Origin of the sequence: Roseibium sp. MMSF_3412 (assembly GCF_030733265.1) — a bacterium.
Classification (GTDB): domain Bacteria; phylum Pseudomonadota; class Alphaproteobacteria; order Rhizobiales; family Stappiaceae; genus Roseibium.
This window is the reverse complement of sequence record NZ_JASHJI010000020.1, coordinates 57287-114303: the sequence shown is the minus strand read 5'-3', so window position 1 is coordinate 114303 and position 57017 is coordinate 57287. Positions and strand designations below refer to the sequence as shown.

51 protein-coding genes are annotated in these 57017 nt (G+C 59.0%); 24 read left to right on the top strand and 27 right to left on the bottom strand.

The genetic code is table 11. The annotated features are described in order from the left end of the window. Positions 1-57: 57 nt before the first annotated feature. From uvrB to RBB49_RS25270, 4 genes are all read right to left on the bottom strand, one after another. Complete coding sequence (gene uvrB / locus RBB49_RS25285) at positions 58-3081, bottom strand: excinuclease ABC subunit UvrB (RefSeq protein WP_306145699.1); 3024 nt, start codon at positions 3079-3081, stop codon at positions 58-60. 118 nt (positions 3082-3199) lie between these two features. Continuing rightward, the gene (locus RBB49_RS25280; protein ID WP_306145697.1) at positions 3200-5167 is read right to left on the bottom strand and encodes a hypothetical protein; all 1968 of its coding nucleotides are present in this window, start codon (positions 5165-5167) and stop codon (positions 3200-3202) included. Positions 5168-5179: 12 nt separating this feature from the next. After that, complete coding sequence (locus tag RBB49_RS25275; protein ID WP_306145695.1) at positions 5180-6547, bottom strand: hypothetical protein; 1368 nt, start codon at positions 6545-6547, stop codon at positions 5180-5182. A gap of 486 nt (positions 6548-7033) precedes the next feature. Continuing rightward, on the bottom strand, positions 7034-8563 hold the full coding sequence (locus tag RBB49_RS25270) for a diguanylate cyclase (RefSeq protein ID WP_306145693.1): 1530 nt from the start codon (positions 8561-8563) through the stop codon (positions 7034-7036). Positions 8564-8793: 230 nt separating this feature from the next. Between RBB49_RS25270 and RBB49_RS25265 the strand changes: the two genes are divergently transcribed. Next, positions 8794-9648, top strand: a complete 855-nt coding sequence (locus RBB49_RS25265) for a hypothetical protein (protein WP_306145692.1) — start codon at positions 8794-8796, stop codon at positions 9646-9648. Positions 9649-9755: 107 nt separating this feature from the next. On the opposite strand, the gene RBB49_RS25260 is transcribed toward RBB49_RS25265, so the two are convergent. Together RBB49_RS25260 and betC are read right to left on the bottom strand one after the other, a co-directional pair. After that, positions 9756-10745, bottom strand: coding sequence for an HNH endonuclease (locus tag RBB49_RS25260; RefSeq protein WP_306145691.1), 990 nt, complete (start codon positions 10743-10745; stop codon positions 9756-9758). After that, positions 10742-12259 carry a choline-sulfatase gene (betC, locus tag RBB49_RS25255; RefSeq protein ID WP_306145690.1) on the bottom strand — a complete coding sequence of 506 codons (1518 nt, stop codon included), beginning with the start codon at positions 12257-12259 and terminating at the stop codon, positions 10742-10744. Before betC ends, RBB49_RS25260 begins: the two co-directional genes overlap by 4 nt. 166 nt (positions 12260-12425) lie before the next feature. On the opposite strand from betC, the gene RBB49_RS25250 reads away from it, so the two are divergent. Both RBB49_RS25250 and RBB49_RS25245 read left to right on the top strand, forming a co-directional pair. Continuing rightward, the gene (locus RBB49_RS25250) at positions 12426-12902 is read left to right on the top strand and encodes a MerR family transcriptional regulator (RefSeq protein WP_306145689.1); all 477 of its coding nucleotides are present in this window, start codon (positions 12426-12428) and stop codon (positions 12900-12902) included. Further along, entirely contained in the window at positions 12856-13239 is a 384-nt protein-coding gene (locus tag RBB49_RS25245; RefSeq protein WP_306145688.1) for a carboxymuconolactone decarboxylase family protein, read from the top strand. The genes RBB49_RS25250 and RBB49_RS25245 overlap by 47 nt, the downstream gene beginning before the upstream one ends. 48 nt (positions 13240-13287) lie before the next feature. Here RBB49_RS25245 and RBB49_RS25240 read toward each other — a convergent pair whose 3' ends face one another. Further along, positions 13288-13584, bottom strand: a complete 297-nt coding sequence (locus RBB49_RS25240; protein ID WP_306145687.1) for a SelT/SelW/SelH family protein — start codon at positions 13582-13584, stop codon at positions 13288-13290. Between the two features lie 41 nt (positions 13585-13625). On the opposite strand from RBB49_RS25240, the gene RBB49_RS25235 reads away from it, so the two are divergent. Beyond that, entirely contained in the window at positions 13626-14519 is an 894-nt protein-coding gene (locus RBB49_RS25235) for a phosphotransferase (RefSeq protein WP_306145686.1), read from the top strand. On the opposite strand, the gene RBB49_RS25230 is transcribed toward RBB49_RS25235, so the two are convergent. The 3 genes from RBB49_RS25230 to RBB49_RS25220 form a co-directional block, all read right to left on the bottom strand. Next, positions 14509-15471 carry a heparan-alpha-glucosaminide N-acetyltransferase gene (locus RBB49_RS25230; protein WP_306145685.1) on the bottom strand — a complete coding sequence of 321 codons (963 nt, stop codon included), beginning with the start codon at positions 15469-15471 and terminating at the stop codon, positions 14509-14511. The two genes, RBB49_RS25235 and RBB49_RS25230, sit on opposite strands and share 11 nt — an antisense overlap. A gap of 465 nt (positions 15472-15936) precedes the next feature. Then, entirely contained in the window at positions 15937-16347 is a 411-nt protein-coding gene (locus RBB49_RS25225; RefSeq protein WP_306145684.1) for a DUF3775 domain-containing protein, read from the bottom strand. Positions 16348-16808: 461 nt separating this feature from the next. Further along, positions 16809-18449, bottom strand: coding sequence for a hypothetical protein (locus RBB49_RS25220; RefSeq protein ID WP_306145683.1), 1641 nt, complete (start codon positions 18447-18449; stop codon positions 16809-16811). A 369-nt stretch (positions 18450-18818) separates the two neighbouring features. Between RBB49_RS25220 and RBB49_RS25215 the strand changes: the two genes are divergently transcribed. Then, on the top strand, positions 18819-22187 hold the full coding sequence (locus RBB49_RS25215; RefSeq protein WP_306145682.1) for an Ig-like domain-containing protein: 3369 nt from the start codon (positions 18819-18821) through the stop codon (positions 22185-22187). A 48-nt stretch (positions 22188-22235) separates the two neighbouring features. On the opposite strand, the gene RBB49_RS25210 is transcribed toward RBB49_RS25215, so the two are convergent. After that, positions 22236-22973, bottom strand: a complete 738-nt coding sequence (locus RBB49_RS25210) for a GntR family transcriptional regulator (RefSeq protein WP_306145681.1) — start codon at positions 22971-22973, stop codon at positions 22236-22238. Between the two features lie 238 nt (positions 22974-23211). Here RBB49_RS25210 and RBB49_RS25205 point away from each other — a divergent pair, with 238 nt between their 5' ends. The 9 genes from RBB49_RS25205 (at position 23212) to RBB49_RS25165 (ending at position 30387) form a co-directional block, all read left to right on the top strand. After that, complete coding sequence (locus RBB49_RS25205) at positions 23212-24201, top strand: ABC transporter ATP-binding protein (RefSeq protein WP_306145680.1); 990 nt, start codon at positions 23212-23214, stop codon at positions 24199-24201. 63 nt (positions 24202-24264) lie between these two features. Further along, entirely contained in the window at positions 24265-25557 is a 1293-nt protein-coding gene (locus RBB49_RS25200) for a PotD/PotF family extracellular solute-binding protein (protein ID WP_306145679.1), read from the top strand. Further along, positions 25554-26504, top strand: a complete 951-nt coding sequence (locus RBB49_RS25195) for an ABC transporter permease (protein ID WP_306145678.1) — start codon at positions 25554-25556, stop codon at positions 26502-26504. The genes RBB49_RS25200 and RBB49_RS25195 overlap by 4 nt, the downstream gene beginning before the upstream one ends. Positions 26505-26508: 4 nt before the next feature. Then, positions 26509-27348: an ABC transporter permease gene (locus RBB49_RS25190; protein ID WP_306145677.1), complete on the top strand. Its 840-nt coding sequence runs from the start codon at positions 26509-26511 to the stop codon at positions 27346-27348. Positions 27349-27355: 7 nt separating this feature from the next. Beyond that, a complete protein-coding gene (locus RBB49_RS25185; RefSeq protein ID WP_306145676.1) occupies positions 27356-28084 on the top strand; it encodes an aspartate/glutamate racemase family protein in 729 nt (242 codons plus the stop codon). An 88-nt stretch (positions 28085-28172) separates the two neighbouring features. Then, positions 28173-28499: a hypothetical protein gene (locus RBB49_RS25180; protein WP_306145675.1), complete on the top strand. Its 327-nt coding sequence runs from the start codon at positions 28173-28175 to the stop codon at positions 28497-28499. A 113-nt stretch (positions 28500-28612) separates the two neighbouring features. Continuing rightward, entirely contained in the window at positions 28613-29140 is a 528-nt protein-coding gene (locus RBB49_RS25175) for a L,D-transpeptidase (RefSeq protein ID WP_306145707.1), read from the top strand. Between the two features lie 21 nt (positions 29141-29161). Beyond that, complete coding sequence (locus RBB49_RS25170; protein WP_306145674.1) at positions 29162-29839, top strand: L,D-transpeptidase; 678 nt, start codon at positions 29162-29164, stop codon at positions 29837-29839. A gap of 56 nt (positions 29840-29895) precedes the next feature. Next, the gene (locus RBB49_RS25165; RefSeq protein ID WP_306145673.1) at positions 29896-30387 is read left to right on the top strand and encodes a hypothetical protein; all 492 of its coding nucleotides are present in this window, start codon (positions 29896-29898) and stop codon (positions 30385-30387) included. Between the two features lie 21 nt (positions 30388-30408). Here the strand turns inward: RBB49_RS25165 and RBB49_RS25160 are convergent, their stop codons facing one another. After that, positions 30409-30771 carry a nuclear transport factor 2 family protein gene (locus tag RBB49_RS25160; RefSeq protein ID WP_306145672.1) on the bottom strand — a complete coding sequence of 121 codons (363 nt, stop codon included), beginning with the start codon at positions 30769-30771 and terminating at the stop codon, positions 30409-30411. A 15-nt stretch (positions 30772-30786) separates the two neighbouring features. On the opposite strand from RBB49_RS25160, the gene RBB49_RS25155 reads away from it, so the two are divergent. Further along, positions 30787-31191, top strand: a complete 405-nt coding sequence (locus RBB49_RS25155) for a helix-turn-helix transcriptional regulator (protein ID WP_306145671.1) — start codon at positions 30787-30789, stop codon at positions 31189-31191. Between the two features lie 343 nt (positions 31192-31534). On the opposite strand, the gene RBB49_RS25150 is transcribed toward RBB49_RS25155, so the two are convergent. After that, a complete protein-coding gene (locus tag RBB49_RS25150; protein ID WP_306145670.1) occupies positions 31535-32974 on the bottom strand; it encodes a short-chain fatty acyl-CoA regulator family protein in 1440 nt (479 codons plus the stop codon). Between the two features lie 127 nt (positions 32975-33101). On the opposite strand from RBB49_RS25150, the gene RBB49_RS25145 reads away from it, so the two are divergent. Further along, positions 33102-33413, top strand: a complete 312-nt coding sequence (locus RBB49_RS25145) for a helix-turn-helix transcriptional regulator (RefSeq protein ID WP_306145669.1) — start codon at positions 33102-33104, stop codon at positions 33411-33413. 143 nt (positions 33414-33556) lie between these two features. Further along, complete coding sequence (locus RBB49_RS25140) at positions 33557-33988, top strand: YqaA family protein (protein ID WP_306145668.1); 432 nt, start codon at positions 33557-33559, stop codon at positions 33986-33988. Here the strand turns inward: RBB49_RS25140 and RBB49_RS25135 are convergent. Both RBB49_RS25135 and RBB49_RS25130 read right to left on the bottom strand, forming a co-directional pair. After that, a complete protein-coding gene (locus RBB49_RS25135) occupies positions 33985-34224 on the bottom strand; it encodes a hypothetical protein (RefSeq protein ID WP_306145667.1) in 240 nt (79 codons plus the stop codon). The two genes, RBB49_RS25140 and RBB49_RS25135, sit on opposite strands and share 4 nt — an antisense overlap. Positions 34225-34268: 44 nt before the next feature. Next, positions 34269-34496, bottom strand: coding sequence for a hypothetical protein (locus tag RBB49_RS25130; protein WP_306145666.1), 228 nt, complete (start codon positions 34494-34496; stop codon positions 34269-34271). A 261-nt stretch (positions 34497-34757) separates the two neighbouring features. Here RBB49_RS25130 and RBB49_RS25125 point away from each other — a divergent pair, with 261 nt between their 5' ends. Beyond that, positions 34758-35894, top strand: a complete 1137-nt coding sequence (locus RBB49_RS25125) for a hypothetical protein (protein WP_306145665.1) — start codon at positions 34758-34760, stop codon at positions 35892-35894. A 131-nt stretch (positions 35895-36025) separates the two neighbouring features. Further along, a complete protein-coding gene (locus RBB49_RS25120) occupies positions 36026-37225 on the top strand; it encodes a pyridoxal phosphate-dependent aminotransferase (RefSeq protein ID WP_306145664.1) in 1200 nt (399 codons plus the stop codon). 51 nt (positions 37226-37276) lie between these two features. On the opposite strand, the gene RBB49_RS25115 is transcribed toward RBB49_RS25120, so the two are convergent. Genes RBB49_RS25115 through RBB49_RS25100 form a run of 4 tightly spaced genes read right to left on the bottom strand, consistent with a single transcriptional unit; the run spans position 37277 to position 41483 of the window. Next, on the bottom strand, positions 37277-38185 hold the full coding sequence (locus tag RBB49_RS25115; RefSeq protein ID WP_306145663.1) for a hypothetical protein: 909 nt from the start codon (positions 38183-38185) through the stop codon (positions 37277-37279). 7 nt (positions 38186-38192) lie between these two features. Further along, complete coding sequence (locus tag RBB49_RS25110) at positions 38193-38960, bottom strand: class I SAM-dependent methyltransferase (RefSeq protein WP_306145662.1); 768 nt, start codon at positions 38958-38960, stop codon at positions 38193-38195. Then, positions 38957-40486 carry a hypothetical protein gene (locus RBB49_RS25105; protein WP_306145661.1) on the bottom strand — a complete coding sequence of 510 codons (1530 nt, stop codon included), beginning with the start codon at positions 40484-40486 and terminating at the stop codon, positions 38957-38959. Before RBB49_RS25105 ends, RBB49_RS25110 begins: the two co-directional genes overlap by 4 nt. Beyond that, the gene (locus tag RBB49_RS25100) at positions 40473-41483 is read right to left on the bottom strand and encodes a glycosyltransferase family 2 protein (RefSeq protein ID WP_306145660.1); all 1011 of its coding nucleotides are present in this window, start codon (positions 41481-41483) and stop codon (positions 40473-40475) included. Before RBB49_RS25100 ends, RBB49_RS25105 begins: the two co-directional genes overlap by 14 nt. 258 nt (positions 41484-41741) lie before the next feature. On the opposite strand from RBB49_RS25100, the gene RBB49_RS25095 reads away from it, so the two are divergent. Both RBB49_RS25095 and RBB49_RS25090 read left to right on the top strand, forming a co-directional pair. Beyond that, a complete protein-coding gene (locus RBB49_RS25095; RefSeq protein WP_306145659.1) occupies positions 41742-42347 on the top strand; it encodes a hypothetical protein in 606 nt (201 codons plus the stop codon). Positions 42348-42468: 121 nt separating this feature from the next. Beyond that, entirely contained in the window at positions 42469-42948 is a 480-nt protein-coding gene (locus tag RBB49_RS25090; protein ID WP_306145658.1) for a DUF992 domain-containing protein, read from the top strand. Between the two features lie 64 nt (positions 42949-43012). Here RBB49_RS25090 and RBB49_RS25085 read toward each other — a convergent pair whose 3' ends face one another. Continuing rightward, positions 43013-43288 (bottom strand): hypothetical protein, encoded by a 276-nt coding sequence (locus RBB49_RS25085; RefSeq protein ID WP_306145657.1) that lies wholly within the window; start codon positions 43286-43288, stop codon positions 43013-43015. Between the two features lie 438 nt (positions 43289-43726). Between RBB49_RS25085 and RBB49_RS25080 the strand changes: the two genes are divergently transcribed. Beyond that, on the top strand, positions 43727-45793 hold the full coding sequence (locus RBB49_RS25080) for an elongation factor G (RefSeq protein WP_306145656.1): 2067 nt from the start codon (positions 43727-43729) through the stop codon (positions 45791-45793). Positions 45794-45907: 114 nt separating this feature from the next. Here RBB49_RS25080 and RBB49_RS25075 read toward each other — a convergent pair whose 3' ends face one another. Beyond that, positions 45908-47041 (bottom strand): serine hydrolase, encoded by a 1134-nt coding sequence (locus RBB49_RS25075; RefSeq protein ID WP_306145655.1) that lies wholly within the window; start codon positions 47039-47041, stop codon positions 45908-45910. Between the two features lie 299 nt (positions 47042-47340). Here RBB49_RS25075 and msrP point away from each other — a divergent pair, with 299 nt between their 5' ends. Further along, on the top strand, positions 47341-48303 hold the full coding sequence (msrP, locus tag RBB49_RS25070; RefSeq protein WP_306145654.1) for a protein-methionine-sulfoxide reductase catalytic subunit MsrP: 963 nt from the start codon (positions 47341-47343) through the stop codon (positions 48301-48303). A gap of 461 nt (positions 48304-48764) precedes the next feature. Here msrP and RBB49_RS25065 read toward each other — a convergent pair whose 3' ends face one another. The 3 genes from RBB49_RS25065 to RBB49_RS25055 are packed head-to-tail and all read right to left on the bottom strand — an operon-like array spanning position 48765 to position 51717. Then, on the bottom strand, positions 48765-49661 hold the full coding sequence (locus RBB49_RS25065; RefSeq protein WP_306145653.1) for a LysR family transcriptional regulator: 897 nt from the start codon (positions 49659-49661) through the stop codon (positions 48765-48767). A 31-nt stretch (positions 49662-49692) separates the two neighbouring features. Beyond that, positions 49693-50661: a thioredoxin-disulfide reductase gene (trxB, locus tag RBB49_RS25060; RefSeq protein ID WP_306145652.1), complete on the bottom strand. Its 969-nt coding sequence runs from the start codon at positions 50659-50661 to the stop codon at positions 49693-49695. A gap of 54 nt (positions 50662-50715) precedes the next feature. Continuing rightward, positions 50716-51717 (bottom strand): mitochondrial fission ELM1 family protein, encoded by a 1002-nt coding sequence (locus RBB49_RS25055; protein WP_306145651.1) that lies wholly within the window; start codon positions 51715-51717, stop codon positions 50716-50718. A 199-nt stretch (positions 51718-51916) separates the two neighbouring features. Here RBB49_RS25055 and RBB49_RS25050 point away from each other — a divergent pair, with 199 nt between their 5' ends. Continuing rightward, on the top strand, positions 51917-52387 hold the full coding sequence (locus RBB49_RS25050; RefSeq protein WP_306145650.1) for an Lrp/AsnC family transcriptional regulator: 471 nt from the start codon (positions 51917-51919) through the stop codon (positions 52385-52387). A gap of 13 nt (positions 52388-52400) precedes the next feature. Here the strand turns inward: RBB49_RS25050 and RBB49_RS25045 are convergent, their stop codons facing one another. The 3 genes from RBB49_RS25045 to carB form a co-directional block, all read right to left on the bottom strand. Then, positions 52401-52880 (bottom strand): hypothetical protein, encoded by a 480-nt coding sequence (locus RBB49_RS25045; protein WP_306145649.1) that lies wholly within the window; start codon positions 52878-52880, stop codon positions 52401-52403. A 117-nt stretch (positions 52881-52997) separates the two neighbouring features. After that, positions 52998-53471 (bottom strand): transcription elongation factor GreA, encoded by a 474-nt coding sequence (gene greA, locus RBB49_RS25040; protein ID WP_306145648.1) that lies wholly within the window; start codon positions 53469-53471, stop codon positions 52998-53000. A 128-nt stretch (positions 53472-53599) separates the two neighbouring features. Next, on the bottom strand, positions 53600-56962 hold the full coding sequence (gene carB, locus RBB49_RS25035; protein WP_306145647.1) for a carbamoyl-phosphate synthase large subunit: 3363 nt from the start codon (positions 56960-56962) through the stop codon (positions 53600-53602). Between the last annotated feature and the right edge of the window lie 55 nt (positions 56963-57017).

Here is a 57017-nt window from a genome sequence, read left to right as displayed (position 1 = left end):
GCCGTCATCCCCGACTTGATCGGGGATCCAATGCCGTTCCCAGAGCAAGTGCAATGATTATTGCCCCGGCCGCCCGCTCTTCTTCGGCCGGCCTCTTCGCTTCTTCTCATCCACCGGGTCTTCATAGGATCCGGCCCCGATCTTGCCGCGGCGGACCGGTTTGACCGGGTCGTCGGAACCGAGCGGGACTTCGGTCCGGCCGACGGTCATTTCGTCGAGGGTGTTCTTGCGGACCTTGGCGCTGGGGGCGGGGAGGGCGGATTTCTGTTTGGCGGCTCTCGCGCGATCCCGGGCGGTTTCCTTTTTCTTGCCGCTGGCGCCCTCCTTGGTGCCGCCGGCGCCGAACTTGCGGTCGCCCCTGAAGCCGCCGGTGCGGCCGTCGACGTCGGACTGGCGGGCCATGGCATCGTCTGCGACGGCAAGCTCGGTTTCCTGAAGGCGCTTGATCTCGTCGCGCAGGCGCGCGGCGGTCTCGAAGTCGAGATCGGCGGCAGCGTCGCGCATCTGCTTTTCCAGGTCCTCGATATGGGCGGCAAGGTTGTGGCCGACCAGCGAGCCTTCCTCGGCGAAGCCCGCATCCACCGTGACGTGATCCTGCTCGTAGACGCTGTCGAGAATGTCGGCAATGTTGCGCTTGACGCTTTCCGGCGTGATGCCGTGCTCTTCGTTGTAGCCGAGCTGCTTTTCCCGGCGGCGGGTGGTTTCCGCAATCGCCCGTTCCATGGAACCGGTCATGTTGTCGGCGTAAAGGATCACCTTGCCGTCGACATTCCGGGCCGCGCGGCCGATCGTCTGGATCAGCGAGGTTTCGGAGCGCAAGAACCCTTCCTTGTCCGCGTCCAGAATGGCGACCAGCGCACATTCGGGGATGTCGAGACCCTCGCGCAGCAGGTTGATGCCGACGAGCACGTCGAAGGCACCGAGGCGCAGGTCGCGGATGATCTCGATGCGCTCCAGCGTGTCGATGTCGGAGTGCATGTAGCGCACGCGCACGCCGTTCTCGTGAAGATATTCGGTCAGATCCTCGGCCATGCGCTTGGTCAGCGTGGTCACAAGCGTGCGGTAGCCCTTCTGGGCAACCTCGCGCACCTCGCCAAGGAGATCATCCACCTGGGTGGAGGCCGGGCGGATGTCGATCACCGGATCGACGAGACCGGTCGGGCGGATCACCTGCTCGGCGAAGACGCCGCCGGACTGTTCCATTTCCCAGGAACCGGGCGTCGCCGAGACGGCGACAGACTGCGGCCGCATGGCGTTCCATTCCTCGAAGCGCAGCGGCCGGTTGTCCATGCAGGACGGCAGGCGGAAGCCGTATTCGGCCAGCGTTGCCTTGCGGCGGAAGTCGCCGCGGTACATGGCGCCGATCTGCGGAATGGTGACGTGGCTTTCGTCGGCGAAGACGATGGCATTGTCGGGCAGGTATTCGAACAGGGTGGGGGGCGGCTCGCCCGGTTTGCGGCCCGTCAGGTAGCGCGAATAGTTCTCGATGCCCGCGCAGGAGCCGGTCGCCTCCAGCATTTCCAGGTCGAACATGGTGCGCTGTTCCAGACGCTGCGCCTCCAGCAGGCGGCCATGGGTGTTCAACTCCTCCAGCCGGTGCTTGAGCTCGTCCTTGATCGACTTGATCGCCTGGTTCAGCGTCGGCTTGGGCGTGACATAGTGCGAGTTGGCGTAGATCTTGACGCTTTTCAGCTCGCCCGACTTCCTGCCGGTGAGCGGGTCGAACTCGGTGATCGACTCGATCTCGTCACCGAACAGGGAAATGCGCCAGGCCCGGTCCTCGTAGTGGGCCGGGAACAGCTCGATCGTGTCGCCGCGCACCCGGAACGCACCACGCTGGAAAGCAGCGTCGTTGCGCTTGTATTGCAGGGCGACCAGATCGGCGATGAGCTGGCGCTGGTCGATGCGCTCGCCGACCTCGATGGCGAAGGTCATCGCGGTGTAGGTTTCCACCGAGCCGATACCGTAGATGCACGAGACCGAGGCGACGATGATGACGTCGTCGCGCTCCAGCAGCGCCCGGGTGGCCGAGTGGCGCATGCGGTCGATCTGCTCGTTGATCGAGCTTTCCTTCTCGATATAGGTGTCCGTGCGCGGGACATAGGCTTCCGGCTGGTAATAGTCGTAATAAGAGACGAAATACTCGACCGCGTTGTCCGGGAAGAAGGTCTTGAACTCGCCGTAGAGCTGCGCGGCCAGGGTCTTGTTTGGCGCCAGGATCAGGGCAGGGCGCTGGGTGCGGGAAATCACCTGCGCCATGGTGTAGGTCTTGCCCGAACCGGTGACGCCGAGCAGCACTTGGGTCTGCTCGCCGGTCTCCATGCCTTCGACCAGTTCGGCGATCGCGGTCGGCTGGTCGCCTTGGGGCTGATATTCCGATTTCAGGACGATCTCGACGCCGCCCTCGGACTTGGCCGGACGGTCCGGCCGGTGAGGCACCCACAATTCACCGTTCTTGTGCAGCGGGTTGCCGGATTCAATCAAAGCGGACAGGGCCTCCACGGTCGCGGTCGCGCCCTGGTTGCCGCCGAGATCACCGTAGCGGCCGTCCGCCGCCGATTTCTTTTTGTTGTCCTTCTTGTGCTGCTTGAGCTTTTCCTCGAGCTGTTCGGCCTCCTCCAGCGACATGTCGAGACCGGCCACCGGGTTCAGACCACCGGCTGCGCGTTCGCGCGCACTGTCGGCTTTTCCAATGGAGGTGCCTCGCGCCGATTTCGTCGGCTTTTCGATCTTGCCCTTGGCTTTCGCCCCCTTGGGAGAGAGCTTCGCCTTGCGGCCTTCCTGCACGTCCTTGGCGACCGCTCCGTCGCCGCCCGCGCGCTCGCGCTCGCGCGACGAGGTCCGCGCAGTGCGGCTGATGGTACCGGGTGCACCCGGAGCAAGATCCTTCGGCGCGGCCGGGTCCTTGATTTTTGATTTCGCACTCGGCGCAGGCTTGTCGGCCTCTTCCGCGATCTCGGCGGCCCAGTCGCTGATGGAGCCGGAAAGCGGTGTGCCGGACAGAGGCTTCTGCGGCGCTTCGCCGAACCCTTCGGGTGCGGCGGTGTCTTCGGAACGGGATTTGGAGGAACGCTTCTGCATGGAAGGCAATATGGTCCGGTTCCGCACGCGTGGAAAGGGGGCGACCCCGGCTTCACGCAGGTTTTCCGAACTTCCTGTCAGTCTCCTGACACAAGGGTGTCAGGAGAGAGATGTCTGGCTATGCTTCTAAAAGTTCTGCCAGAACGCTCTCGACTTCTTCTGGCATAACATGGGCTTTGTTCAGCCCATCTCCGGCGTAGTAGCTTTGTCCCCTAAGTACTGTTCGGTTTTTGTTGTTGGTTAGTTTTTTCAGAACGGGAAGAGCCGCCCAAACTTGCGCAAGGCGCGAACCAAAGTTGGTTATCGAGATCGTTCCATCGAGAAACGCATCGAGACCTTTCTCTGAAATTAGTTGCATAGCCATCGCGTCTTGCAAGTTTTCATCGTAAAGCTCAGATTTCGTCAGATTGAGACTGGTTATCAATCCGTCAAGCGTATCTCTTATGATTTGGTATTTTCCTGCAGCAGAGGACTTGCTGCCCTCGCGAACAAATTCATCCTGCCACTCTCGGACTGCGGCGAGACTCATCTTTGTGAATTCTGGTTTGTTCAAATTCTTGGAATTACCAAAGAACGCATTGTAGTTGCCGCCGCTTTCCTTCCGGGCAATCAACGCAAGCAAATTTGAAAATTTGGGATCTGTCTTTGATCCGATTGATGTGTTGCCTTTTGTTGAGAGTTCCTGATGCCAACGAATATGTCGTATCTTGTTTTTGTGTACATGTTGTTCGGTAATTTTGTCACTTTGGTTTCCGCCGAGCACGACCACCTTCTCTGTGCCGTCCACCTTTCCAGCGAAAAATCCGACGTGACCAGAGGCGCCTTTTGCCAACGGGATAGTTACGACAATCGCGCCGAGAGGGATGTCCCGGAGATCAAACTGGCGCAGATTAATGTTGCCCCAATTCATCCAGTTTGCCGCCCGCGCGCCTTCTTTCACGATCGTTGCTTTAAATGACGGGTCAGAATTCAGTAGGCAATGTCCAACAAACGCCCCACACCAAGGTTTGTTCTCGGATGTTTCAAGATTCACCGATTTAAAATACTCGATTACTTTGTTCAGGCCCTTGCCGTTGGCTTCATTCAGGCCTTCACCGTCCCAGAGCTTTTTCTCCTCTCTTGCGACCTTGAGCCAGGGCGCGTCTCCTCCGAACGTATTCAAGTCGGGCAGTAGGAAATCTGCATGTTCCCGGATGAGAGGTAGCGCTTTCTTGAAGCCTTTGGAAAGTGCCTGCGACGTGATCTCAAAAAACATGTTCACCGTGACGGGAACATCATCCTTCGTTAGAAACCTCTTACGATCTTTCAGCAGCGCATCCAGCTTCGGCTTGGTCATTAGCGGTTCGAGCGCGTCTGAGACGCTCGTGGAACCATTCTCGTTTTCCTTTAACTCGTGGAACTTGTGAGCAGCTGCTGTACCTAGCAGATGGCAGTGAAATACGTTCAGGTAGCTCGGTACGTGAGGACCGTCCACTGGTGGTGAGGTCGGGTTAATCAGGCCTGCGAAAGCTTCGGCGTCCCGCAACGACTTGTATGCAGCGCCGCCAACTTGACTGTTTGGAATGTGTCGTTCGAAAGCTGAAACCTTGGCACCCATACGCTCGGCAGATGCCTGATAGTCCTTCCAATCTGTGCTCGAAAGTCTAAATGGCCCTTGAGCATCGGAGCTAGACATGTCGGGCTTGAGGTTAGAAAAAGGCTGGTCATCAGAGTGACTTTCCACATAGGCCCAAGCAAGCAAATAGTCGGCAACGACTGGCATGGACGTGCCGCTACCCGGTGATATGGACGCATACTCCGCACGGGCGCATGAGCGTACAAACGGGATGAGCGAAAGCGGAACGTCGATGATACTTCCGGGCGCTGGCTCGTGAAGAAACTTGACCTCTACGAAGCCGTTGATGCTTTTGTCGCCTTCGAGGTGCACAAACATCCAAGTCTGGTCGTTGTTCTCGCCATCGGGCTCTGCAACAACAAGATCACCTTCGGCGAGAGCCATGCCGTTCGAAACAGAGGGAGCATCTTTGTCATCGACGAGTTCAATGAAACCGGCGTCAGTATCGCTGATCACGAATGTCAGTGCCATCTTGCCCTCGCGTTACTGTGTTGCGGATGCAGGGTTTCTGAGCCTTTTGAGAAGTGACCATGTGACCTGGTCTGCAGATCCCTTGGTCTCATCCGTGAGGCCGAAATTTGCGCGGATCGTCTTTATTGCATTGCGTAAATCAGCGTTGTTTAGATCCAAATCGACGTCGAGGTCAGGATCGAAGGACCGGTTCATGAGACCAATCATACCCTTGGTGCGTTTTTTTCTTTCTTCATCCGTAACCAGCTCAAACCAAACACGCTCAAAGATATTCTTATATTTGGACGTATCACATGTCCCCCAAGAAGTAAGAAACTCTACCTCGAAATCGTCGAGTTTTCCGTTGCTTAGCGGTTTGCGGAAATCTGGGAAGTTATCGCTTCGAAAGGGCGTATCCTCAAAAATCTTGATGGCGTTAATTGTCGGATCATCGACGATCCCAGGCTTGTATCCTTGAACACACATCGCTTCTTGAACCAGTTTAAGGTCTTGTTTTTCGTAGTTCGCGGGGTTCTTGAATACCTTGTCAAAGTCCTTACCAGATACCGGGCCTAGGCCTTTGGGTCGACCGGTTCCAAACTCTTGCTCAGGTTTCAAGGGTGTTGTTCTTGCAAGAGATGCGGCGATCTGAGCTGGGTCGTCTAGCTTCCGGACGAGTTCTGTTGTGCCTGTCGCTGTCGCGCGGGCGTAAGTGTTCACATCCATTGTAATTGTGTAGGGCATGCAAATGCGCAGATACGAGCGAAGCGTATGGATGACATTCGGCTTGTAGGTGAATTTGGTATCGCTGAATTTTTGCCGAAATGCCATACGACGTTCACTGACAATTGTCTTGATGGTCGAGTTTTCGATACCGAGATTGATCAGCGTGTGTATGTCGGTGAACAGTTTTTGAGAGTAGCCGAAAGCTAAACCAACAATTCCGATAGCCTTGGCGGACGCTGGCGTTGTCGCCAAGAGGATCGCATTAGTAAGATTGCTGATTGCATTGAGTTGCGATACGCCGAAGTCGCGTCTCAGACGTGCTTGTTCCATCCACGCCAGGTAATCGTCGCAGCGGCGGTCAATGTCATTAAAGCCTGTGTGAACGATTATCGACCAATTGCCGCTTTGCTCGACTCTGTGTAAGCAGGCGCGTGCATTTTCCGGGCTAAAAGAAGAAAACTCCGCCTGTTGGCAAAGGAAACCAATATACTGGTGGAGTTGCTGAGTCGCCCTTTCCATGCCGGGTGAGTACAGATCGGCTCCAATACCCGCTCCGGTTCTGTAGTCGAATGCTGTTTCACCACACCCAGACACCGCTAACGATGTGGCGATCGCCCCAAAAAAGCGCAAAAAAGACCGGTGTCCGCGCTTGCGCAGACTCCTGCTGGTCGTCATGGGACCACTCCGTGAAGACTCTGAAACACCCAAGGCACCCGGACGCGGATGCGCAACTGAACGAACTATCCGGGGCCGGGCTTCAACGTGTCAATTGTTTGTTAACCAATTGCAGGCGCGGGTTGTGACCGGGATTTCAATCCGGCCCGTCCGCGCCCGATGACGATGCTTTGGCCGGCAGATAAGTGTCTGCCGAACAAGTCTTATTCATCACAAAGTCGTGGTGAGGTTCCGGCGCGGAACAACGTGATTGCCTCAAGATTAGATGTGGACACAGGCGTCCTGAAAGACTGCAGCCCGGAAATTTGACCTGTCAGTTTTCTTTAATGTGAAAGAATTGAGCGAATCGCGGCAGTTGTGCTGATGGTTCGCGTCTCTTTTGCGGATGCGCGAACACTGTGCCGTGCGGGTCCACGTCAACCGTCCGCACACCACTGTTGCCCGGTTTCCGGTGACAGGCCTTGTCTTTCGTAAAGGTATTCCGGGTCAGCCGTTGACTGCGCGCTGCCCGCCGGCGTTTCCGTTGACCGGGACAACCGGGTTCTGCCGGTAGAGATCCTCGATGGAGACCGCCATGTTGCGTCCGTTTTCCTTGGCGAAATAGAGCGCCTGGTCGGCCAGGGCCAGAAGGTGGGACGCGGTGTCGGCATGTCTGGGGGCTGCCGCCCAGCCGATGCTGACGCCGATCTGCGCCAGGCCGCCGGAAACGGGAATGGGCTGCGCGATTGTCTCGATCAGCGTATCGGACAGCCAGCGCATGCGGTTGTCGTCGACCGGGCCGCGCAGAAGGGCCATGAATTCGTCGCCGCCGGTTCTGGCCACCAGCGCGTCGCCGGCAAGGACCTTGCGCAGCCTCACCGCAACCTGGCGGATGACCATGTCGCCGGCTTCGTGCCCAAAGGTGTCGTTGACCGCCTTGAACCGGTCGAGATCGATGGCCATGACCGCGCAGGGTGTCTCGTGGCAGGTCTCCATGGCGCGATCGAACACGGCGTGGAAGCGCGGCCTGTTGGCCAAGCCGGTCATCAGGTCGTGGGTCGCCATGCGGCGATTGAGCGTTTCGCTGTCTTCCAGTGCTTTTGATTTCTGTGCCAGCTTGCGGGCAAAGACGATGCCGATGGCAATGAACATCAGAACCAGAAGGACCGCGATCGGGCCGATCGTGTTCCGGATCTTGCTGCCGGGCGCAGCGCTCGTCCACTCGAAATAGCCGATTGGACGGTGGCCGTGCGCGGAAACCGGCACGCTGGCCGCGTGATGGTCGCTGCCGGCGACATAAGTGAAGTCCTCAAGCAGCAGTGTTTCGCCAATCTCGGAGAGAAACGCCTCCTCGATCAGCGCGACCGACACGATCACGCCCGGAGGGCCGTCGGGAAGCGACAGGTTTGCCGTTTCCGGCACGATCGCCATGGCGCTGACGAGCGCCGGTTTGCCGTCGACATTGCGGACGTCGGTCGCATAGATCGGTGCGAGTTCACCCTTTTCGACATATTTCACCTTGTATCCGTCGGCCGAGGGACGGCGGACGGTCTGGTAACCGATACGGGCCTTGGCGATGAGATCCCGGGTCGCGTCCAGAACCTGTTGTCCTGCGAGGGGTGGGACGACTTCGTCTTCGGCGGCAACAAGGATGGCCTTGTTGCGGCCATCCACGATTAGCGTCCAGTCATGGTGAAAGTCGAGCCACATCTGGCGGGCGATGTCACGGGCGAAGGCATCGTCGATGCGGTCGTCGATCTGGACTTCGCGCGCGGTCTTGTCATTGACGGCGATGAAGGTCTGGTGGCGGGCTTCCAGCTCAAGACTGTGTTCCAGTGCTTCGGTCACAAGGGCGCGCTCGTGGCGCAGGGCCAACTGGTCCGCACGGTGGGTGGTGCTGATGAAGAGATAGACCATGGCAAAGACGCCGCCTGCCAGAAGCAGGGCAATCGAGGCATAGGCGAAATGGCGCAGCCTGACGCTCTGTGCCGCCTCTCCCGTCGCCACTGTATTCCTTGCCGCTTTTTCCCGGTTCATAAAGCGCATGCCCCCACATTGCCGAAACCTTGTCCGTTGCTTCAAAGCGTTGCACGGAGCCGGTGAAAATCAGGTTTTCGAGTGGGAGATCAGGCGGGGTTTTGCGAGTCTGGGTTAATGGTCTGTGAGCGGCATCGGGTCAATTTTCCCCAATCAGGCCGTGCTTTGCATCCTTCCTCCACGTCGCATACGCTTGGCCTCATGCGAGCCGCACTCTGGAGACAACGCGCATGGAAATCGACCGCAGACACTTTGTGAACCTCACCGCCGCAGGCGGAATGGGCTTGCTCCTGCCGGGCACATCTTCAACCGTGCGTGCCGCAACAAAGGGATCGGCGCAGTTTCTCGATCATTTCGCAGGCGAAGGGGCGAAAGTCCTTGACCCGCTCCCCCTGATAACAGGTGTCGGTTTCAATGGCGGGCTCAGGTATGACGATACGCGGGCGTCCTATCCAGACGGCGTGTCGGTCTGCATCCAACCGTCCTGCCGCGTTGAGGATGCAGGCAAGTCCGGAGATCCCGGCGTGCTCGCCCTCTTTCATATCGCGGTTCTCAATCTGCCCGTAAGCGCGGGGCCGGGCGAGGCACTCCGACAGTTGATGCGATTTGCCGTTGAGACCGAAAAGCTCGATCCGGAGAAAGTCGTCTTCGTCTCCACTGAGGTGTTTGAACCGCACTTTTCAAGTGACCCGCTGTTGCAGAAGGGACGGTTCGTGAAACGGGACTTTCAGGAAGCACGGGCCGCAGGCGACGGATCGGGCTTTTTCTCACCGGATGGCCATCCGGACACCGACGGCTTCAACTCCGTGAGCATTCACTATCCGATCGAGGACGGATCGGAAGGACCGCTTGCCTATCCGCTCTCCGGGTTTCTGGAAATCGGCGAGATCAGTCTTGCGGATGCGGCGTCGGGACCGGCAGGCACCGTCGGTGGCGGCTTTGGCCTTGAGCGCCTTGCCCTTGCCTCGGGCCGGCAGGCGCCTGACTACGCCGAGAGCCGTGCAAGACTGCTGGACCTTGCAAAACAGGAAGCGGCAGCGACCGGCAGCGCATTGCCGGAAGGGCTCAAGGCTTTTGCGGACTAGGTGCCGCGCAGCTATTCCCCCGTCGGAGATCTCTGCCCCTCATCGACTTCGTTGACGCTGCATTGAATTTTCGTGCAGCGAGATTAGGCACTTAACTTTGATCCACGCTAGCCCTTAAACCGTTCACTGCGATGCCATGAAAGATATGCTGGATGCGGACGCTTTGATTTGTCTTCAGGCACGGTTGCCTTCATGTCCGCATTGAGCAAATGCGAAATGTCATAGTTCAAGTGCCGCGAAGCGAGTATTTGGAAGTCATCGGTCAGACTGAGCAAACCACGATCAAACATCCAATGTACGGTGCCTGCTAGCGCAATTCCGTTTTGAACTGAGTCGTTGCCTCCGGATTCAACCGGGACTATGTGAGCTGCTTCCACCTCTGGTCTACCTTTTCCGTTAATCAAACGAAGGCTCGAAAAGGCGCATGTGCGATCGTAAAGGCGTCGAATATGTTGCCGGAATTTAGCCTCGCGAAATGGCCGATCTATTATTTGCTGCATGATCGGCCGTTCGACAAACATTCCGGAAATTGGTGATTGGCCTACTTCACCGAGGCCTGGGGGCTCATGACGATCTTCGGGCCTGGTATCAGTTCGGGTTGGCCACTCGTCTTCTTCAGAGAGACCAGCCTCAACAATTTCGCGAAATTCGCTGACGTCCAGATGCCTAACCGATTGTTGAGTGTACCCTCCGTTCGGCAGGCCGTTCTCTTTGAACAATTTCTTTTCGTAGCCACCATTTTCCGCGTAATGGAGGGGACGATCAAAATCGATATAGTCCGTTAGGAAGACGTAGTAGTGATCTGATTTCTCCGGATCAACTTCAATGTGGCTAGTACGCGCTACAGCGCTGTAGAACCTTCCTTTTTTGCCCTCGATCGGTCCGTAGTAAACGATCCAATCGTTCAGCGTTTTCCTTACTCTGGATAGATAGGATTTTGGAAAGTGATATTTCCTCGCAGGATCATCGTCATAGATGCTATTCGGTTTGTGGTGGAAGACAGCTTGTGACATTCGACCGAGTTTGGTGCGATTTTCTATGGTGATCAGTATTGATTGATGCTGAGAAGATTGCAACCATAGATTATACGCTGTCACTCCCCCCTCGGAAATCTCTGCCCTTCCTCGACTTCGTTGAGATCCATGTGGTTGCGCATGTAGCGCTCGGAGGCCTTTTGCAGGGGCTGGTAGTCCCAGGGGAAATAGGCGCCGTTGCGCAGGGCCTCGTAGACGATCCAGCGCCGGGCCTGCGACTGGCGCACGTCCGCGTCGAAAGCGGCCATGTCCCAGCGGGTGCGGACGGCATCGGCGAAACGCGCACTCGCGTCCGCGTAGGCGGGATCGGCTGCAAGGTTGGTCAGTTCGTAAGGATCGTCGGCCAGGTTGAAGAGCTGGGGCGGATCAAGCTCACAGTGAATGTACTTCCAGTCGCTTTCACGAATTCCGACCAGAGGGGCGTAAGACGCTTCGGCGGCGTATTCCATGAGGACGGGCGACGTCCGGTCTTCGCCACGCGCCAGCGGAACGAGGCTTTCACCATCCGTCCAGGGCATGATCTCGCTCATATCGATGCCGGCGAGATCGCACAGGGTCGGCAGCACGTCCAGCGTGCTCACCGGTGCGGTGACGCGGGCGGCAGCAAGGTCCTTGTCGGCGACCATCAGGGGCACACGGGAGGAGCCTTCGAAGAAGGTCATCTTGAACCAGAGCCCACGCTCGCCAAGCATGTCGCCGTGGTCGGACACGAACAGGATTGTCGTGTCTTCCGTCAGGTGCATCGCTTCCAGCGCGTGAAGGATTTCGCCGATTTTGTCGTCGAGATAGGAAATGTTGGCGAAATAGGCACGGCGAGACCTGCGGATATCGTCTTCGCCGATATCAAAGCTGCGCCAGTCATTGGCATCGAAGATACGTTTGGAATGCGGGTCGTGATCTTCATAGGCCTTTGCCGGAACCTGGGGCATCAGGTGATGGCAGTCTTCGTAGAGATCCCAGTATTTGCTGCGCGCGACATACGGATCATGCGGATGGGTGAAGCTCACGGTCAGGCAGAAAGGGCGATCATATTTGCCGCGGCCGTAGTCATAGATCTTGCGGGTGGCCTGGAAGGCGACATCGTCGTCATATTCCATCTGGTTGGAAATCTCGGCAATGCCCGCACCCGTCACCGATCCCATGTTGTGGTACCACCAGTCGATGCGCTCGCCCGGTTTGCGGTAATCCGGTGTCCAGCCGAAATCGGCCGGATAGATGTCGGTGGTCAGGCGTTCTTCAAAGCCATGCATCTGGTCCGGCCCGACGAAATGCATCTTGCCGGAAAGACATGTGGTGTAACCGGCGCGGCGCAGGTGATGGGCATAGGTCGGGATGTCGGATGCAAATTCGGCGGCGTTGTCGTAGACGCCCGTTCGCCGCGGCAATTGACCGGACATGAAACTGGCCCGGCCCGGGGCGCAGAGCGGCGATGCCGTATAGGTGTTCTGAAACCGGACCGAGCGTTCCGCCAGTTTCTTCAGGTTGGGGGCATGCAGAAAATCCGCCGGTCCGTCCGGGAACAGTGTGCCGTTCAACTGATCAACCATCAGGATCAGGATATTCTTGCGAGACGTCATGGCATTTCCCCGTGGCCGGAATTGAACTGTTGAAAGCGTAGCTTTTTCTTGATTGGTCGATCAATCAAAAACGCGGACGTTTGTTGACGATTTCCGACATCAGGGGCTTGACCTGGAGTGCGCTCCAACCTGTAAGTGGGACAGATCGTTCTGTTCGGAGACAGTCATGCGGATTGGTGATCTTGCTGAAAAGTCGGGACTTTCCACCGACACCCTGCGGTATTACGAAAAGATCGGCCTTCTGCCGAAACCGCTGCGAGACGCAGGCGGGCGTCGTGTCTATGACGAGACGATCCTCAGATGGATCGATTTTCTTGCCAGGCTCAAATCCACCGGCATGGGGATCAGCAAGCGGCAGCAATATGCCGAACTGCGGACCAAGGGGGCAGCGTCCCTGAAAGCGCGCAGAACCATGCTGGAAGAACACCGGCGGAAAGTGTCGGAGGACATGGCCGCGCTGACCGAGATGCTGACTGTATTGGACGAAAAAATCGATCTCTACAAAAAGATGGAAGCCGGCGAAACCGTCGATCCCGCCTTTGACAACTGTGCCCGGACCGAACACGGCGCGCCGCCAGGTTTGAAAGGCCGCACCGATGACAACCGCACTGGAGAAGGGTCGCACGCTGACCCGGAAACTTAATCCCGAACTGGAAACTGTTCTCAGCGAGAGATACGACGCCCTTGTTCCGGGCTTTGCCGAAAGCCTGATCGAGTGGGGCTATGGCCGTCACTACGCCCGCCCGGGTCTGGATCTGAAGACACGGCAGCTGTGCACGATCGCAGCGCTGACCGTGCTCGGCGGCCAGACCGGACCACAGCTCAAAGTCAATATCGAGCATACGCTGGCCGCAGGTGCCGAGCGCAGGGAAATCGTCGAGGCGATCTGGCAAATGGCCGTCTACGGCGGACTGCCGGCGGCGATCAACGGGCTCAACGCGGCAAAAGAGGTTTTCGAGGCCGAGGACACGCTACGCTAGCTCCGCGACTTCAGATCCGTCTTCCGGGTTGGCCGGCCGGGATTTGCCTCATTCAGGTTTTATCCGGTCGGCGTGCCCGAGGTCCTTGTCCGGCCAGAGAAGGTCGCGAAGGCGCTGCTTGAGCAACTTGGCTTCGGGGAACCCGCCGTCCCGGTCCCGGTCCCAGACCATGTGTCCGTCGCAGGTGATCTGAAAGATCCCGCCGGTGCCGGGTACAAGCGTGACAGCGCCTGTCTCTTCGGAAAAGGTCGTGAGGATTTCCTGCGCCATCCAAGCGCTTCGCAGCAGCCAATTGCATTGGCGGCAATAGGTAATGATGATATGCGGCGAGGGGACGTCCGTCATGGCGTCTGACTTTCGATGAGAGCAAACGATTACAGCTGCTTGTGCCACAATCAGGATCGCCAACGCCAGACATTCAAGACGCCTTCAGGGCCCATCCGGAACTGCACGACATTTGCGGTAAGGTTCTGGGCGCGGTGTCCCAGGCCGGACTAAGCAACCGGGTCTACAGGCTGGAGACGGAACGGGGAGCGTTTTTCCTGCGTCTGCCACGCGCGGAAACAGCCGGCATGGTGGACCGGGACGACGAGGCCGGGAACATCAGCCGCGCCGCCGGTCTCGGCGTTGCCCTTAAACCGCTTTTTTGCGAACCGGCCGCCGGTATCCTGCTGACCCGCGCGGTTGAAACAATCAGCGCTGCGCCGGATGCCGTGGCCACGCGCCTTGGAGACGTGCTCGGCAGGCTCCATGCCTCAAAGGCTGTTTTTCGAGGGAAACTCGATCCGGACCGGGTGATCCAATCGCAGAAAAGCACACTTGCCGAAGACGGGTGCGCAGGGGCGGACGTCGCATTGCTTGACCGTGTACTTCAAATGCTGGAGCCCCACGAACGACCAGACCATGACCGCGTTGCGGTTCCCAGCCACGGGGACCCGTCACCGGGAAACTGCCTGATGGCATCCGACCGGCTGTGGCTGATCGACTGGGAATATTCGGCAATGGCCGACCCTGCCTGGGATCTTGCCTATGCGAGCCTGGAACACGCGTTTTCAGTTGCCGAGGAAGGCCGTTTTCTGAAGGCCTACCGGCATCGTGCAGGTGACCGGCTGTGCCCGTCGACGCGGGATCTGGAGATCATGAAGGCCAAATGCGATGTGGTGTCGGCACTCTGGGGACTTGAGCAGCTGCGGCAGGAGAGCGACAAGACGGACTTTCTGGCCTTTGCCCATGCCCGGAGGGACAGGGCACTTGCCACGGCCCGCAGGATTACCGGTTGACGGACGGGCGTTGCTCCGGGTCAGCAAGGCACAGAAGATACTGATCGTTCATGCGGGTGCGCAGCGATTGATCGGCGGGATTGGTAACAAGCAGGGTCCACGTGCCGTCCGCTTTCAGGTGATCCAGGGTACACGTGCAGGCAGCCGTGCAGATTTCGGATGTACCGAGCGTGTCCTGACAGGCGCTTGCGCAGTTGCTGATGAAGGCATCGCCGGCCCGGTCGAGTTCCGGCCCCAGTGAGGCAGCAAGCCAGACGAGGCCGTAGAGAACCGGTTGGTGGACCAGGTAGATCGCAAGCGAATGCCGCCCCATCAGCCGTGTTGTGCGTCCGAGCCTGCCCGAAAAGGAAAGTCTACCCAAGCGAGCCCAGGTTTCCCGCTGCCGGAACGCTCCGGACAGGGCGAGGCCTGCCAATGTGACGCCGGCCCAGGGGGCGAGCGGGACATAATCGACACTGCCGAAGTCCGGCGTTCCGAGACCGGTCCAGAGCCAGAGTTGCCCGTCAAAAGCAGGCGACCCCGCCCACAAGGGCAACGTCAGCAGGAAAGCGGCGGCGATCAGGGCAACCCAGAACGGACGGCCGATGAAAGGCAGCGCGACCAGGCTGGCAGCTGCGATGCAGTGAAGGATGCCGAAGCGCACAAAGCTGCTGCCGAAGGTGAAGTAGGTAACCAGGGTGACGCCTGCGGCGGCGGCAGCGATCAGAAAAAACCTGCGCCAGAAGGAGCGCCAGCGGAGCGCCTCGTGATGGGCGAGGTCCAGGCTCACCCCGGCGAGCAGCAGAAAACTTCCCGCGATCATCCCGGCGAAGGTTTTCCAGCCCGCACCCTCCGCGACCGGCCAGTCAACAAAGCCGAACCAGTAAAGATCCCAGGAAAAGTGGTAGATCACCATGGCGATGACCGCGAGGCCGCGGGCCACGTCGAGCACCGCGAAGCGTTTGGCCGCCATCAAAAGGCTTTCTGAAAAATGAGCAACAGCATACCCCGATCGCTACAGGATCGGCTGGAACTTCTCAAGCTGTCAGGATTATGCGCTGCTGAACGCAACAACCAGGGTTGTTATCAAAGCTGTCGCGGCGATCATTGCGCCGACATACGGCCACGGAGACGGACGATGCACGGTAAATACATCGCGGTTCGCCGGGTCTTGCAGCATTGCCCTCAACTCCCATGTCCCACCATGAACTTGGGCGAGAGTGAGGCAATTTGCTGCTCGCGAAAAGCCCGGAAATGACTCCAGGTCCGGTTTTCCCAAGAAAAACACCGGGGTGTGGACTGTGCGGCCAGGCATCTTTCGGCACTGATTGGCACAAGCAATTGAAAACAAAGTTGTACCCGCTTTGCGGAGAAAGCGGGTACAAACCTTCAACAAAAACCGTTTTGATCTTCGCGCGATCTTCCGCACGCTGCGGTGTCACAGATCCAGGGCGTCGAGACCGGCTTCCAGGTAATCGGCGAGCAGAGGCATACCGAGCAGATACTTCGCCGTCGACCCGACCGCGCGCTCCTTGGCCTCTTCGACGGCCTGCTCAAAATCCTCGGCTTCGAAATCCCCGCGCCCGACCCAGGCGACGGCGACAAGTCCAGCCGCCTCGTCGACATTGAGATCCTCGATCAGTTCACGCAGTTCCGTATCGGACAGGTCAGTGCTTTCCTCTTCCGCAAGACCGTCGTGGTTATGACCCTCTTCAAGCGTGTCTGCGTCGAATTCGACATCGCCGTCATGCCCGTCTTCGAAAGTGTCGCGCATCGAAGACGCTGCGGCGCGTGCCTTCTGCACGAACATTCGGATCGTGTCAGCTGAAAGTGTGAGGTTGATATCCATGGCTGCCTCCGACAAACCGGTCTTTTCTTTATCAATCCACTTTGTGTCGTTGGCAATGGTCATGTCACGAATTCCTTGTGTGGCTCGCGGCCGTGATGGCGGACTTTTCCCCCAGGGTTATCCACGGAATCACAGGTTGGATTAACGGTATTTGAGTTAAGTTTTGCGCGTTTTCACTCCCGGGCGGTCCATGCTCTTGCCGTGGGTTTCTTCACTTGCTTTACTTCGCAGGCAAATACAGGCCTGTCCTTGACCGGGATCAACGCAGCTTCAGCAAATGCGGAGTTCATTCCGCAAGAGTTCCAACGCGCAAGGGCAGGTGACAGTTTTCCGGGGGCGGACCGGGCACTCGGTCCGGTTTTCAGACAAGATCTGGAGCCGGACCGAACTCCCTTGAAACTTCATCACGACACGACACCGCACCTTGTACGCCGGATGAATTTTGGCGTGGCAAGCCGGGTTCAGGCAGTCTTGGCGCGGCTCCGGCAATAGCAGGACGCATGAACGGGGACCGTGGCGCGCGCCGCGGCCTTGTCGAGCAGCAGCTTCACATGCCTTGCCTCCGTCAATTCGCCGCGCCTGACCAGGCATTCGTGCAGACCGTGAAGGCTCCAGATGTTCTGGGGATGCTGGCAGGCACGCGCCAAGGTGCCATCCAGGCCGAGATCGGCGCGGTAGACACCTTCGGCTTCCTCAAACCGGCCGTCTTCCAGCAACAGCGCACCGAGCGCATGACGGGTGGGCTGCATCCAGCCCCATGGTTCGTCATAAAGAAGGTTGTCATCAAGTTCGACCGACCGGCGCAGATGCTGAAGCCCTTCGTCCCTTCGTCCCGACTTGAAAGCAAGTTCACCGTCCATCATGGCTTCACCGATCGCAAGCACATCATCGGCGGTGTTGTTGAAGACCATGCGGCTCTCCTGCACTGCGCGGCGCGCGGCAAGCGCACGTTTGCGTTCGGCTGCCGCCTCTTCAGGGCGACCCAGATTGGCGAGCGCGACTGCGCGCGCCTGCAGGATCGCCGCGGTCGTGTAGCTGTAAAGTTCTGCATCGGCCGGGAGCGGTTCATCGAGAATGTCCTGCCACTGACCGAAGCGCACCATGACGTGTATCTTCTTGCCATAGAAGGATTCAAAAAGATCGGGAAAGAAACGCACGACCTCGTCGGGCAGCATGCGCATCAGTTCTTCCGACGCGGCAAGGGCGACTTCCGGCTGGCCGAGGAACATGGCGCCGTAGGCCTCGAAATGCACGTTGTGGATCCGGTAGAGCGTGTAGAAGTTCTGCGGGCCGGCAATCTCCTCGTATTTCCGGTCGACCCGGGCGGCACGGTGGTTGCGCCAAACGACGTTCTGGTAATCACCGCACAGGACGTCGATATGCGTTGCCATGTGACACAGATGCCCGCTTTCCGGAACGAGATCCACAAGGCGATCGCCATGCTTCAATGCTTTTTCCGGGGTCGGCGACATTTCCATAAGATGGATATACATGTGCAGGAGGCCCGGATGATCCCAGGCATCACTGCGGTTTTCGAAGACCCCTTCCAGGGCGGCCTGCGCTTCCAGGGTTGAGGCACCCTCGGCGGGTTTTGCCTCTTTCAGGTCCCAGAGTTGCCAGGGAGACCTGTTCATCAGGGCTTCGGCAAAGATCGTGACGACATCGAGATCGTCGCCGTGAACGGCATGAACGATGCGCATGGCATCCGAAAAGGCATCGTGCCAGGGAAGGTAATCCTCGACCGCCGGGTCCTGCGGAAAGCGTTTGCCGATGGCTTCGATCAGCGCGGTTTCAACAGGTTGCAGCCTGTCTTTCAGCGCCAGTCCGGCGGCGACGGCTTCCCCGGCTTTCTTGAGCATCGAAACGCGTTCGTCCGGCTCGAAGAACTCCCAAGGCTTGTTGTAGTTCGGCCCGATCGCGTAGGCCAAACCCCAGTATGCCATGCCGCAGTCAGGGTCGCTCGCAAGCGCCTTTTCAAAACAGACGGTGGCGGCTTCGTGGTTGTAGCCGTAAAGCCAGATCAAACCCTTGTCGAACTGGCGCTGGGCCTCCGCAGACTGTGTTGAGATTTTTCGCGAATAGGTCCCGAGATCAAAATCCATATCGCTCCCCCATGCTGTCCGACACCGTTTCTGGCGACGACTATTGAGGCTCTTAATTTCCCTAACGTCAAGTTACGAATTTCTGGTCTGCCGGATGCTGAGGCGGGCGAAGTGATTTGCTCTCCAATGACTGGAAGTCGCAGCGCTTTCAGGGCCAGGAGATCTTGGAGTTGGGCGCATGAATTCGGCCAATTTCTAACGATACGGAATTTTTCATCTATCTGATAAATATGGAATAATTCTAAAGTTGAAAAAATGACTCAAATTTTAATGATGCGGATTGACAATCTTGATCGGTGGAAATAATTGGTCGCGCAACACCCAGCAAATTCGCCAGGCAAATGAGTTCAATTTGGTGGGGAGCCTTTCATGGCACGTCTTATTTCTCGCGTTCAAAATGGTATTCTGGTTGGCGACCAGCGTTTGGATCAACTCCTTCTTCTTCAGGACATTGACGGCGACGGAACCGCATCGGGTTCCGGCGAGACAACCGTCTTTTTCGATGAGACCAATGCGTCCGGTCTGACGCTTCCGACAAACAATGTCTTCACGGTTCACCAGGCGTCCGACAAGTCCACTTATATTGGAGACGGCACGGCCGATGCGGTTTTCAGGCTCAATGACAAGAACAATGACGGCGATGCCCAGGACGCAGGCGAAGCGCAGGTCTGGTTCTCCGAAGACAATGCGGCCGGCTTTTCGACCATTACACCAAACGGCATCTACGAGGGCGCGGACGGCGCAATCTATGTCACCAACGCCGGAACCTCATCCACACCACAGGATGCGATTTACAGAACGGTTGACCTGAACGGTGACGGAGATGCAAATGACACCGGAGAAGCGACGCTTTGGCTCGACGTCCAGACGGTGATCGATACGGCGGTCCCGTTCGACATAAGCTTTGACGGCAATGTGGCCTATCTGAACGACCTGACCGGCGCGGCGACGGATGCCATCTACCGCATCGAGGACAAGAACGGCGACGGGTCGATCCAGGAAGACGAGGTGCAGACCTTCATCTCCGATGACATGAATTTCGGCGCACCAGTCGATATTGCAAATGCCACTTCGGTCGACGGCTCGCTCTACACGCTGACATGGTTCCCGGCGAGCGGTGAGATTTCGAAACTTTATCGGCTGACCGATCTCGACGGATCCGGGCAGATTGATGATCAGTCCGAAGCGGTCGAAGTCTGGAACGCCTCCGCAATGCCTGAAGGCTTTGGCGCTGAAATCGGATTTTCCGTGGCAGCCGACGAGGATGGAAACCTGTCGCTCACGGCCAACACGTTCAGCGGCGTCAACAATGTCGTTCGCCTGAGCGACCTCAACGGTGACGGGGACTACCTCGACGAGGGTGAAACGAGCGTGTTCGGTTCGTCGAGCTACGATGATCAGCTCAATCGGCCGCGCGCGGTCGAGTTTTACGAAGGCAAGGCCGAGGTTACGAACGCAACCGCAGGTGCCGGAAACCATTTCTCTGTTTTCCTCGATACCGAAACCAACACGCTCTACACCTCCGGTGAAAACGTGGTCGGCCAGCTTGGGATCGGAATGACCGGCTTTGACGTCAAGACGCCGGTTGCAGTGTCGATGCCGGACGGGTTCGACAGCAAGATCGTGTCCGTCTCCGCCGGGCTGCTGCACACGACTTTCCTGACCGAAGACGGCGACGTCTACGCCTTCGGCTTCAACAACCGCGGACCGCTCGGCACCGGCGACGAGGAAACGCGCACCACGGCAACGCTCGTCGAAGCGCTTGACGACGTCAACATCGTCACGATCGAAAACGGCAACGGCGTCTCCTATGCGATCTCCGACACGGGCAAGCTCTATGCCTGGGGCACGAACTCCAACGGTCAGCTGGGTCTTGGCGATCAGGACGAGCGACTTGAGCCGACGGTCGTCGAGGCGCTTTCCAACGAAACGGTCGTGCTCGTTTCATCAGGCACGTCTTTCACGCTTGCGCTGACCGCGGACGGTCAGGTCTGGGCATTCGGCAGCAACACCGACGGGCAATTGGGATCACCGGACGCACTCGAGGCAGACGGGTCGCAGGCGCGCCGGTCGACCGAACCGGTGCTGGTTGACGGCCTGCCAGGCAACATCATTTCGGTGACGGCGGATACCAAAACCTCCTATGCGGTCACCGATGACGGCCGAGTGTACGGCTGGGGCGAGAGCCGCTACGGGCAGCTTCTCCAGGGCTCCGATAACGGCGACGGATCATTTGACGTCGACACTGCCGATGTTCTTGCTCCGGTTGAACTGCCCGGACTTCCCGGCAATGTCGTCGAGGTCAAGGGCGGCGCACGCTGGGCAGCGGCGCTTACCGAGGATGGTGATGTCTATGTCTGGGGTCCGAATGATGAAGGCCCGAGCGGCGGCCTCGACGGCGACCCGGCGGCGGAAACGGACGCGTCCTTCTATCCGACGCTGATCCCGGAACTGGACGACGTCAACATTGTTGAACTGCACACCGGGCCGAATTCCATCATTGCCGTCGCCGACGATGGCTCGATCTTCACCTGGGGATCCAATTCCGATGGCAGGCTTGGTTTTTCCTCTGACGGTTCGGTCTATGTCCCGGTCGAAATCTCGCTTGCCGGTGATGCAGATCCGTTTCTTGTTTCGGCATCGCCCTCCGACAATGAGCGTGATGTCTCCAATGACAGTGTTCTCGTGCTCGAATTCACCGAAGAGGTCGAGGCGGGCGAGGGCTTCCTCACGCTTGTGAACCGGGACACCGGCGAGAAAACACTTATTGACGTGACCGATGAACGCCTCGTGCAGTTCAACGGCACAGAGGTCGTCGTGACGCCTCCGGCGCATCTCGATGCCGACAATCGCTACTACGTCGAAATCGAGGACGGTGCCTTTGTCGATCTGGACGGCAACGGGTTTGAGGGCATTGCCGAAGGCAACACCTCCACCTTCAACTTCACCACGGCTGAAACGGAAGTTGCCTCCGAGCCCCAGAAGGGCACCAGAAATGACGACCTTTTGCGGGGCGGCGCTGATGATGACCGCATCAGCGGACGCGACGGAGACGACATTATCTCCGGTGCCGGCGGCGACGACAGACTGAACGGCGGTTGGGGCGACGATGACCTTCTCGGCGGCAACGGCAATGACAAATTGAACGGCGGCTGCGGCGACGACAATCTTCTCGGTGGCAACGGCAATGACAAACTGAACGGTGGCTGGGGTGAAGACAATCTCAGCGGCGGAGCCGGAAACGATCGTCTCTCCGGCGGTTGGAGCGATGACATTCTGGACGGCGGTGCAGATGATGACCGCCTTGACGGCGGAGCCGGCGATGACATGCTGGAAGGTGACTCCGGTGATGACCGACTGAGAGGTGGAACCGGCAACGATAAGCTTTCCGGCGGGGACGACAACGACCGGCTGGAAGGCGGCAGCGGCAACGATATTCTGGCTGGCGGCGCAGGTGACGACCTGCTGATCGGCGGCTGGGGACAGGACACCTTCGTGTTCGACGGAGGCAATGACGTCGTCAAGGACTTCGACCCGGGCTTTGACTGGTGGTTCTGGTCCAAGCCGGGAGACACGGTTTCGATTTCGATCGACGGCATCGAGGACTTTGACGACCTGATGGCGACGGCGTCGCAGCAGGGCCGCAACACGGTGTTCGAGTTCAGCGAAACCGACAGCCTGACCCTGAAGAACACGTTCGTGTTCTGTCTGGACGGCGACGACTTCCAGTTCGTCTGACCAAAACGCGGAGCCGGGGGCGGCTAGCTCCCGGTTCCGCGTGCCGCATCAATCCGGTTTCAATGCATCGGCCAGAGACGATTTCGGTTCCTGCTTTTCGCGCAGATCCAGCCCGGAGTGCAGGTCGACGATGTGGCTTTTCTGAATTTCTTCCGCAGCCGGTCCGTCTTTTTCTGAAAAAGCTTTCAACAGGGCATGATGTGCGTGGCTCTCGCAGGTCGTGTCCGCCCGTCGCCAGTAAAGTGCGATGATCAGCGAAGACCGGGAAATCAGCGACCGCACCATCTGGGACAGGACCTGCTGATCGGCAATATCGGCAATTGCGATGTGAAACGCGCCCGACAGCGCGAGCGCCTTGCCCTTGTCGCCCGAGGCGAGGGCGGCATGTTCTGCGTCCATGTGCTTTTTAAGCCTTTTGAGATCCGATGCCTTCATTGCATAGGCGGCGAGGCGTGCAATCCGTGGCTCGATCAGTGCACGCGCCTCAAAAACCTCCTGGGCTTCGCGGATGCCCGGCCTTGAAACGAAGGCTCCCCGGTTCCTGGCAATCGTGACGAGGCCGGAATGGGCAAGGGCCTGCAATGCGGCCCGCACAACGGTCCGGCTGGCCCCGTAGATTTCTCCCACTTCGTCTTCCGACAGCTTCATGCCCGGCGCGAGGCGGTGTTCCAGGATCGCGTTGTGCAGGTTCAGGCAGATGTCGAGCGTGCGTCCGGGCGGGAGCTGAAACGTCTCGTGCGTGGCGGCTGCGCCAAATCCGTCAGGCGCTGTTATCGATCGGGCCATGCTGTCGTCATCAATCGTTTGGCTTCGTATCCATTTATATATCTGGATGTTCTCAATCACAAATTAGATCGTATACAATTTTTGATCAGAGTGTATTTTTTTTGATCATTTTTTGTGCACTTAAGCTGCCGGTTCTAGGCAGTTCAGCGCTGAGAATCAAGGAAATTAGCCGTTTCTTCGGTTTGGCACATCTCGTGCAAACAAGAGTCTGATTTCGTCGAATCCGCAAGTGTGCTGCATGACCAATACAGAAGATCTCGAACTTGTCGCAACGACCAAGCGCTACGGTGACACCGTTGCCGTCGATGCAATCAATCACCGTTTTCAGGCCGCGACCTATTCCTGTCTGCTGGGGCCGTCCGGATGCGGCAAGTCCTCGACCCTGCGCATGATAGCGGGTCATGAGCATGTCAGCGCCGGCGACATTCTTCTGGGCTCCAGCAACATCACGGACCTGCCGCCGGCCAAGCGCGGCACGGCGATGATGTTCCAGAACTATGCGCTGTTTCCGCATCTGAGCGTCGTCGACAATGTCGCGTTTTCGCTGAAAATGCGCGGCGTCGACAAGACAGCGAGGCGGGCGCGGGCCATGGAACGCCTTGACCTGGTGGACATGGCCGACTACGCGCAGCGCCTGCCGGCCCAGCTTTCGGGAGGTCAGCAACAGCGTGTCGCCCTGGCGCGCGCCCTGATCACCGAACCGTCGGTGCTCTTGCTGGATGAGCCCTTGTCCGCGCTCGATCCCTTCCTGCGGATCAGGATGCGGCTGGAGCTGAAGAAGCTTCAGCGCGATCTTGGAATTTCCTTCATTCACGTCACCCATTCGCAGGACGAGGCGCTGGCGCTTGCCGATGAGATCATCGTGATGAACGGCGGCATCATCGAACAGGCGGGACCGCCCAAGGATGTCTTCAATGCCCCGCTGACCGAGTTCGTTGCCCGCTTCATCGGCGGACACAACGTGCTGCGCATGGAAAGTGGCCCGGTCGCGATCCGGGCCGACCGCCTCACGCTCAGGAAAGCCGAGGCGGAGACCGCCGGCTACGAGGCCAGCGTGCGGGATGTCGAGTATCTGGGGTCGTCGGTCAATGTCGCCCTTGCCGTTCCGGAGATCGGGGAGCTGACGGCAGCGCTGCCGGACCAGGTCTTCTTCAACGATCCGTTTGAAATTGGCGCAACTGTCTTCCTGTCATGGAAGCCGGAGGACGCGCACAATCTGGCGGCGTGACGTGCCGCTGCAACGCCCCGGATCAAGGGGCCAACACCTCCAAGGGGATGAGGAGTTAAAATCATGAAAAACACGACAGACAGGAAGGGTTTGAGCCGCCGCAGTGTACTAAAGGGCGGTGCGGCTGCTGCCGGTGCAGCACTCGGATCGGGAGCCGTAACCGGTTTTCCGACCATCTGGGCACAGAACATCAAGGACGTCACACTGCGCCAGTTCGGCACGGGCGTTTCGAACCTGAACGAAGTTGCGGCGAAGGTGAAGGAAGACCTCGGCTTCACGCTTGAGATGACAGCGCTGGACAGTGACAGCGTCACCCAGCGCGCGGCGACCCAGCCCAAGTCCTTCGACATCGCCGATATCGAATACTGGATCTGCAAAAAGGTCTGGGGTGCGGGCAACCTGCAGCCGATGGACACGTCCAAGATCAAGAACTACGACAAGATTGTCGGTATCTTCAAAAGCGGCAAACTGACGCCGGAATCCACGATCGCGCAGGGCACCGCGCCGCACACCGTCGGCTTCGTCGATGGACCGGACAGCAAAACGTTCGCTCCTGAAGAGACCGGCTGGATGACGCTGATCCCTACAATCTACAATGCCGATACGCTTGGCATCCGGCCCGACCTGATCGGCCGTCCGATCGAAAGCTGGACCGAACTGCTGAACCCTGAATTCAAGGGCAAGGCCTCCATTCTGGACATTTCGTCGATCGGCATCATGGATGCGGCGATGGTGTGTGAAGCCATGGGTGAGATCAACTATGGCGACAAGGGCAACATGACCAAGGAAGAGATCGACCAGACGATGGCGATCTTTACCGAGGCCAAGAAGAACGGCCAGTTCCGTGCCTTCTGGAAGAGTTTCGATGAAAGCGTCAACCTGATGGCATCCGGCGAAGTGGTCATTCAGTCCATGTGGTCTCCGGCCATCACGGCGGTCCGCTCCAAGGGCATCCCGTGCGTCTACCAGCCGCTGAAAGAGGGCTACCGGTCCTGGGGCGGCGGCATCGGGCTGTCGAAGAACCTGTCCGGCCTGGAACTGGATGCGGCCTATGAATACATCAACTGGTATCTCGACGGCTGGGTCGGCGGCTTCCTGATGCGGCAGGGTTACTACTCCGCCGTTCCGGAAACCTCCAAGAACTACATGAGCGAGAACGAGTGGGGCTTCTGGTTCGAAGGCAAGCCGGCGACAGAGGACATCGTCAACCCGTTCGGCGACGTCATGGAAAAAGCCGGTTCGGTCCGCGACGGCGGCGCTTTCCTGGAGCGCATGGGCGCAGTTGCCTGCTGGAATGCGGTCATGGACGAAAACCAGTACATGGTTCGCAAGTGGAACGAGTTCATCGCAGCATGACGAACTCGCAAGTTGCTCCCTGCCCGGCGGAAAGCCGGGCAGGGGCGGTTTCTTCCAATCGCGTTGAAAACAGCAGGCCGCGCAGGTTCGACCCGTCTCGTCAGGCCGAACGGGTCAGCTGGCTGTTATCGATCCCGCTGGTCTGCATTCTCGGGTTCTTTCTGCTCCTGCCGATCGCGATCATCGTTGTCGTCAGTTTCTGGAACTACAACGAGTGGTCGTTCTTTCCCGATTTCGTTCTGGACAATTATGCCTTTCACCTGACATCGCCGGTGACCTGGGCGACCTATCTGAAGACGCTGAAATTCATGGTGCTGACATGGATCTTCTGCGCGGCCATCGGTTTCACGATCGCCTATTTCCTCGCCTTTCACGTCCACACGCTGCCGATGCAGGTAACGCTATTTCTGCTGTGCACGATCCCGTTCTGGACGTCCAACATCATCCGGATGATCTCGTGGATCCCGTTCCTGGGCCGTAACGGGATCGCCAATTCAACGCTGATAGAGATCGGCGTCATCGACGAACCCCTGGAATGGCTGCTCTATTCGGATTTTGCCGTGGTGCTGGCCTTCGTTCATCTCTACGCATTGTTCATGGTGGTGCCGATCTTCAACACCATGATGCGCATCGACAGGTCGCTGATCGAGGCCGCGCGCGATGCCGGTGCAAACGGATTTCAGATCCTGACCAATGTCATTCTGCCGCTTGCAAAGCCGGGCATCATGATCGGTTCGATTTTCGTCGTCACGCTGGTGATGGGCGACTTCATCACTGTGCGGCACATGTCGGGCGGCCAGAGCGCATCGGTCGGACGGATCATTTCGAACGAGATTTCGCTGCTTCAATACCCGGCGGCTGCCGCCTCGTCCGTTGTGCTCTTGTGCACGGTGCTCCTGATGATCGGCATCATGATGCGCTTCGTCGATATCAGAAAGGAGCTGTAGTCCCATGGAAAAACGAAGCCGCTCCTTTTATTTTCTGGCAGCCTTTTTCGCGCTTTTCCTGCTGTTTCTCTACGGGCCTGTCGTGACCATTGGCATCCTTTCCTTCCAGGGTTCGCAAGGCGGGCTGACCTTTCCGATGAACGGCGTGTCGCTGCACTGGTTCTTCGATCTCTTCGAGGAGCAGGCGGTCGGTGACATTTGGGGGTCGTTCCGGCGTTCCTTTGCGCTCGGGCTGATGGTCATGTGTGTGACGGTCGTGGTCGCAGTAATGGGCGGCATGGCGTTCCGGAACCGGTTCCGCGGATCAAGTCTCCTGTTCTACATGATCGTCGCCAGCCTGATCATTCCGTCGATCTTGGTCTCGCTGGGTGTCGGCCTGATTTTCAACATTCTGGACTGGGAGGTGCACTGGTCGACCTCGGGCTTCGGATCCCAGCTCACATGGACACTGCCGTTCGGACTGCTGATCATGTTTGCCGTCTTCAACCGGTTCGACAAATCCTACGAGGAGGCCGCGCGCGATCTGGGGGCAAGTCCCTGGCAGACGGTCAGGTACGTCGTGCTGCCGATCATTGCGCCAATGCTGATCGGCGTGGCCCTGTTCGGGTTCACGTTGTCCTATGACGAGTTTGCCAGAACGCTGCTGACGGCCGGTTCCTACAACACGCTTCCGCTCGAAATCTACGGCATGACAACGAATGTGACGTCGCCTGTGCTTTATGCGCTCGGTACCCTGACGACCCTGTTTTCACTTGTGATCATCGGCACGTTTCTGACCGTGGTGGCGCTGCTGCGCAGACGGCAGGCACGCCAGGGGTCGGATGCGGGCAAGGGGCTCGTGTGAGGCAGGCATGACCCCGGAAGACAGACATCTCCTGATCATCAATCCGAACACCACGGTCGCCATGACCGAAAAGATCGGGGAGGCCGCGCGCGCCGCTGCAGGCCCGGGCACACGGATTACGGCCATCAATCCTGTGCACGGTCCGGCAGCCATCCAAGGGGCGGATGATGGCGCGGCGGCGCTCCCCGGCCTCTATTCGCTCGTCGAGGATGTCGTGGAAAGCGGGGAACGCTACGACGCGCTGATCATCGCCTGTTTTGATGATACCGGGCTCTGGACGCTGAAGGAAAAACTTAAGATACCGGTCATCGGCATCGGCGAAGCCGCCTATCATGCAGCAGCCCTGCTGGCATCCCGTTTTTCCGTGGTTACCACTCTTTCGGTCTCCGTCCCGGTCCTTGAGGAAAACCTGGACAGGAACGGCCTGAAGCGCCGCTGCGGCAAGGTACGAGCGTCGGAGGTGCCCGTGCTGGAGCTTGAAGAGGCGAGTCCCGGTGCCATCAACAAGATCCGCGCGGAGATCGAAGCCGCGCTCCTTGAAGACCAGGCCGGGGCGATTGCGCTGGGGTGCGCGGGCATGGCAGACCTGGCCCATGCGTTGAGCGCCGAGTTCGGAATTCCCGTCATTGATGGCGTTGCCGCAGCCGTGCGGCTGGCAGATGTTGTGCTTGATACCGGCGGGCGCGACAGGTTCGCATCAGGAACGCCCGGTGCCCGGCTGGACGCTGTTCCCTGATCGGGAGGGCTCCCGTAACAAGCGGCATCACAAGAGTGTGAAGTCACGTGTCTAGGTTTCGTTAACCCGCTTCGGTAAATTGTTGTGCATGTTCCGGGTTTTACTCATCATTGGTCTGCTTGTCGCGGGCGTGCAACAGGGGTTCGCGCGTGGTGCCGTTGACGTGTCCAAGGACGAACTACAAATGATCGTCTCAATGGACCAGGCAGTGGCGCAGCTGACGGCCGCAGAGCCGGATGAAGAGCAATCGGTCGCCGAAACAAAACCCTCCTTCTGCAAGAACTCGGAATGCAAGGCCGTCATGGCGTCGGCCTCTTCCGTGTCGCTTGCAGGGCAGGACCATCCGGACTGGATAGCGCCGGGGCATCAGGCCTCCGTGCAGAAGAGGCTGGAACCCAAACCACCCAACTCCTGATCAGCCGACTTTCCCGGCGGACGCTCAGTCCGCCCGAATGCTATTGGAAATCAGGAGACATCCTCGTGTTGAACAAACGAGACCTGTTGCTTGGCGGTGCCGCTTCGCTTGTGATGGCCGTGCCGGGCGTCGCGAACGCGCATCACACCAAGAAATACAAGAATTTCAAACTGGACCCGAAATACGCACCGCAGCGCGTGTTCCTGTCGATGAGTTATGCGCCGGGGACCATTGTGGTCGATCCGAAGAACCACTTCCTCTATCTGACGGAACGCTGGGGCCGGGCGCGCCGCTATGGTGTCGGCGTCGGCAAGGCCGGACTGGCTTTCAAGGGACGGGCAACCGTCGACCGCAAGGCCGAGTGGCCGCGCTGGACACCGACAAAGAACATGATCCGCCGCGAACCGCAGAAATATGCGCGCTACGCGAAGGGTGTCCCCGGCGGTGTCAACAATCCGCTCGGAGCGCGTGCGCTCTATCTCTACAAGAACGGGCGCGACACCTATTACCGGATTCACGGCACGACGCAGCCCTGGTCCATCGGCCGTTCGGTCTCGAACGGATGTATCCGCATGATCAACGATCATGTCATCGATCTCTATGCCCGCGTTCCGCTCGGGACACAGGTCGTGGTTCTCTAGCGCGATCCGGATACGACATCGATGACAAACTACGTGACACGGCGTCAGGTGCTGTCCGGTGGCCTCTCTTTGGCCGCCCTGACCCTTGCCGGATGTTCGACAACGACGAGCCGCGCGCCTGCACCGGTGCAGCCGCAGCCTCAGGTGGATGCCTCCTTCCTGCAGAACTACGGGCCGCGCCCGCAGGAGGAGTTTCCGCTTCCGGCGATCAATCCGAAGGTGCTGGCGCCTGAATTCCGGCGGCAGCGGGTGGCTTACAGAACCGATGAGAAACCGGGTACGGTCGTGGTCGACACCAGCAGCTTCTACCTTTACCTGGTCGAGCCGAGCGGGACCGCGATGCGCTATGGCGTCGGTCTTGGCCGTCAGGGCTTTGAGTGGTCTGGACGGGCACGGATTGCCTGGAAACGGCCGTGGCCGACCTGGACGCCGCCGGAAGAGATGATCGCCCGCGAGCCGCATCTGGCGCCCTACAGCGCAGAAAACGGCGGCATGCAGCCTGGGCTGGGCAACCCGCTCGGAGCCAGGGCTCTCTACATCTTCCAGGGCAATGTCGACACGCTTTACCGCCTGCACGGCACCAACGAACCGGCTTCGATCGGCAAGGCGGTGTCCTCGGGCTGCGTGCGCCTGATCAATCAGGATGTCATCGATCTCTACGACCGGGTCCGTTCGGGCGCGGACATCGTGGTGGTTTGAATGCAACACGCGCCGGCATCCGCGAGGTGCGAGCGCAGCAATCAATCGGGTGACTTATGAAGAAACAACGGAAATCCGCCAAGCCGAAGGACAGAAAGTCCAGGCAGAATAACACGCAGCAACAAGTTTCAGCAGGCCGCAGGAATTTCCTCCGTCTGGGTCGGAACATCGGCATCGGCGCCGTGCTCCTCGGCGGCACCGGATACGTGTTCGCGCAGAATTTTGTCAGCATGCGCCACGAACATGACCTCACGCGGGTCGCGAACGGGCGGCCGACGGTCGTGCAGATCCACGATCCACAGTGTTCCCTGTGCCGCTCGCTGCAGGCCGATACGCGCAAGGCGCTCGACATGTTCGAGGATGGAGAGCTCGACTATGTCGTTGCCAATATCCGGACGGCAAAGGGCAAGACGTTCCAGAACCGCTACGGCGTCCCGCATGTCACGCTCCTGCTTTTCGATGGCAAGGGCGAGTTGCAGGAGGTGCTGCAGGGGCAGCGCGGGGCTTACGAGCTGCGCAACCATTTTCAGGCGCTTCTGGACGGGTGAGATGGCACGGGCGGGCTGCCGTCATGGCATGTCCAGCGTTGTGACCAGCGACACCACCTTGCCGCCCGCCAGGGTAAAGACGTTCGTGCCGCTGCCGCTGCCGCCCGGAATGGCCCTGGAATAGCAGGTCCATTTGACCGTGATCGTGTCGCCTTCGATTTCGACCGCGCCGAGACTGATCACGGCATCGTCGAAGTCTTCGCTCCGGCTGGCTGCAAATGCGGCCAGGATGGCATCGCGGCCGCGATGCGGCTCACTCTGTCCGGAAAAGGGTTCGGTGTAGACCGCGTCATCGGCAAAGATCGCACCGAGCATATCAGCACCGGAGGGGCCGGCTTGCATTGCCAAAAAGAAGTTTGCAATGTTCAGAGGCAGATTGCTCATGTGAGGTCCTTTCCAATGACTGTCGATGCTGATGTGATTGAAGCCCTGACCGTCGTGTTGGAGGATTTGCAGGAGGGCCGGCAATCACCGATCCCTCCACGCACGATCGAGGCCTTGTCAGGACTTTCCATGGGTGGCCGAAGGCTGAGAGTGGATCTGGAAGCGAGCCGTATGCTCGGCGCGCCGCTGGTCACGGTGTTCGAGACGCCCTGCGATACGGCGTTCCTGTCCCCACTGACGCCGCGCCAGAAAGAAGTCGCGCGATTGCTCATCGATGGTAAGTCCAATCGGGACATTGCAGAGACCTGCGGCATAAGCGTTGCGACCGTAAAGGATCATGTGCACGCCATTCTGCAACGGCTGAACCTGCCTTCGCGAGGCGCGGTTATGGCAGCGTCGAGGGCGGCGGCGCGAAACTAAGGTACGGATCCTTGGCTACGGACCCTAGGGTACGGACCCATAAATGAAGCCGATTTGGCGGCAGAAATGGCAAAATCTCGGGAGGAAGCGTGCGCAGAGCGGGCTTTTTGCCCGGTCAAGCACGGTGACGCTGCGAGATACAGCCATTTTGCCGTCCTTCGGATTTGACCGTTTTGGCCATCTGCCACGTCGCGAAAGGCTTGAAAATGAACCACATTCCTGCGCTTTCGCTTCTCGCAGTTGGTCAAAACGATCCAAACCAAATTGACTTCATTTATGAGTCCGTACCCTAGACCCGGTCCAATTTGTGCACAATCCATCCGAAGATGGATGTCGGCCAGGATCACCCGGCGGCCTTGACGCGATAGGGAACGATCCCGCGTTGCGCCGGATCGATCAGGGGGTCCTTGTCGATGGCCGGGAAGGCGCGCTGGTCACAATCGTCGCGCGGGCAGATACGGCAGTTCACACCGATGGGTTCGGATCTTGAAGCGTCATTCACCGCCAGTCCGTCCGCATAGACGATCGCATCGGCGTATTTGACCTCGCAGCCGATGCCAAGCGCATATCTGCGTTCACCGGTGCGGTAGTCGGTCTGGTGCTTGGTTATGCTGGTGGCAATGCACAGATACTCGATCCCGTCGGGCATCTGTGCGATCTGCGCGGTGAACTTGTTCGAGTTCTGCTCAAACGCCTGATGCACGTTCCAGCGCGGGCACGACCCACCGAAACGGGCGAACTGGAAACGGGTTGCGGAGTGGCGTTTGACGACGTTACCGGCGCGGTCGATCTTGACGAAGTAAAACGGCAGGCCGTTCGCGCCCGCGCGCTGGAGGGTCGATAGTCTGTGACAAACCGTTTCGATGCTGGCGTCCATCCTGTTGGACAGAAGCTGGATGTCATGCCGGCATTCCGTTGCCGTGCGCAAAAAGTCGTCATATGGCAGGAGCAGGGCACCGGCGAAGTAGTTGCGCAAGGCGAGCGTTGCGATCCCTTCCGCCGAACCTGTCCTGAAGTTCGCGCGTTTGACTTCCGCCGCGATCAGGTCCTTCACACACAGGTCCGCGATCACCGTTCCAAGCAGAAAGCTCTTGGTCGACTGCGGAACGGCGCGGTAGATCGAGATTTTGCGTGTGTAGTCCTGGTGCCGGATGAGCGTTCCCTGATAGTCGGGCACCTGTTCGACCGAAATGTCGAACCGTTTCTTCAACCAGCCGGTCAGCCGATCCAGCTTGCTTTCGCAGGTATGGAGACTGATCTCGTAGGAGAGTTTTTCCGCCGCGCGGTCAATCGTATCGACATAATTGTCCGTGTAATGAAAGAAATCGCGGACCTCGTCATAGGCGGACTTGCGCACGCTTGCCGCCGTTTCGTCCGCGCCGCTCATGTGAACGAGATCGTCTTCCAGAACGTCCCTGTCATGGTAGCTGCGAAGCGCGCTGTAGAGGTCCATGATCGCCTGGGTTACAGCCGGCGCCCGGGAAACAAGTTCCTGGATTTCCTGCCTGCCGACCGATGAATTGTGAAACTGCGTGTCGGCGAAAACTTCCTCAAGATCCTGCACGACACGGTCCATGTCGTTCTTTTCAAAGGCTGCAAGGTCGACGCCGAAAATCCGGTTGATTGTCAGAAGGACCGACGCCGTGACCGGTCTGTTGTTGTTCTCGATCTGATTGACGTAGGCGGTTGACAGACCGATTTTCCTGGCAAATTCCGTCTGCGACAGACCGAAGTCCGACCTTATCTGCCGGAGGGTGTGGCCTGAATAGAGCTTCTTGTTCATCGGCGGTCCCGTCAGTCAATTGCTAATTTTTAGCTTTATTCTGTTCGCTGTTTAACATTTTACAATATAATCACTTTGGGGGAAAGTCGGCCCGACAAAAGGAAACGCACCTAGTTGGAGCCTCGCCATGAACGCTCATTTCGCACTCGATGCCCTGAACACGCCCACAGCTCAAACTGTGGCACCTGCAAGCGCCGTGCAACGCCCGCTCAATCTTGTCGCCAAGCTCACGCGCCGGCAGCTGGAAATCTTGCTCATGCTCTGCGAAGGCAAGGTCAACAAGCAGATCGCTTACGATCTCGGCGTGTCGACAGCGACCGTCAAGGTCCATATCCGCAACGCGATTACGCGACTCGGCGCGAAGAACCGCATGAATGCCGTGGCTATTGTTGCTGCCAACAGCACCCTGTTCAGGAACTCCGTTCTGGAGGCCGCGTGAACGCGCGCGCATAAGAAAGACGCAGCCGGGTCGCTGTCGCCGAAACCCGGCACAGGCCGCTTGTGGCCGCACGAGCGGCCGGTCATTTTTGGATCCTGGCTGTCTTGAAGAATGAGACCCTGCGCGTATATGCAGGCCGTGTCATGTACAGCAGTCTTCTCGGTCTCTTCGGCATCTCCTTCCTGGCCGCCACCCTGTTTCCGGTTCAGTCCGAACTCGGCCTTTCAGGTCTCATCTACCTGGAAACCGCACCAATTGCCCTGCTTGTCGCCACGGCGAGCCTCGGCAACACGTTCGGATCGGTGGTAAACTGGGGTCTCGGGCGCGGCGCGGTCAGTTTTTCAGATGCGAAATGGTTTCCTATCAAGCCGGACAAGCTGGAAAGGGCAACGGCCTGGTATCGCCGCTATGGCCGCTGGAGCCTGCTCATGAGCTGGGCACCCATCATCGGCGATCCGCTGACGCTGGCAGCCGGTGTCCTGAAGGAGAAATTCTGGGTGTTTCTGGCGCTGGTCGCGATTGCGAAAACGGGCCGCTACATCCTCGTCGCACTGCTTGCGCTGAAGTTATTCTAGTTTGCCGGCCTGTTTCCCGCAGCCGGCCGATCACCGGATGGCAGTTCCTGCCCGATCACAGGTGCTCCGGACTCGATCGCGTTTTCGGCGTCTGAATTCGCCATGGCAGCTGCCACTACCAGCCCGACGGCAAGCGTCATGCCAAGAAAGATGGCCTGCAGCAGGGGCTTTGCGTCACGCAGGTCGCTGCGGCGGGAGCGGTTGTCCCGGCGGCTTGGATGTTCAGTATTCGCCATGGTGAATTGAAACCGGTTTTCTTGTTCTTGTTGCTGTCGTTGTTCTAACCGTTGCGATCGATCGCCTGTCTCAGGTCTTCATAAAGCCGGACCCCCAACAGGTGCGTGGCGGCGGCCATCGCGAGGAAGGCCGAGAGCGGAAGCAACAGGGAGGGTGCAATTGCAAACGACATCACCATCAGCAACGCCATCGCCACCATGAAAAGCAGGACAGGTGGCAGCCCAGTCTTCCGGCCCTTTTCCGATGTCTCTGATGAAGTCACCAACGTCATGCGAGCTCCCGTCATCTTCCAGGCTTCATATGTAGGGAAAAATAGGCCCTGAGACGGACGGCATTCAGGCAATCAGTGTGTGATTTCGTGACGACAATGCGGCAATGGCAGGTTTGCTGCATACACCCGGGCGCGGGTGCCGGATTCACAGCGTTGTGATATGTCGCCGGTGCGGCGCGCTTGTCCAGGCTTTAGTCTTTGTTTGCTTTTCTGTGCGATGGTCCAAGGCTGGAAACGCCGGTAAAACAGGTCGGGCACAGAATGACACTCAACGAAGCACAAAACGCTTTGCCGCAACAGTCGCAGGAGTCCGACGCGCCGCCGAAAGGGCAGGCGCAAGCTCCGAAAGTGCAGGGTGAAGCTCCCGCGCTGTCACTGTCCGGCCTTCAGTTTTTCATTGCCGACATCAACAAGAAAACGATCTTGTGGCACGAAGTCGGATCGCAGAATTTCGACAGCCAAGTCAAGGATTTGCAGGAAGCTCCGTCCAACGATGCCTTGCGGCATCTGGCACCGGAAGACAAGAAGACGATCCTGAGACTGGTGCAGGGTGCGATCAGGGAAGGACAGGCCGGACCGTTCGACGTTGGCGGCGGTCCTGACCATCGTATCCCCGGCATACCCATCGTCGCTTACCGCTACGAGCTGTCGGATGGCCGGATCCTGGCAATCTGCTTTCCGTCAATCGGCGAGTCCGACGACAACCCGGGCAAGATCGCGCTCGGTATCGCACCGATCCTCCAGCATTTCGTCGCGTCTTCCTCCCGTATCGTTCTACTGGTCGACAATTTCGGCTACGTCCGCTTTGCAAGCGACGGCTTTCTCAGAAGTTTCCAGATCGACGATGTTAGGCTGATCCTCGGACGCAATGTCGCCCATATCCAGAACCGTGTCGGGCGCACGATAGTGTCGCTGACACTGGCGGCCCTGACGCGGCGCGCAAGCGCAACCGGGCGCGGCAAGTTTCTGCTTGCGGCCAGCGACAGCATCGACCTCAAATACGAAGCCATGTACTTCCGCATGGGCGGCACCGTCGGCGGCGTGCTGTTCTCCGCAGGGCATATCGGCGGCGACGTCAATTTCGCCGAAGTCTTTGAAGTCTGCAGTGCGCCCATGCTGGTCATCAACTCCCAGACACGCGTGATCATCGCCGCCAACCAGGCTGCCATGAAAACCTACAGTCTGACATCCGAAAGCCTCGAAGACCGGGCCGTCACGGAATCGCTTTTCGACGAAGCCGATTTTCAGTCGATGCTCGGGGCTGCCAAGCAGGATTCCGATGTTCCGCTCGCGGTCGAGGTCTCGACAAAGAGCGGGACCAAGAAGAAACGGTTCAAGTGCAGCCTGATCGACAGCGAAACAGACGAGCCCAAGCTCATTCTGGAAACGCGCAGCTGACCGTTTGCCGAGGCTTCCGGCCTGCAAAAAATTGCTGAACCGTCTTAGCGATGCCGATTGTCTCTTGTCTTCTGAGACGCACGGTTCTACGGTCCGCGCGCTGTTAATCCCGTTTCCCCCTGGAGGACATTATGGGCTTTCTTGCTGACGCATTGGCGCGTGTACAACCTTCTGCGACCATCGCTGTCACCAACAAGGCGCGCGAGCTTAAAGCTGCTGGCCGCGATGTAATCGGTCTCGGCGCTGGCGAGCCGGATTTCGACACCCCGGAAAACATCAAGGCGGCGGCCATCAAGGCCATCAACGAAGGCAAGACAAAATACACTGCCGTTGACGGTATCCCCGAGCTCAAGGCGGCGATTGCCGAGAAGTTCGAGCGGGAAAACGGACTGACATACGCGACGAACCAGATCACGGTCGGAACCGGCGGCAAGCAGGTGCTTTACAATGCCCTCATTGCGACCATCAATCCGGGCGATGAAGTCATCATTCCGACGCCCTATTGGGTCAGCTATCCGGACATGGTTCTTCTGGCCGGCGGAGAGCCGGTGATTGTCGAAGCGGACAAGTCCACGTTCAAGATCACGCCTGAAGCGCTTGACGCCGCCATTACGTCGCGCACCAAGTGGCTGATCTTCAATTCGCCTTCGAACCCCTCCGGAGCGGCTTACACCGAAGCGGAACTGAAGGCGCTGACCGACGTGCTCATGAAGCATCCGCAGGTCTGGATCATGACCGACGACATGTACGAGCACCTGGTCTACGATGACTTCAAATTCACGACGCCGGCGCAGGTCGAGCCCGCGCTTTACGATCGTACGCTGACCGTCAACGGTGTCTCCAAGGCCTATGCCATGACCGGCTGGCGGATCGGATATGCCGGCGGGCCTGCCGATCTCATCAAGGCCATGGCCAAGGTTCAGTCGCAGTCGACGTCAAACCCCTGTTCGATAGCGCAGTGGGCGGCCGTAGAGGCGCTTTCCGGTACCCAGGAATTCATCCCGGCGAACAACGAAACCTTCAAGGGGCGGCGCGACCTTGTGGTCTCCATGCTGAACCAGGCGAGCGGTATCTCGTGTCCTGTCCCGGAAGGAGCGTTCTATGTGTTCCCGTCCTGTGCCGGCACCATTGGCAAGACGGCGCCGTCCGGCAAGGTTCTTGAAAACGATGCAGATTTCGTGACCGAACTCCTGGAAACGGAGGGTGTCGCGGTCGTCCACGGATCGGCCTTCGGACTTGGTCCGAACTTCCGGATTTCCTATGCGACCTCGACCGAAGCTCTGGAAGAAGCCTGCCAGCGCATCCAGCGTTTCTGCGGCAATCTGAAGTAACCAGCGTCCCGGTTGGGCGACGCGTGGAAGGGCGGCATTTGCCGCCCTTTTTCAGTTGTGCGGAGTGTCGCCGACCGAGGCTCCGCGCGGCACTTTCAGCCAGCTTCCGGCAAACAGGAGCACATCGCCGAGGGTGGTCACAACGCGGAACAGGGCGGTTGCGATCAGAACGGTGTCTTCCTGATTCAGAAACGACAACAGCGCGATCAGGGTCGCCTCGCGTGTGCCTATGCCACCGGGTGCACCGGGCGTCAGATAGCCGACAAGCCAGGCGATGATACCGGCGCCCGCCAGAATGGCGACCGGCGCTTCCGACAGCAGGTTGAAGACCGCGGCAAATGTCCCGCCAAGACACAACATGAAAATCGCGGCAAGGCCGACTGACGGAAAGACCTTCGCGATTTGCCGTCCCGATATGCCCGGAGCGCGCGCCGGCAAGACAAGCGCAAACGCAGCGGCGCAGAAAAGAAACAGAGCCGAGCCGTACCATGCCATGTCCGGGATCCAGGGCAGAAGGTCCGAGAAAAAACCGAGAGACCCCAGGCACACGATGGTCACGGCTGCGCCAAGCGGGATTACGGCAAGTTCGAGCAGTGTTGCCTTGACGATCTCGCCGTCGCTGACCGTATTGCCGCGCAGGTAGAGCCCCCTTCCGATCAGATGTGCGACGTTGCCGGGCAGATATTTGGCAACCTGTGTGATGCAGAAGGACGTGAATGTCCGTGACCTGGGCTCGGAGGCAAAAAGGGTCACGATGCGATGCCAGCCTTCCGCCAGCAGCAACAGGGAGAGTGCGTAGGGAACAGACAGGGCCAGGATCAGCGTCACCTGGCTTGCGCTCGGCCGCCAGCCCGAAATCCCGTTCCAATGGCGCCGTATCTCAAAGGCGACAAAAACCAGCGCGACCAGAAGAATGAAGCGGCCACCCCAGACAGCAACACTTTTCAGTCGCGCTTCCACGCTGTCTTCACTCCTTGAGATATCCGGGCAGCCTCTTGAGCACGGTTGTTTCTTCAGAATAGGGCAGGGAGGGCGTCAGGCCCCGGTAAATCTGCGCCTGAAGCCCGCAGGTTCCCATCGGTTCCTGATAGCGTTGCCGCTTGGAATTGTCGAAAACGATGATGCCGTCGGCGGAGAGTTTTTCAACTGCATGACGCAAGCAGGCGCCGCGTGCGCGGCCGTCGATGACAATCACATCGAAAAGCCCGTCCTCGTGCAGGATCGCCCTGGCGTAGTTCTCAAACGAGAGACCGGCATATCCCGGTTTTTCCGACAGATAGAGGGGATCGGTTGCCGGTGTTGCCGGGGTCGCTTCGATGAGCATGTAGTCGGTGTTTCCACCGCATCGTTCGCGGCACAGGCGCTGGCCTACCAGCGCATGCCAGGACCGGTCATGCTCAACGCTCTTTAACGCGCCCACCCGTTTGCTGAGCCAGACCGTGCTTGCACCCGAGCCGTATTCGAACGCACGTGCCTGCGGGTGCGACCGCAGGAACGCATCGATCTCGTCGATCGCGTTGTAGGTCCACCAGGGAACATCAAGCTCGATCAGCCCGTCAATGTCATGGATTGCAAACAGGCTTCTGAGGAAGTGAGCCCAGCGATTGTTCGTGGCCGCTGCGTTCAGCCTGTTCAAGAGGCCGAGCCATTGCGCGACGGGGCGTGCAAGACGCATCGTTCCGACATAGGCCTGCTTGGCTCCTGGCAGCGGGTTGAGGTTCATCGCAACGCTCATCCGCCGATCCTCGGAGGTTGGCAGATTCTGAGTGTGTCTGCCTCCGAGAATCCCTTGTTTTCTGTCAGCAACCGGCATTGATCCATGGTCCAGACCGGTTTCGTTTGGTCATTCACCTGGAAGAACCGCAATTGTCCCGCGCTGTTGGCGGACATGAGCAGACCGACCATGAAGCAGGCACCGATGCCCCACTTCCAGCCAGCCTTTTCCGGCGAAGCGGCAAATTTCGGCACCAGCGCGGCAAGACCAATGAGTGCAAGAAGGCTCAAGGCCGGCCACATGTCGATCCTGTAGCGGAGCGTAACGCTGCCATAGGACAGCGTCAGCAACACGATTGTCAGCCCGCCCAAAACCGGGATTGCCATCTTCCTCCAGGTCGCTCTCGTCGCCGATGCCGCATAGCAGGCGAACAAGAGCCAGAGCGGCCACAGGAACACGATCCCGGCATAAGGCTGTTCAACCTTGATGAAACCAAGGTCGCCCGCCAGGACCCTTTTCGTGAAGGCGTGGAACTGTTCGGAGACAGGGTCCAGATAGGTTTTCACCATCGGCGGATCGAAGGCGTAGAGCGTGAAATTGTGCGGAATGCGTCTGATGTTGAACTTGCCGTGTTTCTTGAAAGCCTCAGCGCGTTCGCTGTCGGTTTCCTCAAAGCCCCAGTAAACGAAACCGTACTGGACTTCGGTCTTGGCGAAACTGCCATGGGTCTGGGTGGCATCGCCGAAACGGGCCACGTTCAGCCCCAGATATCCAAGGCCGCTTGCGCCGAGGATCGCGAAGGCGAGCACAATGCGCAGCCAGTGTTGTCTGAAGGAACTGACTGTCAGGACGAGCAGGCACAAGGTGCAGGCAAGGTATAGGCCGATTGCGATATTCGGCCGTGCATGAAGGGTCACGGCCGCCAGCAGTGCGCACGGGATTGCGGTCCGCCAGAACGGCCAGTTGCCGAAACCGACATGGGTCCAGATCAGCACGAAAGCGCCGGTCGCCGCATAGGCGAGCGCAATCGGCTCATGGTAGAAGGATGTGTTTGCCGCCAGCAAAAAACCGGGACTGCTGAACCAGATGGCGATGCCAAGCAATCGGCTCAGCGACAGACCGCGGTTTCCCAGCTGGCCGAGATCCCTGGCACATACCTTGAGAAACGCCGCATGGTAGCAAAGCGTTCCAAGACATGCCCACGCCCAGATGGAGAGTTGGGCAAGACCGACGCTTTGGAACGGCCAGAACCAGCCGAGCAGGAACCGGGTCACAAGCGGGCCGACACCGTGGTAGAGGTACGCTGTTCCGTCAGCCGTGTAGTGTCCCTCGATCTGGACAACACGCGCCGGCAGATCGAGGTGGCCGGCCAGGATCGCCAGATAGTATTCGTCATAAATGTTCTGGCCGAGGGGAAAGGCGTCTGGCCCCTGCAAAAGTCCGCTGGCCAGAATGCCGTAAAACACCGTGCCGATGGCAATCAGGTCGATCGCCCGGAACAGCGTGATGTTTTCGACCGGAGTTGCTGCGGAACTAGACTGAGTCATGCGACCGACCAACAATTCGAAGAGGTTCGTTTGCACCCGACTGCTTTTCGGAGGCAGAAGGCTGCTGCTCCAGACGGCGCACACGTTCAAGAACCGCCTCGGTCAAACGCCGGTTGGTTGCCAGCGCATCGCTCAAAAACGCGATCACGACCGTGATGTAGCCTGCCAACAGGAACATGCTGCCGAGGACAAGGGACTGCAACCGTCCTTCGCCATCGCCAATGGCGTAGAAGTAGAGGAACCGCAAAACGGGCAGCAGACCGACAGTGATCATGATCAGGCCGGCCCACAGGAAGGCGTTCAAGGAGCGGTACATGAAGTAGCTTCGCAGGATGGTCACGATCTGCTTCTTCATGAAACGGTAAGTGGACCCCGCGAGCCGCGACGGCCTTGTCGTCGGGTTTGTCTCCACCGGGACGGACAAGACGGTCAGGCCATGCTGTCCGGCGTGAATGAGCGTTTCCGTGGTGTAGCTGAAACGCGTCATCACGTTGATGGTGAAGGCCGCTTCGCGCGTATAGGCGCGAAAGCCCGAAACCGCGTCGCCAACATCAACACCGGAGAGGTTGCGCACGACGCGGGTTCCGAGCTTCTGAAGCTGACGTTTCAGCCACGAGAATTCCGGATTGTCGCCGGGCTTGCGATCGCCGACCACGATGTCCGCCTGCTTCTCCAGTATCGGCTTGACGAGATCAGGGATGCTGCCGCCCGAATACTGGTTGTCGCCATCGGTGTTGACGATGATGTCGGCGCCCAGGGCGAGTGCGGATTCGATCCCCTTCTGAAAGCTTCTCGCAAGTCCCTTGTTTCGTCCGTTCTGAACAATGTGGTCGACCCCGCACAGGCGGGCGATTTCCACGGTCCGGTCAGTCGATCCGTCATCAATGATCTGGATTTCAACCTTGCTGATCCCCGGTATCGACCTCGGGATACAGGCAACGACCAGGGCCAGAGTGGCTTCTTCGTTGTAGCAGGGGATTTGAACGATCAGTTTCATGGAAAACGCAAGACTTCAGACTGGTTTACGTTCGTTACGCCGTTGACCAGGTTGTGCGCTTGAGAGGCGGAAGACCTCTGAGAAGGGCTCCCGTTTCCGCAATAAATGTCCTGACCTTATCGTCTCTGAAACTAGCGCTCACACTTTAAAAAATTGATAATCCTTGGCTGTTTTGGCGAGGGTGACAGTGACAGGCTACAATGAAATCTGATGGTATCGCCGCAGGTACCAGACGGACAGCGTGAGAGGTTCCTGAAAATGAAATCGCATCAGCAACAATGGCTTCAGGATATCTTCGAAAGCCTCCCCTCCGTCGCGTTCCTGCTCGTGTGGCGCCAGAGCGGAGATCTGGAACTTGCCGGCTGGTGCGGCGCTTCGCTCGCGCTCATGTCGTTTGTTTTGTTCCATGCGGTGAAATCGAAGATGAATCCGGTACTGCTGGGGGTGAACCTGCATCTCCTCCTGGTGACGCCCCTGATCGTAGGCACCTTCCGCCTCGGCCTGACCGATCTGGGAGGCTTCCTTGCCGCTTACGCTCATAGTGGCGTTCTGCTGAGTGTATTCGCGGCCGGGCTTTGCCTGACCGTCTTCACAAAACGGGGTTTTGTCGGGTCCGCCGAAATGCCGCCCGAACAGAAGTGGCGATATTCGATGGTGATGCTGGCCGTCTCGGGGGCCGGAATGGTCTGGGCTCTGTCGAGACCCGAGAGCAGCCTGGTGCCAGTGATCATCACGCTGACCGCGCTGATCGGCGGACGCCGGTTCCTGCTTGCGCGCCAGGCGGACAACTCCGGACCTTCCGCTGTGGCCGCGTTTGCCGTCCTTCCGGACCGGGAAATCCCCGGCTCCGGGATCGAAGCCTGAACGCGCCAGAGCGATACGGCGGTGCACCTGCCCAGATTTTGACGCGATGCGGTTGCATATCTCGCGCGTTCCCGCCAGACGTTTCGTGAACGCGGGACTTTTTGATACGGAGATAATCATAATGCGCTTTTTCGGCACCGCGCTTGCCGCCGCCGCTGTCCTTCTGGCCGCATCGGCACAGGCTTCCGAAAACACCCCGAAGGTCGAAATCGGAACGTTGAGCTGCCTGGTGGAAGGCGAGCACAGTTTCATAGTCGGTTCTTCCGCGAAACTCGGCTGCAGTTTCAAACCGGTCGATGGCGGAGCCGTCGAATATTACCGGGGCGACGTGAGGGACTATGGTCTCGACATCGGCAAGACCAAGGAAGCGACGCTTGTCTGGGGAGTGCTCGCCCCTTCAGCCAATCGCAAACCGGGTCTTCTGGCCGGAACCTATGGCGGGCTCACGGCGGGGGCGAGCCTGGGTGCCGGGATCAAGGCCAATGCACTGCTCGGCGGCTTCGACAGGTCCATTGCTCTCAATCCGTTCAGCCTTGAGAGCCAGACGGGAACCAATCTGACGCTTGGCGTCAGCAAAATGACACTGGAACAGATCAACTGACGTCAATTTTTCCGGGTTGAAACTCAGGTTGCCCTGGTTGGACCGGGCGTTTTTCCGTCCGGTCCTACCTTTTCTGGATCTCGCACGGCGCGCCCGGGCCTGCGCAAGGGTTCGCGAAATTCTCGCGCTTGGCATTGAGGCGGTTGATCTGCTCGGTGCGGTTCAGGCGGTTCGCCTGGTCGATCTGTGTTCGGGTCGAGAAATTGTTCTTCTGATTGTTGAGATTCTGATTGAGCATCTGCTCGGCGGACGGCAGGCCGCCCGCGTTGGGCAGGCCACGGAGCTGGACGTTCTGCGCAGCCAGTGGCTGGACACAGAAGCAACAAAGGGACGCCAGCAAGAGGCAATTGCCAACACTCATCAAGGAAACCTTCGAATTCTTTTGTTGCCCGCTTAACGAGGCGGACCAAAAATCTCACCACAGGTTAGCGCTTCAACTGTACCGCAGGCAATGGGCCATGGAGCCGGTCCGGCCAGGGCCGCCTGGGCATGCGTTTCAAATGTCAGCGAACAAGACGGCAAGATCTTGTTTTCCGGCGATGTTTCTATCCGGACGGCGGAATTGCTGCGCTGCGGCGTATTATTCCCTTGCCTTAAGGCCGCTTTCGGCGCGACGATATCGGCTCGCCCCGGATCGAATGCCCGATTTGCAGGGCAATGAGCCATGCAGCCGGAACGGGCAAAGATTCATGAGGGGTGCGACGCGGCAGGCCCGCGTCTCTCGTCGGCCACGCCGCGTTGTTACGGGGACTATCCTCGAACACACGGGAGGCTCATTATGGCAAACACGATAAACGGAAAAGGATCAGCTGCCGGCAGTACGCCGCGCTGCATCGCCCTCGTCGGTCCTTTCGGCAGCGGGAAGACCAGTCTCTTGGAGGCGTTGCTTGCGCGAACGGACAAGCTGCAGCGACAGGGAACAGTGACCGACGGAAACACCGTCGGCGATGCCTCGCCGGAAGCGCGCGCGCATGGCATGAGCGTTGAAGTCAACATCGCCGAAACGGATTACCTGGGCGATCGTTTTGTTTTCGTCGACTGTCCCGGCTCGGTTGAATTCCTGAGCGAAATGGATGGAGCGCTGAGCGGTGTCGATCTCGCCATCGTTGTCGCGGAGGACGACGACCGCAAGGTTCCAGCCTTGCAGCTCATCCTGAAAGCTCTTGAAGCCCGCGCCATTCCGCGGGTTTTGTTTTTGAACAAGATCGACAAGAGCAACCGGCGCGTCCGCGATGTGTTGTCGGTGCTTCAGCCGGCCTCCGCCGTGCCGCTTGTGCTTCGGCAGATCCCGATCTGGGAGGACGGTCAGGCGACCGGTTTCATCGACCTCGCGCTGGAACGCGCGCATGTCTATCACGAGAAAGAGCCAAGCACGCAGATCGACATGTCCGATGAGGACCGCACGCGCGAACTGGAAGCCAGGTTCACGATGCTGGAGCTTCTGGCCGATCACGATGATGATCTCATGGAAGCGCTGCTGGAGGATATTGCACCGGATCGGGACCTGGTGTTTTCCGATCTTGTCAATGAAATGCGCGACGGGCTCATCTGTCCGGTGTTTTTCGGTTCTGCGGACCACGGCAACGGGGTCAGCCGCCTGTTGAAGGCGCTGCGTCATGAAGCGCCCGGTGTCGATGTGCTCAAACACCGGTCGACAGACAAGGCCACCGGATCCCTTCTTCAGGTCATCAAGACCATGCACACCCAGCACGGCGGCAAGCTTTCCATCGCGCGGGTGCTTGAGGGTGAGGTTTCGGATGGCGACAGCCTCTTCAGAAATGGCCGCGACGAGGTGAAGGTGTCGGGTCTTTTCAGCATCTTCGGACAGCATGCCAGCAAGACGGCGACGGCAGGCAAGGGTGATCTTGTCGCACTCGGTCGTCTCGACCACGTGGCGACGGGGGATCTTCTGAGCCATGAACAGGGCGACCTCGTCCGCATAGACGCCGGCGAGCGGCGGGCCCCCGTATTGGCAACAGCCGTCGCGGCGGCCCAGAGGAAGGACGAAGTCCGCCTGTCGACGGCGCTTGCGAAGCTGGTTGAAGAAGATCCGTCCCTGTCGATCAGTCAGAACCAGGCGACGGCGGAAACGCTGCTGGAAGGGCAGGGCGAAATGCATCTGAGGGTCGCCCAGGAGCGGCTTTCCGGAAAGTACGGGCTCGATGTCGCGGTGCATACACCGCACGTGCCCTACGCGGAAACCATCCGGGGCAAGGCCAAGGTGCGCGGGCGGCACAAGAAACAGTCCGGCGGACATGGCCAGTTTGGAGACGCCGTTCTGGAGATATCGCCGCTTCCAAGGGGCGAGGGCATTCAGTTCACCGACACGATTACCGGAGGCGTGGTCCCCAAGCAGTACATTCCCTCGGTCAGGGACGGTGTCCTGGACGCACTGACACGCGGCACGTTCGGCTTTCCGGTCGTGGATGTCGCTGTCTGCCTGACGGACGGCTCCTATCACTCGGTCGACAGCTCGGACCAGGCATTCAAGATGGCCGGTATTCTTGCGATCCGCGAGGGGCTTCCGGACTGCAAACCGGTGTTGCTTGAACCGATCCACAAGGTTGTCGTTGCCTGTCCGAACGATGCAACGGCAAAGGTCAACGCCATTGTTTCGGCAAGGCGCGGGCAGCTTCTCGGCTTCGACGCGAGGCCGAACTGGCCGGGTTGGGACGAGGTGCAGGCGCTTATGCCGGAAGCGGAGATCGGCGATCTGATCGTTGAACTCAGATCAGCAACGGCAGGTGTCGCCAGCTACACGTCCGAGTTCGACCACATGGCTGAACTGGCCGGGAAGGCCGCCGAGCAGGCGCTGCAGAAATCCGGAAAACAGCAGGCGGCCTGACCCGTAATTTGCTGGCAAAAGCACATTTTCAGGGAGGGGCCACAGGTCCCTCTTTGTTTTTCTGAGTTTCACTTTCCGGCCCGCATCCGATTTCACGAAAACGGGGCTCAACGATCAGTGGGCCGCGTAGACCGCGCGCTCGAATGCATCATAGGTTTCCATGAAAGCCGGTTCCACGAAGGGGAGGGACTGGGTCATGATCACGGCGGCCAGGTCCTTGCTGGGGTCAACCCAGTAGTGGGTGTTGCAAACGCCGGCCCAGCTTTGCGTTCCGGCAGACCGCTTTCCGGGAACATCCGAGTTGTGCAGTGCTGCGATCATGCTGTGAGACGTGTCATCCGGGAGAACGACATCGGCGGTGATGGGAGAGCAGGAAACCATCGTTTGAAATGTCAGGCCGTTCATCTGGTCGGCGAGCATCGTCTCCAGCCCGCTCGCGGACAGGATGCGATTGCCGTCCAGTTGTCCCCCGTTCAGGATCATGCGCAGGAAGCGCATGTAGTCGTTCGGGGTGGAGTAGAGGGCATGCCCCATGCCGTAGACTTCCGGCAGTGACGGCGGCGCGAGTTCCATGGGCGCGAATTTTCCGTCCTCGCCCCGAATATGGACGTCGGCGAGCCGTTCCTGCAGCCCCTCAGGTTCGAACGCCGTGCTGGTCATGCCCAGGGGGCCAAAGATCTCCTCCTGGCAGAAAACGTCTATGCGTCTGCCGTCAGCGGCTTCGACCATCTGACCCAGCCAATCGCTGCTGGGGCCATAGCCCCAGCGTGTTCCGGGATCTGAGGTCAACGGGTAATGAAGCGAACTCTTCAATCCGGACAGGATTGTGGGATGGCCGGTCAGTTCCATGTATCGCGGCACATCCGTGTTCCAGAACTCGTATTCAAGCCCGCTTGTGTGCGTCGCCAGATGACGCAAGGTGGCGCGGGTTTTCGGGGCGCGCAACGTCGGAGTGTCTCCGTCGAAACCCTCAAGCACCTTCAAGTCGTTCCAGTTGTCCATCAGGTCGCCGACCGGCGTATCGAGCGAGAGTTCTCCGCGGTCCACCAAAATGGCTGCCGCCAGGCCTCCGACTGCCTTGGTCATGGAGAAAACACGAAATACCGTATCCGCATCGACTTTCATCGACGCCGTGGCATTGCCAGCGGCGTGCGTGGATGTGACACCATTGGAATTGCCGGTCATGCCGACCACGAAGGGCACTTTCTCTTCCTGGACGGCACTTGTGAGTACGCTCTCGATCGACATGCGTGTTCTCCCCGTTATTGTCATTTTCTTCAATATCGAACAATAGACCCATAATCGTATTGGTTGCTATTGATTTCGCGATGCCACCTTACAGGGCGCGCTCGACCGAAATGCGTCCACCGCATTGCAATAGATTTCAGGCGGCAATCTCAGATCGGAATGCTTGCAAGATCTTTGAATTCCGGTTTGTGCCACCGCGCGTGTTTTTCCTTCACGATCCTGTTGCTCCCGGTCACTAGGGCGTTATTTGCCTTTGAAGCCCGATTCCGGTTCTTTCTTTGGCAAACAGGAGCCACGACATGAACATCTTGAAGAAACGCAGCTGGGAACTTCCAGAGCGTGAAGCCACACCGGAACATGTGTTTTTGAACCGCCGCCAGATCCTTGCAGGTCTCGCAGGCAGCGGTGTCCTCATGGGGTCCGGTCTCGGCGTGCGTCCGGCATTTGCGGAGGAGGATCCGAGTGCCGGGCTTTACCCGGTCAGCCGCAACACGGCCTTCAAGCTCGATCGTGACGTAACGTCCGAAGATATTGCTTCGCAATACAACAACTTTTATGAGTTCGGCTCCCACAAACAGATCTGGCCCGCGGCCCAGAAGCTTCAGATCCGTCCCTGGACGGTGACGCTGGACGGTCTGGTCGACAATCCGCAGATCGTCGATATCGATGCGCTTCTTGCCAAAATGCCGCTCGAGGAGCGGCTCTATCGCCATCGCTGCGTCGAGGCCTGGTCGATGGCCGTGCCGTGGTCCGGCTTTCCCCTGGCCGAACTGGTGAAGCTTGCCGGGCCGCAGTCCGATGCGAAATATCTCCGGTTCGAGACCTTCCTGGACCCCTCCATTGCCAGCGGTCAGAAACAGAGCTGGTATCCTTGGCCCTATGTCGAGGGACTGACGCTGGAAGAAGCGACCAACGAACTGGCATTCATGGCAACCGGGATCTACGGCAAGCCGCTTGCCAAGCAGTTCGGTGCCCCGATCCGGTTGGTGACGCCGTGGAAATACGGCTTCAAATGCATCAAGTCGGTTGTGCGGATCTCCTTTACCAAGGAGCGTCCTGTCAGTTTCTGGGAGGAAATCCAGCCGAAGGAGTACGGTTTCTGGGCAAACGTCAATCCGGAGGTACCGCATCGCCGCTGGTCGCAGGCGAGCGAGAAACTGCTCGGCACCGACGAACGCAGGGATACATTGCTCTACAACGGCTATGCAGAGCAGGTTGCCGGTCTTTACAAGAACCTCAGCGGTGAAAGCCTGTTCATGTAAGGGGTAAGCGCACTGTTTTTGTGCGCCGCAATATCGACTGGACAAAAAAAGAGCCGGGTCTTTAAGGACCCGGCAGTTTATTTTGATTCACTGAAAACAGTGGAATCACCTTCCAGAGGGGAACAGCTGGTCCGGGTATCACTGGGAGGAGGATGTGATCCCCGTGTGACCAACAGTGATGCTTATATGCGGTGCACAAGCTGCATAAACAAGTGGCAGGTGCGCAAATCTGCTATGCATTTTCTGCAATGCTGGGCCTCTTGTGCAAATCGCAGCGCGAAAAGTGTTTCTTTACAATTGTTTGTTTAGGCGTCTTCCCGCCAATCATCTAAACTTATTCGGGAAAATGCGGAATCCAGCGCTGCATGCATTTATCGAGCCCGTGGAAAAATCATCATTTGATCAAAAATTGGGCTGCACAAAATATTGTCAGGGCGAATTGAGGCCTGCACGTGGCCGGGTCAATAGACCCACTTCTCGGCGCTGCTGAGAAGGAATTCGCGAAACGCCTTGACGCGGGCCGTGTTCTTCAGTTCGGACGGATAGACGAAATAGGTGTCGAAGGACGGCACCTTGTCCTCCTGCTCGGTCAGGACGGGCACAAGGTTTGTTGCCTGGTCGATGATGTAGTCAGGCAGGATGGCGATGCCGACGCCCGTCTGTACGGCACGCTTGATGGCCACGAGATTGTTGACCTTCAAAACGGAGCGCCGCGGTTCGTTTGCCGGCCGGCCGGCGGAGTCGAGCCAGTTCATGGAGCGCAGATAGGCGGGCGCCTGCTCTCCGAATGTGATGATCCGGTGATTGTCGATATCCTCGATCGAGGAAGGCGAGCCGAAGCGCTGGATGTATTCAGGTGCCGCATAGACGTGAAAATGCACCGTGAACAGTTTCCTCTGGATCAGATCGGGCTGGGTCGGCTGGCGCAGCCGAATGGCAACGTCCGCCTCCCGCATTCCAAGATCCAGTTCATCGTCGTCGAAGATCAGGTGCAGGTCGACTTCCGGATAAAGCTCGACAAAGCTCTTGATGCGGGATGTCAGCCAGGTCGAACCGAGGCCGACCGTCGTGGTCACGCGCAGGATGCCGGACGGCTTTTCCTTGCTGTCGGTGAGGCTGGACTGGACGGACTCCAGCTTCATCAGCACGTCACTTGCCGTGCGGTAGAGCAGCTCTCCCTGCTCGGTCAGCAAAAGGCCGCGCGCGTGGCGGTGAAACAGGGGAACCCCCAGGTCCAGTTCCAACGCGCTGACCTGCCGGCTGACGGCCGACTGGCTCATGTGCAGAGTATCGCCCGCATGCGTGAAGCTGCCGGCCTGAGCGGCTGCATGAAAGATGCGCAGTTTATCCCAATCCATGCGTGCCCCTCCGCAGGACGCTCAGGCAGCCCTATTCGGCTGCCTGCTGTGTGGATGCCGCTTCATGTTCGGCCAGAAACTTCTCCGCTTCAAGGGCGGCCATGCAGCCCATGCCGGCGGCAGTGACCGCCTGGCGGTAAATGTCGTCGGTGACGTCGCCGGCTGCAAAAACGCCGGGGATCGACGTGCGCGTGGAGTCCGGTGCCGTTTCCAGATAGCCGTTCGGCTTCAGTTCAAGCTGATCCTTGAACAGCTCCACGGACGGCGCATGGCCGATCGCGATAAACACACCGTCCGTCGAAATTTCCTGAAACTCCCCGGTCTTCGTGTTTTTCAGGCGAACGCCGGTCACGGCTTTCGGCGTTCCCCCGCCCAGGATCTCGTCGACCTGGTGGTCCCAGACGACCTCGATCTTCGGGTTCTGGAACAACCGGTCCTGCAGGATCTTTTCAGCCCGCAGGCTGTCGCGGCGGTGAACGAGCGTCACCTTCGAGGCAAGGTTCGACAGGTAAAGTGCCTCTTCAACGGCCGTGTTGCCGCCGCCGACCACGACAACTTCCCTGTTGCGATAAAAGAAACCGTCACAAGTGGCACAGGCGGAAACGCCGGCGCCCATGTAGTCCTCTTCGGAGGGCAGTCCAAGCCAGCGTGCCTGCGCGCCTGTTGCGATCACGAGCGTATCGGCGGTGAAAACCGTGCCGCTGTCCGCTTCCAGACGGAACGGCCGCTGCGACAGGTCGGCCTTGACGATGGTGTCGTAGATGATCTTCGTGCCGACATTTTCAGCCTGCTTCTGCATCTGCTCCATCAGCCACGGTCCCATGACCGCGTCGGCAAAGCCGGGATAGTTCTCGACATCCGTGGTGATCGTCAGCTGTCCGCCGGGCTGAATGCCGGCGACCATTGTCGGCTCGATCATGGCGCGTGCCGCGTAGATTGCCGCGGTGTAGCCGGCCGGGCCGGAGCCGACGATCAAGAGCTTGCTGTGTTCCGTGCTCATGAGACACCTTTTCCTGTCTTTTTATCCTGCCTGCCGAACGGGTCCGGCGGCTGTTCAAGCCGCTGTCTCGCTCTCGCGCTTTCTGGACGCGCTGAACGCCGTCCTGATCCGGTCAGCGATCAGGGGCGTGGCATCTATCGGCTCGTAGGTAGTTGTTTTTAGCGGGCCTGGGAAGGGGTGAACAACACCCATGCGCTGCAAACGCGTCAAAAAGGCGGTGATTTTGTTGTGACCGCCCGATGGATGGAAGACGTGAAGCGGTTTTCCGGTTGCGGCCGCCTCGCCGATCATGTTGGTCGAATCGGCGGTTGCCACGATCGCGTCCGCCTTTGCCAGGTAATGACCAAGCGGATTTGGCGCTTCACCCGTCCAGAACAGATGCCCTCCGGACTTGGCCAGGCTCGACAGGCCATAGGCGAGCGCCGGTGGTGTCCGGCGCGAAGCCGTGATCATGAAGCTGGCCCCGTCTTCCGACGCCATGGTCCGCAATCCGTTCAAAAGGCGGTGCTGGTCGCTTTCGGTGAATGTGTGGTGGCGGCTGTCGCCGCCAATCAGAACGGCAACGCGCGGATGGACCAGACTGTCGATCTCGGGCGTCCTGTCGCTGCGCAATCCGGCGAGCTTTTCTGCGGAAAAGCGATGGGGAGATGTGGGGGTTGCAAGGACGTTGCGGCCCCGGAGCCGGTCATGCTCTGGCACCCAGATGAGATCCGCCGAGTCCGGCCCGGTTCTGGGGTCCTTCAAAAACACCGTGAAGGTCTGGCCACCGGAACGCCTTTTGATGCGCCGGAGATAGGCGGCAGCCCGGCGGCCGGATGCAATGGCAATATCGGGATAGGGCGGTGCGATCGGGCTTCCGGGCCGCGTTTCCCATTCGCGCGGGTCGGTCGGCCCGTACGGAAGCCACCAGGAAAAAGGCGGGCGTGGCGCGACTGTTCGCTCCGAAAAGGGGACGCCGAGCGCTTCAGCGACACCGATACACTGGGCGACGTCACCGGCCTTGCCGTCAGTCAGTACCCAGACGGATGTGGGAGAGGTCTCCGGCTCATCGTGCATCTAAGGAGAACATCCCCTGTCGTAATCTTTCAGAATCGTGCGCAATTTTGTTATAGTCTTGCACAAACGCGCAAATAATCATAACTCGTCACTGGTCGACAAGTTAGCGTGGAGACCTGATCCGCGGCAAGGTGCCGGGTCGGGTCAACAACACCTATTTGCAGGCGGGTCCGACAGGCGAGACTCAAAGGAGACAGGTTTGAAAGCGCGGCTTGATGCCATCGATTGGCACATCCTGAAAGAACTGCAAGACGACGGCCGGATGACCAATGTGGAGCTGGCGCGCCGTGTCGGCATATCCGCACCTCCGTGCCTGCGCCGGGTCAGGGCGCTCGAAGAAGCGGGTCTCATCCAGGGTTACCGGACGCTGCTGGATGAGAAGCAGCTCGGCTACGATGTTACGGCATTCGCGATGGTCGGCTTGCACAGCCAGACGGAAGCCGACCTGATTGCCTTTGAGGAGACCGTTCAGAACTGGCCGCTGGTCCGGGAAAGCTACATGCTGTCCGGCGAGGTCGATTTCCTGCTGAAGTGTGTGTCGCCCGATTTGCAGACGTTCCAGAACTTCGTTATCCGCGACCTGACCGCTGCAGCCAACGTGGACAGTGTCCGCACGGCACTGACTATCCGGCGCACCAAGGACGAACCGGTCGTTCCGATCGAAACCTGACCTGGAACAAAGACTAGTCGAGCGCTGCCTGCCGCTCTTTCATGCCGTCCAGCTTGCGGTTGAGGCGCGACATCAGCGATACGTCCCTGAGGGCGGTTGCGACCAGCGTGAAGGCGACGCTCAGAAGCGCGCAGGTCGTGATGATCGCGATCGGAAGCATCTGATCATAGTGATAGGCGTCCAGTGCCTGATCGATCGGGTCCACCCCGGAATAGAGCCGGTTGCGCATGACGTCGCGATAGGCGCCGAATTCAAGGGAGCCCTGCTTGATGTAGCGCAGGCCCATGACAAGCAGGATGACGGCGGCCGCAAGGGCAAGGAGGTAGCCGAACATCTGCAGGGCAAACGCATAGGCGTTTTCGTGACGCCGCTTGACGATCCGCTTGAATATCCTGCGCTCGCGCGCATCGAGCCTGGAAAACACATACCAGCGATAGATCCAAAGCGGGACGGCGGCCACCAAGAGCCACATCCCGATTGCATGAAAGACCATCACCTGACCTCCGACACATTCCGGTTCTCACCTTAACGGCTGACCGGGATGCGTCAAAGGGAAAACGGTCTCGCGCTGTCCAGACGTCAGACCATATCCGATTGGAATGTCAGAGATTCAGATGAATTTGACGTCGACGATCTCGTAGGACCGGGCCCCGCCAGGCGCAGCCACTTCAACGCTGTCGCCAATCGACTTGCCGATCAGTGCGCGGGCGATCGGAGACGAGATCGAGACCTTGTTCTGCTTCACGTCGGATTCAACGTCGCCGACGATCATGTATTTCTTTTCTTCTTCCGTATCCTCGTCGATCAGGGACACGGTCGCACCAAATTTGACGATTTCACCGGACAGTTTGGTCACGTCGATGATTTCGGCGCGCGACAGCTTGTCTTCAAGTTCCGCGATACGGCCTTCATTCAGGCTCTGGGCTTCCTTCGCCGCATGGTATTCGGCGTTTTCCGACAGATCACCGTGTGCACGTGCTTCCGCAATGGCATCAACGATGCGCGGACGCTCAACCGTGGTACGTTCCTTCAGTTCGTCCTGAAGCATTTTGTAACCGGCAGAGGTCATCGGAACTTTTTCCATTGGTCTCAGACCTTCAGCTTATTGGGTCCCATCGGCTTATCTCGCCCGTTTCAAGGACCGCGTATTTACAAAAACAAACCAAGCCGGGAAAGGCGCGCTTTCCCGGCCGGTCAACGAGTATAATAGCCCTAGCCGAAGTAGGATTGTAAAGGTCTTACTTCAAGGCTCCCCGCCTTGCGGGCGGCAATGCCTTTGGCTGCTGCAACCGATCCGGCAAGGGTCGTGTAGTACGGAACCTTGTTCAGGAGCGCTGCCCGTCGCATTGACCGGCTATCGGCGATCGCCTGGGCACCTTCTGTCGTGTTGAAGACAAGCTGGACTTCACCGTTCTTGACAGCATCGACGATATGCGGCCGGCCTTCAAGCACCTTGTTGATTTTCTTCACGGAAATGCCCTGGTCCTCAAGGTATTTCTGGGTGCCGCCGGTTGCGATGATCGCAAAGCCGGCGTCCTCCAGGCTCTTCACGGCATCCACGACGCCTTCCTTGTCGACGTCGCGCATGGAGACGAACACCGTGCCCTGATCCGGGACACCGGTGCCGCTTCCGATCTGCGACTTGGCAAAGGCGGTGCCGAATGCGGTGTCGAGCCCCATGACTTCGCCGGTCGACCGCATTTCCGGCCCCAGGATCGTGTCGACGCCGGGGAATCGCGCAAACGGAAACACAGCTTCCTTGACGGCGATGTGGTCCAGTTTCTTTTCGGTCAGCCCGAAGGACGCCAGGCTTTCACCGGCCATGACGCGGCTTGCGATCTTTGCAATCGGGGCTCCAACGGTCTTTGCGACGAAAGGCACGGTCCGGGAAGCGCGCGGGTTGACTTCAAGAACGTAGATCTCGCCGTCCTTGATTGCGTATTGGACGTTCATGAGACCGCCGACCTCAAGAGCAAGCGCCAATGCCGTCGTCTGGCGCTTGAGTTCGTCGATCAACTCTTCTGAAAGAGAGAACGGCGGCAGCGAACACGCGCTGTCGCCGGAATGGATACCAGCTTCCTCGATATGCTCCATGATGCCACAGACAAACACGTCCTTGCCGTCGCAGAGCGCGTCCACGTCGACCTCGATCGCCCCTTCAAGATAGCGGTCGAACAGCAGCGGATTGGTGCCAAGCACCGTGTTGATCTGGCCGGTCTTGTCATTGGGATACTTGGCGCGCACTTCAGCCGGCACCAGCTCCGGCAGTGTGCCGAGCAGGTAGGAATTCAAGGCCTCTTCGTCGCGGATGATCTGCATTGCCCGGCCGCCCAGAACGTAGGATGGGCGCACCACGAGAGGAAGGCCCAGTTGGCCGGCGATCAGCCGACCCTGCTCGACCGAATAGGCAATCCCGTTTTCCGGCTGTTTCAGCCCGAGCCTGATCAGAAGCTTCTGGAACCTGTCACGATCCTCCGCCAGGTCGATCATGTCCGGTGCCGTGCCGAGGATCGGCACGTCCGCCTTCACCAGGGCCTGTGCAAGTTTGAGCGGTGTCTGTCCGCCGAACTGAACGATCACGCCGTGCAGCGTGCCGTTTTCCTGTTCCTTGCGGATGATCTCCAGCACATCCTCGGGCGTGAGCGGTTCGAAATAGAGCCGGTCGGATGTGTCGTAGTCCGTCGAGACCGTTTCCGGGTTGCAGTTGACCATGATGGTCTCGTAGCCCGCGTCGTCGAGAGCGAAGGCGGCGTGACAGCAGCAATAGTCGAATTCGATGCCCTGGCCGATCCTGTTCGGGCCGCCGCCGAGAATGACGACCTTCTTGCGGTCCGAAGGCGCGGCTTCGCAGGCAGGCGCGCCCATGAAGGGCGCCTCGTAGGTCGAATACATATAGGCGGTGGGGGAAGCGAATTCGGCTGCGCAGGTGTCAATACGCTTGTAAACGGGATGAACGTTCAGCTCGCCGCGCAGTTTGACAACGTCGTTCGCGTCAAGGCCGGCCAGGCTTGCTAGCCTGGCGTCGGAGAAACCCATTGCCTTCAGCTTGCGCAGGTTGGCGGCATCTTGCGGAAGTCCGATGTTCCGGACCTTGGCCTCCATCGCCAGAATGTCGGCGATCTGCTCCAGGAACCAGGTGTTGATACCGCTCGCCTGGTAAATTTCCTCGATCGACATGCCGAGCCGCATGGCCTGGGCGACATTAAGCAGCCTTGTCGGCGTTGCCGTGGAGACAGCGGCACGCAGAGCGTTCCGGTCATCGCCCTGGTCGAGGCCCGGAATGTCGGTCTCGTCAAAGCCGTTCAAACCCGTTTCCAGGCCGCGGAGTGCCTTTTGTAGGCTTTCGTTGAAGGTACGACCGATGGCCATGACCTCGCCGACCGACTTCATGGCCGTCGTCAGGTTTGATTCCGAGCCGGGAAATTTCTCAAAGGCGAAGCGGGGAATCTTGGTCACGACATAGTCGATCGTCGGTTCGAAGGAAGCAGGTGTCGCTCCGCCGGTAATGTCGTTTTCAAGTTCGTCGAGCGTATAGCCGACGGCAAGCTTCGCCGCGATCTTGGCGATCGGGAAGCCGGTTGCCTTGGAGGCCAGCGCCGAGGACCGCGAGACCCGCGGGTTCATCTCGATGACGACAAGCCGGCCGTTGTCCGGGTTGACGGCGAACTGGACATTGGACCCACCGGTTTCCACGCCGATCTCACGCAGAACGGCAATCGAGGCGTCCCGCATGATCTGGTATTCCTTGTCGGTGAGCGTCAGTGCCGGCGCGACGGTGATGCTGTCTCCGGTATGAACACCCATCGGATCGACGTTTTCGATCGAGCAGATGATGATGCAGTTGTCCGCCTTGTCGCGGACCACTTCCATCTCATACTCCTTCCAGCCCAGAAGGCTCTCATCGATCAGAACCTGACCGACGGGAGATGCATCGATGCCGGAGCGCACGATGGTTTCGTATTCTTCACGGTTATAGGCGACACCGCCGCCGGTGCCACCGAGCGTGAAGGCGGGGCGGATAATGGCCGGAAGGCCGATTTCGTCGAGCGCCCGCATGGCTTCGAGGTAACCCGCATTGCGATCGTAGCCTTTAATTCTGCCGTCTTCGCCGCGAATGGCGGGAGAGGATGCGATGGAAGCTCGCGGATTTTCCAGTCCGATGGAATCCATCGCAGCGCGAAACTTTTCGCGATCCTCAGCCTTTTCGATAACGTCGCCGCGGGCGCCGATCATTTCCACGCCATATTTTTCCAGAACGCCCATCTGTTCCAGGTCGAGCGCACAGTTGAGCGCGGTCTGACCGCCCATTGTCGGCAGCAACGCGTCCGGCCGCTCTTTCTCGATGATCCTTGCGACCAGTTCAGGGGTGATCGGTTCGATATAGGTCGCATCCGCAAGGTCCGGATCGGTCATGATGGTCGCCGGATTCGAATTCACCAGAATGATGCGATAGCCTTCTTCGCGCAGGGCCTTGCAGGCCTGAGTGCCTGAATAGTCGAATTCGCAGGCCTGTCCGATGACAATCGGACCGGCACCAATAATCAGGATGGAAGATATATCTGTGCGTTTGGGCATCTCGGCTCGCAGGTCGCAGCGGCCACCCCGATCAGCGTCGTCGCTATCCGGTCTG

Excerpts from the sequence above, each read along its gene's own strand:
- uvrB (WP_306145699.1), bottom strand. The coding sequence starts at position 3,081 with ATGCAGAAGCGTTCCTCCAAATCCCGTTCCGAAGACACCGCCGCACCC.
- RBB49_RS25280 (WP_306145697.1), bottom strand. The coding sequence starts at position 5,167 with ATGGCACTGACATTCGTGATCAGCGATACTGACGCCGGTTTCATTGAA.
- RBB49_RS25275 (WP_306145695.1), bottom strand. The coding sequence starts at position 6,547 with ATGACGACCAGCAGGAGTCTGCGCAAGCGCGGACACCGGTCTTTTTTG.
- RBB49_RS25270 (WP_306145693.1), bottom strand. The coding sequence starts at position 8,563 with ATGAACCGGGAAAAAGCGGCAAGGAATACAGTGGCGACGGGAGAGGCG.
- RBB49_RS25265 (WP_306145692.1), top strand. The coding sequence starts at position 8,794 with ATGGAAATCGACCGCAGACACTTTGTGAACCTCACCGCCGCAGGCGGA.
- betC (WP_306145690.1), bottom strand. The coding sequence starts at position 12,259 with ATGACGTCTCGCAAGAATATCCTGATCCTGATGGTTGATCAGTTGAAC.
- RBB49_RS25250 (WP_306145689.1), top strand. The coding sequence starts at position 12,426 with ATGCGGATTGGTGATCTTGCTGAAAAGTCGGGACTTTCCACCGACACC.
- RBB49_RS25245 (WP_306145688.1), top strand. The coding sequence starts at position 12,856 with ATGACAACCGCACTGGAGAAGGGTCGCACGCTGACCCGGAAACTTAAT.
- RBB49_RS25240 (WP_306145687.1), bottom strand. The coding sequence starts at position 13,584 with ATGACGGACGTCCCCTCGCCGCATATCATCATTACCTATTGCCGCCAA.
- RBB49_RS25230 (WP_306145685.1), bottom strand. The coding sequence starts at position 15,471 with ATGGCGGCCAAACGCTTCGCGGTGCTCGACGTGGCCCGCGGCCTCGCG.
- RBB49_RS25225 (WP_306145684.1), bottom strand. The coding sequence starts at position 16,347 with ATGGATATCAACCTCACACTTTCAGCTGACACGATCCGAATGTTCGTG.
- RBB49_RS25220 (WP_306145683.1), bottom strand. The coding sequence starts at position 18,449 with ATGGATTTTGATCTCGGGACCTATTCGCGAAAAATCTCAACACAGTCT.
- RBB49_RS25215 (WP_306145682.1), top strand. The coding sequence starts at position 18,819 with ATGGCACGTCTTATTTCTCGCGTTCAAAATGGTATTCTGGTTGGCGAC.
- RBB49_RS25210 (WP_306145681.1), bottom strand. The coding sequence starts at position 22,973 with ATGGCCCGATCGATAACAGCGCCTGACGGATTTGGCGCAGCCGCCACG.
- RBB49_RS25205 (WP_306145680.1), top strand. The coding sequence starts at position 23,212 with ATGACCAATACAGAAGATCTCGAACTTGTCGCAACGACCAAGCGCTAC.
- RBB49_RS25200 (WP_306145679.1), top strand. The coding sequence starts at position 24,265 with ATGAAAAACACGACAGACAGGAAGGGTTTGAGCCGCCGCAGTGTACTA.
- RBB49_RS25195 (WP_306145678.1), top strand. The coding sequence starts at position 25,554 with ATGACGAACTCGCAAGTTGCTCCCTGCCCGGCGGAAAGCCGGGCAGGG.
- RBB49_RS25190 (WP_306145677.1), top strand. The coding sequence starts at position 26,509 with ATGGAAAAACGAAGCCGCTCCTTTTATTTTCTGGCAGCCTTTTTCGCG.
- RBB49_RS25185 (WP_306145676.1), top strand. The coding sequence starts at position 27,356 with ATGACCCCGGAAGACAGACATCTCCTGATCATCAATCCGAACACCACG.
- RBB49_RS25180 (WP_306145675.1), top strand. The coding sequence starts at position 28,173 with ATGTTCCGGGTTTTACTCATCATTGGTCTGCTTGTCGCGGGCGTGCAA.
- RBB49_RS25175 (WP_306145707.1), top strand. The coding sequence starts at position 28,613 with ATGGCCGTGCCGGGCGTCGCGAACGCGCATCACACCAAGAAATACAAG.
- RBB49_RS25170 (WP_306145674.1), top strand. The coding sequence starts at position 29,162 with ATGACAAACTACGTGACACGGCGTCAGGTGCTGTCCGGTGGCCTCTCT.
- RBB49_RS25165 (WP_306145673.1), top strand. The coding sequence starts at position 29,896 with ATGAAGAAACAACGGAAATCCGCCAAGCCGAAGGACAGAAAGTCCAGG.
- RBB49_RS25160 (WP_306145672.1), bottom strand. The coding sequence starts at position 30,771 with ATGAGCAATCTGCCTCTGAACATTGCAAACTTCTTTTTGGCAATGCAA.
- RBB49_RS25155 (WP_306145671.1), top strand. The coding sequence starts at position 30,787 with ATGACTGTCGATGCTGATGTGATTGAAGCCCTGACCGTCGTGTTGGAG.
- RBB49_RS25150 (WP_306145670.1), bottom strand. The coding sequence starts at position 32,974 with ATGAACAAGAAGCTCTATTCAGGCCACACCCTCCGGCAGATAAGGTCG.
- RBB49_RS25145 (WP_306145669.1), top strand. The coding sequence starts at position 33,102 with ATGAACGCTCATTTCGCACTCGATGCCCTGAACACGCCCACAGCTCAA.
- RBB49_RS25140 (WP_306145668.1), top strand. The coding sequence starts at position 33,557 with ATGTACAGCAGTCTTCTCGGTCTCTTCGGCATCTCCTTCCTGGCCGCC.
- RBB49_RS25135 (WP_306145667.1), bottom strand. The coding sequence starts at position 34,224 with ATGGCGAATACTGAACATCCAAGCCGCCGGGACAACCGCTCCCGCCGC.
- RBB49_RS25130 (WP_306145666.1), bottom strand. The coding sequence starts at position 34,496 with ATGACGTTGGTGACTTCATCAGAGACATCGGAAAAGGGCCGGAAGACT.
- RBB49_RS25125 (WP_306145665.1), top strand. The coding sequence starts at position 34,758 with ATGACACTCAACGAAGCACAAAACGCTTTGCCGCAACAGTCGCAGGAG.
- RBB49_RS25120 (WP_306145664.1), top strand. The coding sequence starts at position 36,026 with ATGGGCTTTCTTGCTGACGCATTGGCGCGTGTACAACCTTCTGCGACC.
- RBB49_RS25110 (WP_306145662.1), bottom strand. The coding sequence starts at position 38,960 with ATGAGCGTTGCGATGAACCTCAACCCGCTGCCAGGAGCCAAGCAGGCC.
- RBB49_RS25105 (WP_306145661.1), bottom strand. The coding sequence starts at position 40,486 with ATGACTCAGTCTAGTTCCGCAGCAACTCCGGTCGAAAACATCACGCTG.
- RBB49_RS25100 (WP_306145660.1), bottom strand. The coding sequence starts at position 41,483 with ATGAAACTGATCGTTCAAATCCCCTGCTACAACGAAGAAGCCACTCTG.
- RBB49_RS25095 (WP_306145659.1), top strand. The coding sequence starts at position 41,742 with ATGAAATCGCATCAGCAACAATGGCTTCAGGATATCTTCGAAAGCCTC.
- RBB49_RS25090 (WP_306145658.1), top strand. The coding sequence starts at position 42,469 with ATGCGCTTTTTCGGCACCGCGCTTGCCGCCGCCGCTGTCCTTCTGGCC.
- RBB49_RS25080 (WP_306145656.1), top strand. The coding sequence starts at position 43,727 with ATGGCAAACACGATAAACGGAAAAGGATCAGCTGCCGGCAGTACGCCG.
- RBB49_RS25075 (WP_306145655.1), bottom strand. The coding sequence starts at position 47,041 with ATGTCGATCGAGAGCGTACTCACAAGTGCCGTCCAGGAAGAGAAAGTG.
- msrP (WP_306145654.1), top strand. The coding sequence starts at position 47,341 with ATGAACATCTTGAAGAAACGCAGCTGGGAACTTCCAGAGCGTGAAGCC.
- RBB49_RS25065 (WP_306145653.1), bottom strand. The coding sequence starts at position 49,661 with ATGGATTGGGATAAACTGCGCATCTTTCATGCAGCCGCTCAGGCCGGC.
- trxB (WP_306145652.1), bottom strand. The coding sequence starts at position 50,661 with ATGAGCACGGAACACAGCAAGCTCTTGATCGTCGGCTCCGGCCCGGCC.
- RBB49_RS25055 (WP_306145651.1), bottom strand. The coding sequence starts at position 51,717 with ATGCACGATGAGCCGGAGACCTCTCCCACATCCGTCTGGGTACTGACT.
- RBB49_RS25045 (WP_306145649.1), bottom strand. The coding sequence starts at position 52,880 with ATGGTCTTTCATGCAATCGGGATGTGGCTCTTGGTGGCCGCCGTCCCG.
- greA (WP_306145648.1), bottom strand. The coding sequence starts at position 53,471 with ATGGAAAAAGTTCCGATGACCTCTGCCGGTTACAAAATGCTTCAGGAC.
- carB (WP_306145647.1), bottom strand. The coding sequence starts at position 56,962 with ATGCCCAAACGCACAGATATATCTTCCATCCTGATTATTGGTGCCGGT.